Here is a 57,671-nt window from a genome sequence, read left to right on the forward strand (position 1 = left end):
TGGCCGAAGGCGGCCGATGACGCTCAGGATAGCAGCTTGCCCATCTGCAAAACTCACCGATTCTCACATGAGGCCGAAGCCGGCCCATTCCGGACATTTGTTAAGACCGCAACCGACCGGCCTCGACTCGGCCTGCGGACGGCTGGATTTCGGTGCGCAGCTACCGCTGGCGGTGGCACTGGGGCGTGACGATTTGCCTGCTTGGAAATAACGCTGTACTGCTCGCCAGCCCCATGCCGGCACACAGTATTAACTCTCAAGCCTGCGGCCGGGCAGTGCGCACCGCTGTCCCCCCAACCTTGATGAGAGCGTCGTAAGGCAATCGCCCTGCTTGGTAGATGGTGCGGGCCGGACGGCACCCTGCGGGGAACAGTTCTGCAAACAGCGCATTAACCTGTGGCAGGTCCGCCAGGTCGATGAAGGCAATATCAACGAACACCATGTCCTGCAACGTGAAACCTGACGCTTCCAAGACATGCGCAACATTCTGGAATGCGTGCCGCGCCTCCTCCTGGGCGGTCCCCGGAACATAGTTCCCATCGCGGCCAATGGCCAGTTGCCCGCTCAGATAGCAGGTGTTGTCGACAACCACCGCATGGCTGATCGGTGCCGCCCATGCCGGCAAGTTCTCGCCTTCAGTAATGAACTGCTTCATTCTCACTCCAATCCGCTGGGTTGATGTGTGTTGCCTGACAGTATTAATCGACGCGCTTGGCCCTAGTTTTGCTACCTTCCTGGTCCACCGTAACGGCGGCAATTTTCCCAGCAGCGTCTTTATCGAAGGTCAGCACGACATCGACGGCCTTGTAGAAGTAGCGGTATTCGCTTTCAGGAAATATCTCCAATTGCCGCTGCCCTGTCAGTTGGGCAAACAGACGGTCACCTTTCGATCTGATAACAAAGGTCGCCGATCCCAGCTCATATTGCCCTTCGAAGCGCGAATAAAGACGGGGATCGACCTTGACCTGGCGGTGCGCCGGGGCCACGCCCAGCGACAGGCGCGCCAGTGCGTCAGTGATCTTTCCGACAACCTCGTCACCATAATTGCTCAAGACAATGATGGTGACCTTATCGTCCGGATAATAAGCCAGCATAGAGCTGTACGCGCCGATGTTGCCACCGTGCTCATACAACTTACGCGAGTGGTTTTGATGGATGAACCAGCCCAGGCCATAATGATAGCCGCCGTCGGTGAACATCGCCTTCAGTGCGGCCGGGCTAAGCATATTCCCCTTGATCAACATCTGCTGCCAGGCGAAAAGATCATCCACTGTGGAATACATAGCGCCCGCCGCATACGCGTTGCTCATGTTGACTAGCCTGCCCTTCACCACCTGGTCCGGACCATCCGTGTAATCCTGGGCCAGCTGGCCCACCACTATGCGCCCGTCGTCATAGCCCGAATTGCGCAGTTTAAGTGGCTTCAGCAGTTTTTGTGCAAGATAGTCCGGGTAGCTCATGCCGCTCACGGTCTCGATGATACGGCCCAACAGGACGTAACCCATGTTGTTGTACATGAATTTCGTACCATGCTCATAATTCAGCGGCACGTCCTTGAGCAAGTCTATAAGCTCCTGCGGGGTATGCTTTACGGGCATCAGCTTGGCGTCGGAATCGTCCGGCGACGTATAGCTCGGAATGCCCGAAGTGTGCGACAGCAACTGGTGGATGGTCGCCGGTCCCCAACTGGTCGGCAGGCCTGGCAAATACTGGCTGATCGGATCATCCAGGCCAAGCTTGTTCTCATCGGCCAACTGCAAAATCGCGGCGGCAGTAAATTGCTTGGTAATGGATCCAATGCGATACCTGGTCTTGACGGTATTCGGGATCACCCATTCGCGGTTGGCCGCGCCGTAGGCCTGGCGGAAAATCGATTTGCCATTGCGCGCGACCAGCACCGTGCCAGTAAACAGCTCGCTCTGAACATATTCCTTCATCAGCGCTTCCGCCTGCTCCGGAAACTTACTGTCCGCTTGGGCCCGGGCTGCCGCTGGAGCAAGGCAGGACATCACCAGCACCGACAGGAGCGTCAGCTGCGATAACGCAGGTTTAAAGATAATTTTAAAAATAATTAGGACGATAGGAGTCAAAATTGGTTTCATGTAGTTCCCGAAAAAAGTGCCACAAGTGTAGGTGTGCACTTATCGGGCCACAATGACAACCATACCAAGAATCCTGCCAAAGGTAGAAATTACGGTGCCGAGTATTCAACACTCTGGAATCGGTCGCGAAAGTCCGACGGCGAGGTATTCAGACTTCGCTGAAAGGCAATGCGCATAGTCTCGACCGATTGGAACCCACAACGGTCTGCGATCTGTTTGACGGACAAGGTACTTTCCGTCAGCAAGCGGCGTGCGGCCTCGATCCGCAGCATTTGCACATATCTGCCTGGTGCTATTTTTAGCGCCAGATTGAAACAGCGAGCAAAGTTTCGTGGGCTCATCGCCACCCGCGCTGCAAGAACATCAACCGACAGATCATCGTTCAGGTGTTCTGACATCCAACTGACGAGCTCATCAAATGGAGCCTTATCGGCTCCGGTGGCATCGTGAATTAATAATGTGCTGAACTGGGATTGACCACCTGGCCGCTTCATGAAGACCACCAATTCCCGAGCCACCAGCAGTGCTAATTCGCGACCGAGATCCCGCTCGACGAGCGATAGGCAAAAGTCAATGCCGGCAGTAATTCCAGCGGACGTGTGGCATTTTCCTGCACTCAGAAACAATGCATCCCGGTCAATTTCAACTTGAGGAAATTGATTAGAGAATTCGTCAAAATGGGCCCAATGCGTGGTTACGCGGTGGCCGTCAAGCGCGCCTGTAGCCGCCAACGGGAAGGCACCTGTACAAATCGAACCTACCCGGTTTGCGCGGTCGCAGAGCGTTGCAAGCGCACTGACCAGTCTTGCATCGCGCGATGAAATTCGCGCGCCCCGCCCACCGCAGATTAGCAAGGTATCCGGCCTCAGCGTCGTATCAAACAGGCTGAATGCGGCCTGCAAAGGGATACCAGAAGTTGTCATCAGCGAGCCGACGGTGGGACCCGCGAGGCTGATATGGTAAGGAACACGACAGCCCGCCGCTTCGCTCAGCTCATTGGCGATCGTGAATACATCAAGTGGGCCGCTAATGTCGAGCATCTGTGCAGGAGGAAAACCGACAAGAAGAATGTGATGTGGGCGCCCGGATGTTGCAGCGCGACTCATGTTTTATAGGGATGCGGTCTGCATTGCGTCTGGATCAAGATACTTCCTTCTTGAAGAACATATGAAACTTCGTCATTGAATTGTTTGTCCGCTCTTTGCCACCAACGCGAGTGGCATGGTCAGTTCAGCGAACGACAGCTTTTGGCCGATTGCTGCCTGTCACGATAGGCAGCCACCGACCTATATCCGCCGTAAAGTCCTGAGATTATGGTTTCAAAGTATTGTCTGAGAATACCGTTGCTTTTGCTCCGGAATAGTTACCGCCGCTCTATCGAATACCTGACATGCGCAAAGGACTGTTCTTGACCAATAAGCACCCAAGAGTCGTCTCGGGTTCAAGTCTGTCCGACACGCAATGCCAAGTCTGAGCTACTACGATTTCGCTGCGTAAAAACGATAAACCGCTTGATAAGGCGCGCGCGTCTCCTGGCCGAGGTGGGCCTGGTCGCAACCATCGGGTGGCGCCGTGCCGCCGAGCGTCTGCAGGCGCTGAATGCTTTTCGTCAGGCCGAACGTGCCGATGCCGGAAGTCGATTTGGCGCTCAGCAGCAGCCACGGAATGTCGTTCGCATCCGGGCTCTTGCTGTTCGCTTGCACGGCGCCGACCACCTTGCTGCCGTCGCTCGATTCCCAGGTCGGGCCGGCGTAGTGCTTGCCTATCTTCTGGCCGTTCAGGTCGAACAGATCGGCTTGCGGCGCCACGAATTGCCACTCGAATTGCGAGGGGTCTGCCTTCGCCACTGCGCATTGGTAAATTTGCACACCGGTCGCCTTGGCCTCCAGCGTCATGATCTGGTCCGGCGCAACCTTCAGGTTATCCGGCACGGTAACCGGTGTTACCGCCGCTGTGCTTGCACAGCCGGCCAGCAGGACTGCACTGCATGCCAGCAATTTGCCCTGCGCGCCAAAACCAGCCAATATCTTTCTTAGCATTTTGTTTCCTTCTTAATAAAGTCTGAATGGATTTAGTTACCTACAAGCATCTTCATTGTAAGCCCATATCCATTCGCCTTCTCGCGCTTGCGACCAGAGGCTAGGCCCGGCTCTTGAACCACGCTGCGGTAGCGGCGTCAGCCGGGAAGAACGACTCTATCCGCAACTCGTGCACGGTAACGTCGTGCGGCGTGCCCATGGTGGTGATGGAGGTGAACAGGTTCAGTTCGACGCCATCCTTGCGGATCGTCATCGCCAGGAACGGCAGCACGCGCGTGTCCAGGTTGGGCGTCTGGGTCGCCGCCTTGATGCCGGGTAGTGCTATCAGCTGTTCCAGCAGGCTGGTGGCTTCACTGCCAGGCCCGTCGCTCATGGCTTCGCGCTGGATCCAGTGCAGCAGGTCTGCGCTGACATCCTGCCAGTTGACCAGGTATTTGCGGATCGCTTGCGGGTCCAGCATCAGCTTGAGGATGTTGACGCCTTCACGTGGAATCGGCTGCGCGTCCGGCATGTCCAGCAGCCAGCGGATCATCATGGCGGCCGGGCCGTTGCTCATCACCAGATTCCACAACCGGTCCACCACCAGCGCCGGATACGGCGCTTGCTGGGCCAGCATGAAATCCAGCGCCTGCTTGACCGAGGCCAGTTCCGGATCGGACAATTTGCGCTCCTGATAGGCTGGCGCGAAACCTGCCGCCAGCAGCATCACATTGCGCTGGCGCAGCGGGATGTCGAGCACCGTGCCGAGTTTGAGGATCAGTTCCCGGCTCGGGTGCGAACGCCCGCTTTCAAGGAAACTGATGTGCCGCTGCGAGATCTGGCTTTCAGTCGACAGCCGCAGTTGGCTATAGCCGCGTTTGTCGCGCCAGTAGCGTAATGCTGCACCGAAGTCGTTGAAGTAACGGTTGCGGGAAGCCCGCTCCGGGTCCGCTTTGCCACCCGCTTTCGCCACTGCTTGTGATGCGCCCATACGCTGCCTCCGAAGAATTATCCGCAGTGTAGCCCGACTATGCCGGCGTTGTCATCGCATCCAGGAAGCCGGTAACGCGGCTGATGCGGCCGTCGGCGGCCACTACCGCGACGTCGGTGCCGTAAGCCACCGGCTCAGCACCGTCGGGCCCTAGCGTCCAGGAAAAGCGCACTACGTCGTTATGGCCGTCCTGCTTGCCGTGCAATTTGAAACGCAGCCCGGCGAATTGTTGCTGCACCGCGCCGATCATGGCGTCCAGGCCGTCGTGACCGGCGCTGCGCGCCATCGGGTCGAGATACACGGCTTCGGGGGTGAATACGCTGGCGATCAGGGCACGGCGACGGACGGCGTCGGTTTCGCCCCAGGCCGCAATGTAGCGGCTGGCGATGGTGTGGGCCTGGTCGGCAATGGTGGCGGTATGGTTGAGTTCAGTCATGATCGTGCTCCATCAAGATATTGCTGGTTTAGGAAAAATGTTTTGTCGAAGTCGACAACACCATTCTCCGTCCGCCAGGGAGCACGGTCGATTACGTCCCAGGTAATAAAATCGGTAAATACAGGGATGCGGTTTCTATGGTTTGACTGCCGGCTGCAGCACGCCCGCCATGGAAAACAAGGCCAGCCGCGCCGGACCGGCTCCGGGTACCTTGAGCAGCGCGGTGATGGACGCATCGTCGACGCCAGGCGCAGACTTGACATGACGGCCGCCATCGCTGCTGGACAATAGTGTGCCGCCCATGCCGCCAATCGCCAGATCCTGTCCCGAGAGTCGGGCGATATCGGTCAGCGATTGCGTGGTGCCGGAAACGATGGGCTGCCAGCTCTTGCCATCGTCGGCGCTGCGAATGATGTGGCCGCGCATGCCAACCGCGACCACGGCGCTGACGCCATTGTCGGAAAACGCCACCGCACTCCAGAGCGAGCCCTTCTCGCCGGTGTCGATCTCCTCCCAGTGCTTGCCGCCGTCTTCCGAGCGGAACACGGTGCCGGCCTCGGCCATGATCAACAAGGTACCGGCCGGGGTGCCGAGAATCCGGTACAGATGGCGGTCGGCGGCATCGCCATCGCTCAGCTTCACCGGGTTCCAGCTCAAACCGCCGTCGCCGGTGCTCAGCGCCATGCCGAACAAACCCACCGCCAGGCCGTTACTGGCATCGCCGAACCAGATCGACAGGATCGGCTGCTCCTCGCCATATTGCTGGCGCAAGAGCTTCCAGGTTTCGCCGCCGTCGGCGGTTTTCAGGACCACACCGTCGTGGCCTGCGGCCCAGCCGTTGTTGCGGTCGATGAAGATCACCGAAGTCAGCATGGTGCGGGTCGGTACACTGCGAGCCTGGCGATAGGTCTTGCCGTCGTCGGAGAGCAAGATGACGCCATGGTCGCCGACGGCGATGATCCTGCTGCCGGCTCCCTCGCCAGCGGTGGTTGCAGCCAGCAAGGGGCCGTTGGTTGCTTGCGCGCGCATTTGTGCGGGGCGGCTGGTTGGCCAATCGGAGGCGCCGGATTCTGCCGCTTGCGCGGTTATGCTAAAAGTCGCCAGCGCCAGAACGGCTGCGCCTAGCCAGCCGCTCGATGGCGTCATCTTTTCACGCGGGATAGTTGGTGTGGATGGCATGACGTCCTCAATGAGCGGCATAGGATGGCGCGCGCAGCGTGCCGGCGCGACGAGGGAAAAGATTTTCCAGCACCACCGCAAAAGCCGGCAGCAGCGTCACCGCCATGACCATATTGACCAGGAACATGAAGGTCAGCAGCTTGCCCATGTCGGCCTGGAATTGCAGCGGCGAGAATGACCAGGTGGCTACGCCTATCGATAGCGTCAGCGCGGTGAAGACGGTCGCCACGCCAGTTTCATGCAAGGTATGTTCTATCGCGCTGCTGATATCGACGCCGGCGCCCAGATGCAGCTGCAGACGGTTATAAATATAGAAAGCGTAGTCGACGCCGATGCCGGTCGCCAGCACCATCACCGGCAAGGTCGCGACCGTGAGGCCGATGTTCAAGTCCTTCATGAACCAGTAGCCCAGCCAGGTCGCGACCGTCAACGGCAGGCAGCATGCCAGCATGGCGCGCCAGTCGCGATAGGCCAGCAGCACCAGCAACAGGATCGCAGCGTACACGTACAGCATCATCGGCAATTCGCTGCGTTCCAGCACTTCGTTGGTGGCGGCCTGGACCCCGGCGTTGCCGCTGGCCAGGCGGATCTTGACGCCGGTCAGCTGGTTACCGCGGCGGAATTGCTCGACCGCGGCGACCACGCCCCTGATGGTGGTCGCCTTGTGATCGCTCAGGTACAGGTTGACGCCTTGCGCCCGGCAATCGGATGAAGAAAAGCCATGCAACTGGTTGTTGGCGCTGCCGAACTGCGAGCCGAGGCCGCGCGCATCGCGGGTGATGGTGTTCATCTTCGGGTTGCCTTCGTTGAGACCGGCGTTGACGCCCTTCAGTACATCCGCCACGGAACGCACCGACAGCACGCCGGGCACACCGCTCATCTGCTGCGCAAAGTCATCCATGAACAGTTGCGCGTCAGGTCGCGCGCAGGCATCCAGCTTGCCGGTGGGCGCCACTTCAAACACCACGGTCAGCCAATCCAGGCCGACATCGAAACGCGCCGTGATATCGGCGGCGTCGCGGTTGAAGCGCGCCTCCGGCCTGAGTTCGGCAGCGCCGGCTTGCAGGCTGCCGACATGGCGGCCCTGGCTTTGCCAGACGGCGACGCCGAACAAGGCCGCGCCAAGCACCACCACGATCCATGCATTGCGCGGCCGCGCCACCAGCGCCAGCCAGCTTAGCCAACGGCCGTGCTGTTCACGGCGACCGATGGCGCGTTGTGCATAGTCGCGCGAAAAGCTGAAATAGGAAGCCGCAATCGGCAGCATCACCAGGTTGGTGACGATCTTGTAACCCACGCCGATCGATGCCGCAATCGCCAACTCCCGGATCATCGGAATCGGAATCAAGGTCAGCGTGATGAAACTGATGAAGGCGGTCACCAACGCCAGCGTGCCCGGGATCAGCAGGCCGGTGAAGCTATGCCGCGCCGCCTGTTCGGTATTCTTGCCGTCGGCGATTTCGCGCACGATGAAATTGATCTGCTGCACGCCGTGCGACACACCGATGGCGAACACCAGGAACGGCACCAGGATCGCCAGCGGATCGAGGCCGAAACCAAGCAGCCGCAGGGTGCCGAACTGCCACACCAGCGAGCTGAGCGAACATGCCAGCGGCAACAGAGTCAGGCGCAGCGAACGGCAATACCAATACACCGACAGGCCGGTCAGCAGCAAGGCGATGCCGAAAAACACCATGACCTTGCTGGCCTCTTCGCCGATATCACCGATGGCTTTGGCGAAGCCGATGATCTGGATCTCGACGTCGGCATTTTCAAACTGTTTACGGACCTTGTTTTCCAGCAGCTGGTTGAAGACGCGGTAATCAAGCGGCTGGCCGGTTTGCGGATCGCTGTCTTGCAGCTCGGCCAGCACCATCGCGCTGGTCTGGTCGCGCGACACCAGGTTGCCGAGATAGCCGCCGGCGGCAACGCGCTCGCGGATGTCGGCGATCACTTGCGGATTCAGTTTTTCCGGAATGATGTCGCCGCCGGTGATCGGCAGCGCCTTGAAACCCTCCTCCGTGATCTCGGTAAAGAACACGTTCGGCGTCCACAAGGACATGACGCTGCTGCGATCTACGCCTTGCAAATAATTCACCGCCTCGGTCGCACCCAGCAACTGCCGCAGCACCTGCGGATTCCAGATCGTACCGTGGCGCGCATGCACCACCACGATCAGGCGGTTGGCGCCGAACAGCGCTTCGCGGTACTGGTTGAAGGTCTTGATGTATTCATGCTGCTGCGGCAGGGTCTTCTCGAACCCGGCCGACATGCGCAAACCCAGCGCCAGCACGCCCATGCATATCGTGAATACGGCAAAGGTCAGCAACACCGCAAAGCGCCGCTTGAAGAGCACCGACTCCAGTCCCGCCACCAGCATCGACAGACGGCTCGGTGGCGGGATATATTGGCTTGAACCGCTCATGCTTGCATCCAATCCGTGATCAGAACGAGGTCGTGAAACTGAAGGTGGCGAAATCGCGGTCGCGCATCAGGTTGGACTGGCCGCCGCCGTAGTTGTGGGTATAGTCGACCCGCATCTTGGTCGACGGCTTGGTCTTGAAGTCGATCGTCAGACCGACCACCACAGCGCCAGCGCCCTGCACGAAGCCCGGCAAGGCGCTGGCGGAGACACCGGAAACGCCGTAGGACAACGACAGGTCCGGCGCGTAGGATGCCTGGCCGCCGAATGCCGCCGGATAGTTGACGGCGATCTGCGCCACCACGCCGCTGGACAACCTGGTTGGCACCCTGTAGTCCGACGTGACGGAATAGGGAATGCCCTGATCCAGGCTGAGATCCGGATAGTAGGCCGCCGCCAGTTCGGAGGTGAATGAACCCTCGGTCGCACCCAACGCCCGCAGCAAGCCGCCGAAGCTGCCGCCCGGGGTGAAGATGTTCAGGGCGGTCAGGTGGAACTGGTACTTCTTCTGGTCGACTGCGCCGCGGCAGACGTAGCCGGTGGGGCGATAGTTGGCCGGGTTGAGGTCGGCGTTGCAGTAATACGGATTGGCCGGATTGGCGACAATGGTCGGATCGATGGGAATGCTTTCCTTCGGCCGGAACGATAGCTCGGTGCCGAACGCCCAGTCGCCGGCGCGGGTATTGTAGGACAGGCCGAACAGGTTGCGGTCTTCGGCGTAGTCCAGGTAGATATCCTGCCAGCCGAATGGATTGGCGGTCGTGCCTTGGTTGACGCGGATGCTGGCGAACGGGATCTTGTCGTGATAACGCACATAGTAGAGGGCCAACTCGTCGCCGCTGTCCGGAAAGGTGTAGCGCGTCGACAGGCCGAACTGTCCGCTGTTCCTGGGATTGTGATCGATGCCGCGCGGGATCACGCTGCCGCTATGCACTAGCGGACCATACAGCGGATTGAGATTGGGATCAGCCAGTTCGCCGGCTGTCAGTTGACGGTTGTACGGCAGGCCGGTGCTCGGATTGATGCCGATGATGCGGGTGCCGGTATCGCCGACCGTCCCCGGCGGCGCCGGTGGCAGACCGAGCGGACCGGTGACGGTATTGACCAGCGAAGTCGGCAGGAAGGCGCCGCTGGAGCCGCGCCCGACAATGTCGCTGGTGGAAAAGAAGGTGCCGACCGGATCGAATTCATAGCCGTTCCAGCGGGTCTGGTAATAACCCTCGACGCTCAACCCTTTTGCCACTTCGGCATTCAGCGAAAGGATCGGCGCCGGCCTGAATATTTCCTTGAGTTGTACGCCCGGGCTGTGGGCGCGCCGGACATCGATGGCGTTGATGGAATTGATCCCGCCAGGAATGAAAATATCCTCGCCCCAGCTGATGACCTGGTTACCGATCCTCACCCGCACCGGATGCTGGTCTATCTCGAACTCTTTGTTGACGTAGGCATCCAGCAGGCGGATGTCGTGCACCGCATGGCTGCGGGCATCGGGATCGAGGTCGGCATAGCTGGTGTGGTCGGCGGCAAAATCGTAGGACCAGGCCGCGCGCATCAGGCCGCTCCAGCCGTCCGGCGCCTTCAGGTACAGGTCATGGACGCCACGCAGGGCCGCAGAGAAGACCTGCCCGTTTTTATAGTTGAGGTTGCCGTTGTCCTGGTTCAGCCGGGTCAAATCGTAGGACTGGTTGAAATTGAGCGGATCACGGCGGGCGATGTCGACCTGGCCGGAGCTGGCGCAACCGCCGTTGTCCTGGCCGATGAAGGTGCAGTTCGGACTCGAGGTGCGTACGCCGACGCCAAAGGACACCGAAGAATCGAAGCTGCCGCTGAGGCCGTTGCCGAGGTCGAACTGCTCGGCCCGGGCCGAATAGCCGAACACCGTCGAACTGCCCCACACCAGCGCCACCACCATGCCTGGCCTGAAACTGCGTAAGCGCACTTTCCCCTTGCCCGCCATCTTCTTCATTGCTGTCTCCCCGGGATGCCAATAACACCGATAACATTGCGTTTTTTATTGATCAATCAGCGCGTGGCGAAACGCCGCAAGCCGTCAGGCTCGAACATCGATTCCTTGACCCGCCCATCACGGCCGGCCAGCCAGTCGGATTGTTTTTGTCCGGCCGGAATCCGCTCGGCGATGTAGCGCCCCAGCGACAGGTCATGGCTGGCATAACCTTCCTGCACGCAGGCCGGCAGTTCGGTCGCCATCACCACCCCGCTTTCCATCACACGCTGGACTTTGCCCTGGCCGTCGTACAGGTCTTGCACCAGGATTTGCCAGGAATCCTCATCCAGGTAAAAGGTCCGCTTGGGGAAGGTATGGCGCGCCCCCTGCTTGACAGTGGCTTCCACCTCCCACACGCGGTGGGTTTCATAGCGCGTCAGGTCTCGGTTGAGGAAGGTCGGCTGCACCACATCGCTGATCTTGGCTTGCACCGAATTGACCTTGTTCCAGTTGTAGGGGACGATCATTTCCTTCTTGCCGACCAGCTTGTAGTCATAGCGGTCCAGCGGCCCGTTGTACATGGTGTACTGGTCGATGGTTTCCAGGTTTTCATCGTTGAGGATCGGCGCATCGTAGGAATAAGTCGGGGCGCGGCGCACCCGGCGCTGGCTGGCGAAGTAGAGCCAGATATCGTTGGGCTTGCCGATATAGCCGTGCGACAGGGTGACGTCGCCGGCGAACTGGGCCGGCGCAATGTAGGGGCTCAGATACAGCGACTCGATACCTTTGGCGCCGGCGATGGTGTTGTTCTTGGGTTCCGACAGCGGGAACATGATGTAGTCTTCCTGGATCAGCGGTTCGCCGATGGTGCTGCCGCCTTTCGGCGGCACCACTGTCGCATAGGCCCAGGTCAGGCCCTCGCCCTGATAGCGCATCTTGAAATTCCACATGGCCTCGACGCCGTTGCTCGGCAGCGGAAATGGATAACCGGCGGTCTTGGCCTCCGCCAGTTCATAGCCGTTGGCCGCAATCTTGGCGAAGCCGACATTTTCCTTTGTGCGCTGGTAGACCACCTCGGGATAGCCGCAGGAACGATGCGTTGGGTAGACATCCATGCGATAGCCCTTGATGCTCTTGATCAGCTGCACCTGGCCGGGCGACAGCTTGGCGGCGTATTTATCCACATTGGCGGCATTGATCGAGAGCAGCGCCTTATCTGCGGCATACGGGTCAGGCCGTGGCTGTCCGGCTTTATAGCCGGCTTGCGGAGTGACGTCGCCGCCGCTCCAGGCAGGGATCGTGCCGTCCTTGTTGGCCGCCTTTTCAGCGCCGACCGGAGTCAGCTCGACACCCAGCATGGCTGCTTGTTGCGCACCTGCCAGCGGCGCCAGCAAACAGGCCATGGCTATCATCAGCACGGAAGCTTTCGGTTTGATCGAGTGCGTTTTCATTTTTATATCTCCTCGCAGGTCAAAGCAAAAAATCTGAAATTTCATTCAATCCGGGTCTGCTTGCCCGATGCAAAGGCGATCGCCACCAATGGAATCCCGAACAGTACGGCGGTTCCCAGCACCATGCCGAAGTGCTCCGCGCCCAACACAGTCAGGAGCCAGCCGGCCACGGTGGTGCCGAACGCCACGCCGACCAGCGTCACCACCACGGTGCGCGAGACCAGCGAACCGTCGGCATCGATCTCGGACAGCAGGCCGGTCAGGAACGGGGTCAAGGCGTAAAAACCGACATTGAGCAGCAGTTGGCTGCTGAAGTAAGTTGCACCGGTGCGGGCAGAGAAGAACCACATCACCGACACCGCCATCAGCAACTGCGCCGCAACGATAATCATGCGGCGATGCCGGTGGCTGCCGCGCAATGAGGAAGCGATGCAGCCGAGGAAACCGAGAAATGAGGAGACCGACAACAGGATGCCGATGGTCGAGGTCGCCAGCCCGGCATGCTGGCCGGCCAGTTCCGTGACCGCCCACTGGCCGGCCTGGACCCCATAGATCAATATCGTGAACAGCCAGACCGCGGCTATGCGCAGCCACGGTAAGCCGGTATCTGAAGATTTTTGCTGATCGCCATGATCGTGGACGATGGCGCGGCCAGCCTGCAATAACGTGGGTGCGGCACACACCACCAATGCGGCCAGGGCGAGGAACAGCCACTGCGCAGACCAGCGCTCAGGCAAATAGGAAATGCCGATCAGCAGCGCACCGTTGACCAGCCCGGCGACCAGCACGATCACACCCCAGATGCGTTCCGCCGAAGGCTGTTTGGCTACCCTGGCCGCAACCAGCATGAACAGCATGCCTTCGAATACGCCCGCCATGCCGCGCGCAATGCTGACCGCTTGCGCCGTCGCCAGCAATGCGCTGGCAACCTGCATCGCCACGGTTCCCAGTACCCCGATGCGGGCGAAGCGGCTAGCGTAGCGCGCCACCCAGTGCGGCAGCAGCATGCAGCTAAGCGCCATGCCGAGCATTTCAAAGCCGGTCATCATGGTGCCCTGGCCTTCATCCAGGCCGAAGCGCAGCATCAGGCTGGAGACGATGAACGGGGTCAGGATGGTGCCGTTGATGGCGACCGCGTAGACGATCGCCAGCCGCAACATCTCGCGCGGCGCCGGTGCAGAAGGCGACAACGGCATTGGCAGGTCGCCCCCCGACACAGCGGCGCCGGAATGCAAGGATGGAGCGGTAGCTGAAGCATGCGCTGCGCTTGAAACCATGTTGTCATCTCCCTTGGACGGGTGTTTTATGTTTGTACAGCGGGATCATGCGTCCTTCGTTGGCGGCCATCCGTCTGTCGCGGAATTCGGCCTCCCGGGTTGCTTGTCATTGCCTTGCTGCTACCAGCGCACCACCTGGCTGGTCAGGCCGCGCTCTTCCAGATAGCGCTTGCGTCCGGCCTGGCCCTTCTTTTCAAACCAGTTGATGATCTTGCCGATCCGGTTCGGGAACAGCATCGCCAGCCGCACCAGGATGGCGTCCGACATTTTTGGATAACGCTCGTAACGCGGATCCTGCAGCATGCGCAGCATTTCATCGGCCACGTGCGATGGACTTTGCGGCGGATCGATGAAGTTCAGCGCGCTGCCGCCGGTCAGTGCTTCATGCCGTAGCTGCGCGGTATCGACCGAGGACGGCAGGATGCCGCCGACCTTGATCCCCTTCTTTTCAAAATCCACCGCAATCGACAACGTCGCGCCGCGCAAACCGAACTTGGTGGCACTGTACAACGGACTCTCGGGCATCGGCAAGACGCCGCCCAGCGAAATCGTATTGATGATGCGCGGATCGGGCGACAGTTTGAGCAGCGGCACCATGATGCGCGATAGCAGCAAAGGCGTGATCAGGTTGATCCGGATATCGCTTTCGATATGGTCCAGCGCATATTCGTCGAAACGGTCGGTACGCACCACGGCGGCGTTGTTCAGCAGGATATCCAGATGACCGAATTTTTCTTCGATCGCCGCGCGGATATGTTCCAGCAAAGGCCGCTGGCACAGGTCGCCGACGATCAGCAACGGTGTCTGCTTGAGGCTGGCGGCCAGTTCATCCAGGCCGGCCTGGTTCAGATCGCACAGCACCAGCCGGATGCCGGCATCGTCCAGGCGCTTGGCGATTTCGCGGCCGATGCCGCCGGCGGCGCCGGTCAGCAGGGCTACCCGTCCGGCAAATTCCGGACCGAGCTTCATGCCGCTTCCTTCAACGCGTTCTTTTCGGGTTGCGCCGTCTGTAGCGCTGGCGGTTTGAGCATGGCCTTGTAATCGCCATCCTTCAAGGCGGGCCAGCCGATGCGTTTGTGCAGCTTCTTCAGGTAGCGCTTGAGCGCATGCACTTCCAGGTAGACGGTATGGCGCTGCGACTTGATGAACTTGATGCCGCCGGAGAGATCGGGATCGTCATGAGCGATCAGCTCGTCAAAAGCCCGCACCCGTTCGGCGCCGGCATGTTGTTCACGCACGTAGCTGGCAATCAGGTGGGCTTGTGCATCAAACAACTTGAAGGCGCTGGAATTGGTTTCGATATAGCCGATGCCGAACAGGTTATGGTGGATGCGATTGAACACCGACAGATACATCTGCGGCCGTCCGCCCTGCCATTCGAAGTACTTTCCAGCATAGGGCGCGCTCCATTTATAGCCGGTGGCGTACAGCACCAGGTCCAGCTGTTCGCGGCTGCCATTCTTGAACACCACCTCGTCGCCGTCGTAGCGCTCGACATCCGGCCGCACCGCGATATTGCCGTGCTGCAGATGGTGCAGCAGTTGCGTGTTCATCAGGGGATGGCTTTCAAACAATTTGTGATCCGGTTTCGGCAAGCCGAAGCGGGTCAGGTCGCCGGTGATCATCTTGAGGATCCCGCTGAATACCGGCCGCTCCATCCACATCGGCAGCTGCGGCCCTTTTTCGGCAAACTCGTCGGACGGCACGCCGAACAGGTGCTTGGGAATGAAGTGATAGCCGCGCCGCATGCTGATGAAAGCCTTATCGGCGTAGGTGGCGGCGTCGCAGGAAATATCGGCCCCGGAGTTGCCGGCGCCGACGATCATCACGCGCTTGCCCTTGAATTCCTCACCGCGCTTGTAGGTGACGGAGTGGCGGATCTCGCCGTTGAACTGGCCCTTGATTTCCGGCAGGCTGGGATCCCAGTTGCAGCCGGTGGCGCAGATCACCGCGCTGTAATGGCGTTGTTCCTGGCGCTGATCACCGTTCTCCAGGGTGACTTGCCAGCGGCCGTCCGCTAGTTTGTCGATGGCGCGCACCGAGACGCCGAAGCGGATGTTGTCGTAAAGGCCAAAAGCGCGGGCGAACGATCTTACATAGCTGACGATCTGCCGGTTGGTCGGATAGTCGGGATAGTCTTTCGGCATCGGGAAGTCGGCGTAGCCGGACTGGTCGCGCGATGAAATGAAGTGCGCCGATTCGTACATCGGACTGCCGGGATTGTCCATGTCCCAGATGCCGCCGACATCGCTGTGACGTTCGAACTGTTCGTAGCTGACCCCTTGCCGCTTGAGGGCACGAGCGGCGCTCAGGCCGCCGGGACCGCCGCCGATGATGCAGACTGTTGCGTTATTGCTCGAAACGGATGAAGCACTCATGGACTCTCTCCTGGATATCGCCGAACACGGTGTAACTCTTTTATCCGAATTCATTTATTCGATTTATTTGAATTCTTTGCGTGCCTCAAATGTATCCAACTCCAAGGCGCTGAGTGAGGGCCGAAACGGACGCAGGAAGGGTCTTAAACGGACAGAATATTGTCCGGTGTACGCATATGGGCTAGACAGGCGATGATCTTGTGACCACAATGGAAAGCATGAAACCGACCGCCAAAGCCACCGCCAAACCGGAGCGGATCGACCCGCGCTATTCGACCGCATCGATCAATCCGCTGACGCCGCGCTATCTGTCTATCGTGGCCCACGAACGCGGCTACGACAGCGCCTCCCTGTGCCGCGGCCTCGGCTTCAGCGTGGATGACCTTAACCAGCCCAATTTCAAGATTTCCTACCGCCAGGGCAGCATGATGATCCGCCGCGGCCAGAAGCTGATCGGCGATACCGGGCTGGGGCTGGCGGTCGGCAGCCGGCAGACGCTGGTGTCCTGGGGGCTGGTGGGCTTCGGCATGATGACCTGCGCCACTCTGGGCGAGGCCAGCGAGATGGGGATCCGCTACCAGAAAGGCGCCGGCTCGCTGATCCATATCGCCATGGAGCTGAAAGGCCAGCAGGTGGCCATCCAGGCCGACCCGCAGTTCTACGATCCAGACATTGAAATGTTCCTGATCGAAGAGGCGTTTTCCAGCATGATCAATATCGTGCGCCACCTGGTCGGTCCGCAGTTCACGCCGGCGGCGATAGAACTGGTGTACCAGGCGCCGCCGCATGCCGCCATCTACGATACGATTTTCCGCTGTCCGGTACGCTTCGGCTGCTCGCGCAACCGCCTGATCACCGACATCAACTGGATGAACTATCCGCTGCCGACCTATGATGCACTGGTAGCCAAGACGGCCATAAAACTGATCGAAGAGAATCTTACGGTGGAACAGGAAAAGATCGATCTTTCGACCACCATAGAGCGTGCGATACGCGACAACCTGAAGGATTTGCCGACGCTGCAAAGCATCGCTTCGACGCTCAACATCGGCGAACGGACTTTACGGCGGCGCTTGAATGACGCTGGTTTTTCTTACCAGAGCCTGCTGGAATCGGTGCGCAAATCGCGCGCGCTGGAATTGCTCTCGCATTCGAAGTTTTCAGTGGCTGACGTTGCTGCCGAAACCGGCTTTAAAGATGTCCGCAATTTCCGCCGCGCCTTCAAGCGCTGGACCGGCGTGGCGCCGACCGAAATCAGGGAGTAACATAGCCGCTTCATTCGTGGAGAAAACCGGCATGCGTAACTCATCGTTTTTTTATCTGTCCGCTTTGCTGCTGAGCGCCGCACTGTCCGCTTCCGCTGCAGAGACTGCGCCGGCGGCGCCGGTTTACGGTCCGGAGCTGCAGGGTTTCGACTATCCCTATCCGTTAAAACACTACGCATTCGAATCGCAAGGCAAGCAATTGCAGATGGGCTATATGGATGTTGCGGCCAGCGGCAAGGCCAATGGCCGTACCGCGGTGCTCTTGCATGGCAAGAATTTTTGCGGTGCGACCTGGGAGCAAACGATAAAAACCTTGAGCACTGCCGGCTACCGGGTGGTGGCGCCGGACCAGATCGGCTTTTGCAGCTCCAGCAAGCCGGAGCAGTATCAGTATTCGTTCCAGCAGCTTGCCATCAATACCCACGCCTTGCTGGAACAGCTGGGCATCCACAAGGCAATCATCGTCGGCCACTCCACCGGCGGCATGCTGGCGACGCGTTATGCGCTGTTGTATCCGCAGCAGGTGGCGCAACTGGTGATGGTGAATCCCATCGGTCTGGAAGACTGGAAGGCGCTCGGCGTTCCCTATCGCACGGTGGACCAGTGGTATCAGCGCGAGTTGAAGCTCAACGCCGACGATGTCCGCAGCTATGAAACGAAGACCTACTACGTCGGCCAGTGGAAGCCGGAATACGAACGCTGGGTGACCATGCTGGCGGGGTTGAACCAAGGACCGGGCCACAAGCTGGTGGCTTGGAATTCGGCGCTGATCTACGACATGATTTTTACCCAGCCGGTGTTCTATGAATTCAAGAACCTGAGCGTGCCGACCTTGCTGATGATAGGGGATGCGGATAGCACCGCCATCAGCAGCGATATCGCGCCGCCGGAAGTGAAGGCAAAAATCGGCAAATATAACGTCTTAGGCAAGCAAGCCGCCAAGCTGATTCCACAATCGACGCTGATCGAATTTACCGGCATGGGCCATGCGCCGCAAATGGAAGATCCGGAGGCGTTCCACAAGGCTTTGCTGGGGTGGCTGGCGAAACAATGAGCAGCGCAGGCTTCTAAGGATCCAACGCTGCCAGCGACTTGATGGAACTTAACAGGCCGGCGACCTCTTCCTTGCTCACCACCCGGTTCCAGATCGCCAGGTCGTTGAAATCCATGTCGGCAGGACCCTTGAACGGTGCGCTGAACTGGGCGTTGGCCGGCTTGTTAATGGCGATGAAGGTGGTTTTCTCACTCAAGGTCTGAGCGCCCTGGCCATGGCCGTCCGGCGCGAGGCGGCCATGATCCGTGACGCTCCCGGCGACGCCGCCGATCACCAGCGCCTTGCACTTGCTGTAGTCGACAGGCGTGGGGGGAAGACTGGTTTGCAGGTCTTCATTGCTGCCGCAAGCATTCAGCAGGATAACTGTCATGAGGAGCAGGCACAGCTGCCCGGCGTTGTTACGTCGGAGTGGCCAGCGCTAGACCGTTATCAATGTGGCCAAGGCAGCTTGCCGGCCTCAAACAGCTGCGGCGGCTGGCCCGGACTCGTGATGTACGCCGATTGCGCTGGCAATTGGCTACCGTCGGCTGCGACTCGCTGAACGCGATCGAAATTGACGGTAATCGTGGTGCCATCGCCAAAGCGCGAGCGCTGCAGCTTGCGATCCTGCGACAGGACCTGGAAATCCGTCATCGACTGGGTAAACAGGCGCGCATGCAAAGGCCGGAAGACCTTGTCGTAGGCCGCAATGAGTGGCAGGTCACGCGCCAGCACCGCGTCGTTAAGGTGATACAACGGCGGCGCCATGTACAGCAATTGCAGCAACGCAGTGGCCTCGCGCTCGTTTGAAAATTTCAAAGAACCGTATTCCCAGTGGTGGCTGGTGACAACACTGTCATGCAGTGCAATTTCATAAAGCGGGAGGCGAAACAGCGGGGATCTGGCGTAGCGTGAAATTTCTGGCTGCAACGGCACCGACTTGAAATACATGTCGGGCGTTTCCGGTGGCCAGTAGCCGCCACGATAATAGGGCGAAGCCTTGTCTTTCATGGCTGGAGCCATCCATGCAAACGGTGGCGTCAGCAGCCCGTGGGCAAACGCGATCTGCGGTGCATACAAGGACAGTGCTCCTTCGCTGCCGGTCACCAGGCCCAGTTCCTTGCCGGCATACGACAGGCGCCGCTGGCGCGCTTCGGCGTCTTGCTGTTGGCTGGTCTCCCGACCCGGCGTATAGTCGTCGAATTCCGGCCCGGCGCCATCCACGTCAAGGAAATAGCTGTTCAACCGCGCACTCTTGGCCACTGCCGTCATCCGCTTTTCTGCATAAGATTCCACCGCCCGCGCATTGACATATACGCCTCGGTTGGCGAAGCCGGTCGCCAGCTTGCCGTGCTTGTCGCGGTACCCTGCCGCTGCCAGCTCGTCTCCCATCTGCGCGGTGGCCCAGGTATTGGCTAGCATGGAAGGATGAGCACTGCCGTAACTGTCATAAACGCCAACCAGGTAACCCGCCGATTCGGCGGCAGCAACCGCCTCCGGATGCCACAAGGCGTCGCGCCAGTCGTCTGCTCCCAGCCAGGCGCGTGTCAGGCCGGCTTGCCGCAGCGCGGCCACGGTATCGCCTGACAAGCCGCCGCCCCACTGCGCAGGCGGCGCCAACACGCCGCCAAATGCCGCTACCATGGCGGTGCGTACGGACTGCGCCCAGACGGCGTCGGCAGCCGGGTCATGCTTGCCCGGCAGCGGCTTCACCGGAGTCTGCGCCACTGCTTGCTGCAGGCCTTGATTGATGGCCCGGATCAATATTGTCTGCAACCGCTGTTCGACGTAGCCTCCAGCACCGGCCGCGCTCTTGAATGCCGTCTCGAAATTTTCCTTGGCTTCGACATCGAAGCTGCGCCACAATCGCCCCGCCAAGTGTACGGGATCGTCTTTATGCTGTTGAAACACACGAATGAAAGAGCGCCATTGCCGCACGTCGGCAGCTTTCAAGGGGCCGGCTCCCCACAGATAGATATGCGACGCACCGCCTAGCTTGGCGACGTTCGGCTGCGCGGCGATCTTGTCCGTCATGGAAAGAAAATTGCCGCTGGCCTGCAACCAGTTGCGATAAATCCGCGCGCCTGCCAGCGGCTCATCTGGTCCGACTGCAAAGCGCACCGTATATGCGGCGCCAGGCGCCAGCCGCGTGAAATCGTGCGAAAGCCCCGGCGCCGGCCGCCCCTTCTGTTGCGTAATACCGAATTGCGTATTGAACGGTGTTTCAACCATCCAGGTGACCGACCGACCGGCGCGCAATTCGGTCCAGAACGGCATGGACAACAGTTCATTGATGGCGCTGGTTTGGTAGCGGCGCAGCAGCCAGTCCAGCCAAGCCGGGTCATCTGCCGGCACGTAGCTGCCTTCACCGAACGGCATGGCATAGGCGTTAATCGCCAGCGGATCGGCCGTCTGCGGCCAGTTCAGCGTGGCCGGCCGATCTGACGTAATTGACAGGCGCAGCGCGCCATCGTCTATATCGGCGACAACCGTCAGGTGGTGCGAAGCGGAATCGATTCTCCAGCGATGCGCTGATTGATTGCTGACCTTGCCTGCAGAAAACGCCGCAGCGGCCAGCGGCGTCTCTACAGCGCCAACCGGGTGAATCGACACCGCCAGGGTTGCCGGATCAATGATGAATCGGCCGAACGGCGCAACCATGGAAATTGGCCCGCTCTCGCTCGACAGAGCGGCAGCCGGCGCCATGAAAATGCACAGTGCGCCGGTAGTTAATAACAGGGATTTGCGGCATGCGAATTGCAAGGCCAGCGATGCTGCGCCAAATGGAAAACGGTGAGGAAACGAGAGATTTTTCATTGAGATCAAATCATGTAAGCCAAAGACCTCAGTATTCCCGGCCTACATGTTTTGATTGTCAGAGGAATGTGAGAATACAAGAAACAGCATCAAAATTTAATTCCCGCTCTGCAACAACGGTCCTCCCAGCCGATGCATCATGCGCACCGTCAAACCGCCGCGCGCCTCGGCCCGTATCACCGAAACGTCGCTCCACAAGGATTCGACGTCGCTTCTTTGCGGCCATTGCAGCTTGTCCGACCGCTCAGCGCGGTGCCACCACACCATCGAGAAAGCTGGACGACGCAACAGCATTTGCTCCACCCATGGCGCAGGACAAGCGATGGCATGCTCAGGTAGCCGCACCTTGATTGCCGCCCCTTCGCGTCCGATCCAATTGAGCGCAGCGCTGCCCTGCAGCGCAAATGATTGCCGCCATGTCTCACCGCCGGAACTGAAGGCCAGCTTGTAAACCCCAGGCGGAAAAGGCTCTCCCAACTCTTTGCTTTCCAGCCTGAACTCGTCTTTCTCTTCATACACCGGCACCGCCTCTGCCAGCAACCTTTCGCCGTCGGGCAATTCCAGCGAGATCCGCAAATCGCGTCTGCTGGTTTTGCCGTTCAGCTGGATACGATAGATGCGATTAAGCGGAATATCGCGCTGGATCAAATCCAGGGTCGGGTTTTCCAGCCAGGACGGCACTGCAACCGGGATATCGTTACCGCATTGCCGCGAGACCAACGCAGTGAGCGATGCTTGCCAAGCCAGGCGTTGCGCATCGCTGTCAAGCCGAGGCCACAGCGCAATAAGCTGCTGCCACGTCGCGCTTGCGTTGCCGCTAAACAGCGCGTGATACACCGGTTCCAATGGCGTGTCGGGCAAGCCTGCGCGCGCTGTACCGGCACAGGAAAGCATAAGCAGAAAAGCGCTGGCCGATGCGCGCCGGGCGCTCCTCGATGACATCTTCATGTGGTTTTTTCCAATCGATAACCGACCCCGCGTACAGTTTCAATAGGAATTCCGGGAAGCTTCTGGCGCAGTTGCAAAATATGCGTATCGACAGTGCGAGTGGAAGGAAAGTGTTGATATCCCCAAACCTGGTTCAGCAGTTCGTCGCGCGTAAACACGCGACCGGCCATGCGTACCAGCATCGCCAGCAGCGAAAATTCCATACTGGTCAACGTGACTTCCTGTTGTTGCCAGCGCACTACGTGCCGTGCCGGAAACAATTGCAATTCACCTGACTCCAGCCGGCCTTCGCCCAGCGGCCGCAACTGGGCGCGGATGCGCGCCAGTAACTCAACGTGGGCGAACGGTTTGCTCAGATAGTCGCGGGCGCCTGCTTCCAGGCCGGCGACGCGGTCGCTGACTTCAACCCTTGCCGTCAGGACAATCACCGGCAACGCCTTTTGCGCCAGCCATTGCGGCAGGAAACGCAGGCTGTCGCCATCGGCCAGCTGACGGTCCAGGATCACCAGGTCGGCCTGATGCCAGCAGGAGACTACCGAAGCCGTGTCGCTCTGCCATATGCAAACGAAATCCTCTTGCTGTAGAAACTGCTGCAAACCGATTCCTAACACCGGATCATCTTCGATCAGTAAAATGGATGCGCTAGTTTTGTCACTCACACGGAAACTCCAAAGTAAATGTGGTCGGTGGTCCGCTCAAGCGAATTTTTCCTTTGAGGCGCTTCATCACGCGGCGCACAATGGCCAGGCCCAGACCCATGCCAGGACCGGACAGATCCGAGCGCCGCATGCCCGACAGGCGATACTCCGGCAACACGCCGGCATCGGTCACCGTCAGTCGCAGCCGGCCTTTGTTCCAGCCGGCGCTCAGGTGTACCGGCGCGGCGCCGTAACAATAGGCATTATTCAACAGATTATCCAGGCATAGATCGACCCAGTACAGCGGCAATGCTATCTGCCGATCCTGTTCCAGGCAAAATTGCATGCCCGGATGACGCTCGGCGATCGCGTCCAGCCATTCGCTCAGCACCACCATGGTGGGCGGCTCCAGCGCCGCATGCTCGCCATCGGCATTGAGATAGTGCCGACTGGCGTCAGCCAGCTGGCGCATGCGCTGCACGCCGTCTGCCAAGTGGCCGAAACCGGATTGCGCGCTGTCTGGCAGGGCATCGAAATCATGGCGGAAAGCTTCCACGATATTGCCCAGGTTGGTGATCGGCGTGCGCAGTTCATGCGTCAGCATCTGCAAGATGAATTGCTGGCGCAGGCGCCGCCGGCGGCGCTGCCACCATGTATTGCCGAGTACAAAAAATAGGATAGCCACTACTGCGGCCAAAGCCCAGCGCCACCATTTGTCGAGTCCGGAAACGCTGTTCGCACAAATATTTCCCAACGCCATATCGCAACGCTGGCCCTCCGGCAGGAGTTGCAGGTCCGCCCGGCGCGCCAGCGGTTGCCAGATATCCGGCTCGTAGCGCCGCCAGACCTGATCGTGTTCCCACCACAGCACACTACGTTGCAGCAGCCAGCGCTGACCGTGGACGATAGCGTCCAGGTTATCGTCAGACAAACGACCGATCCCGGCAAAGGCATCGGGACGTTCTCGCACATGCAGATAGCGCTGCAAAGCCGCCGACGATTCCGGATGGTGCGCCAGGTAATGCCAGGCGTAGCTGCCGCCCAGCGGATGCATCGGATGGGACGCGAACCATGTTTCAGGCAGGCTGGTTTTGTCGCACAGCGCTTGCTCGAATTCACGCGTCGCTACTGGAACGCCTTCCAGCGTCCCGTTGCATTGCCGGCGAAAACGGTAAATATCAGACAAGACCGGCAAGGAAATGCTGCCAAAGGCGGGATAGAGCGAGGCAGGCCGGATCAACGCCTCATTCAGCTGCTGCAAGTCAAGCAGAGCCAGCTGCGCACTCGGAGGTGTATGGTCGAGAGAGGCGGTAAAGCGCTCCATGGCCTGCTCGGAGGAAGCATGGCCGAGAGAGGTGACGAGCGCCGCCAGCAAAAAAAATACATAATGCTTGCAGCGCCCGATGGAGGAGATGCCCCGTTCAATATCTCCGCTTGTCAAGATTCCTCCATTGCCGACAGCCGGATTCAGCTATCGTTCTGTTTTGCCTTTCCCATTTGCCACAACAGGAAACTATAGATGTCTGCAGACAGCGCATAACGCTGGGTTGCGGTGCTGCCGATGCCGTGGCCGGCTTGCATGTCCAGCCGCAACAGGATCGGCTTGCCGCTGTCGGTGGCGGCCTGCAAACGCGCTGCGGTCTTCGCGCTGTGCCAGACGTCGACGCGCGGATCGTTCATGCCGTGCACCAGCATGACAGCAGGATAAGCGGTCTTGTCCTTGATATTATGGTAAGTGCTCATTTCCAGCAAGGCCGGGAATTCCGCCGGATTCCTGGCGCTGCCGAATTCGGAGATATTGGTGATGCCGTTGGCGCTGTCTTCGGCCCGCACGGTGTCCATGATACCGACATTGAAAATGGCGGCCGCAAACAGCTCCGGCGCGGTAGTCACGGTGCGGCCGACAAAGATGCCGCCGGCGCTGGTGCCCATCACACCCAGTGTCTTGGGTGTGGCGTAGCCTTCGGCGATCAGGTACTTGGCGCAAGCCACGCCGTCTTTCCAGGTGTTCGACTTGGTGCCCTTGAAGCCGGCCCGGTACCAGTCGTCGCCATAGACGCCGCTGCCGCGCACATTGGCGTAGGCCAGCACGCCGCCACGCTCAAGCCAGGCCATGCCGGCCGGCGAGAAGTAGGCGGTTTGCGAGAAACCATAAGCGGCATAGCCGTCCAGCAGGGTCGGATTGCTGCCGTCGCGCTTGAGGCCCTTCTTGTACAACAAGGTCATCGGCACCATGGCGCCGTCGTAGCTCGGCACCTTGACGTCGACCACTTCCACGTCTGGCAGGCTAGGCATGGTCGGATTTACGCGCAGACCGGGATCGCTGGAGACCTTGCCCTTCAACAGCAAGGTACGCGGCAATTCGGTCCAGCCGTTCAGGGAGTACAACACATCGCTGTAGGCATGCGCCGGATCGTTCTGCAAGCTGGCCGCGCCCTTGAACGGCGCCGGGATCGCTTGGCCCTTGGTATCGCCCGCGGCATAACGGCGCAGCACGATCGACGTGCCTTCGCGCACTTCCGCCATCAACGCATCGCGCGTCAGCGAGAATTTTTCCAGCACCGCATCCTTGGGCGCTGCCGCAACTTCACGCGCCAGTTTCAATTCGGGATGGCGCAAATCCAGTTTCAACACCTTGTTGCGCGGCGCACCGGCATGCGTCAGCAGGTAGAGATCGTTGCCTTTCAACTCGGCATCGGTGATCTTGTCGTCGAAGCTGGAGATTTTTTTCCACGCTACGGTTGGCTTGTCCAGGTCGGCGACATCGGCCACGAACAGATACCCTTCCGGCAAGGTGGTGTCGGTGGTGCGCGCCACCATCCAGCGGCTGCCGGGACTGAAGATGATGGCGCCGACATCGAGACGGGCCAAGCCGAGATCGGTGGTGACGGTCGGACCGAACATCGCCTTGGCTTGCGCTTCCGCAGCGCCGACCTTGAGCCACATGACCTTGCTGTCGAGATAAGTCTCGGAATCGGGCTCGCCCGCCTTCAGCACCTTGAGCTGGTTGTAGGTCAGCGATTTGCTGTCCGGCAGCCAGCCAAGCAGGGCTTCGTGCACGCGCGGGATCGGCTCGCCGACGTTTTTCCCGGTCTGGGTATCGAGGATGTACAGCGAAGCGTCTTCCGAACCGCCGGCAGAAACGCCGTAGGCGACATGCTTGCTATCCCAGGACGGCACGAAGTAATTGATGGCATGCGGCACGCCGGTGCGCTCGGCTTCGCGCTCCGGATCGACCAGCACTCTTTCCGCTCCTGCCAGGCCGTCGCGCGTCACCAGTTTGAATTGCTTGCCGCCGCGGACGCGCTTGAGATAGTAGATATGATCGCCCGGCATCCGCGTCACGGCGCGGATGTCGTCGCCGGTAGCTGCCGAGATTTCGGCGATGCGTTTTTCCAGCGTATCGCGCAGGTCGATGCGGTCCAGTTCCTTGCGTGCTGTTGCGCCCTGCTCCTTGAGCCAGGATTGCACCTTCGGATCCTTGACGTTTTCAAAGTAGCGGTAAGGGTCTTTGACCGTGACGCCATCGATGACATCGGTCACTTCCTGCACCGGAGCTGCGGTGACGGCATAGGCGGATGCTGGAAAGACGAAGCCGGCGGCCACGACAACACATGATGCGGTAGCTGAAATCAGAGGCAATCTGAATGGTTTGTTCAACAGAGACATGAATGATCCTGCATTGGTTGGTTAATCATGGATGATCGTTTTGTATACAACAGGACTTACGCAAAACTGTCCCAGCAAGGCACGACGAAGACAGTACGGGGTACGGCTAGAAGGAGTAACGCCGCTGGGGCCGTTTTGCGTAAGTCCTATAAAATCAGTTCTTGCCGGCCGGGGTCATGCCCCATTGCGACAACATCCACGCCATCTCGAATGATCTTTCCTTGATGGCGTCATAACGGCCCGAGGCGCCGCCGTGGCCGGCGCCCATGTTCACTTTCAGCAGCAGGGTGTTGTGATCGGTTTTCATCGCCCGTAATTTTGCGGTGTATTTGGCTGGTTCCCAGTACATCACCTGGCTATCGTTGAGGCCGGTGGTGACCAGCATCGCCGGATAGGCCTTGGCTTCGATATTGTCGTAGGGCGAGTAGCTGCGCATGTAGTCGTAGGCGGCCTTCTCGTTGGGATTGCCCCACTCCAGATACTCGCCGGTAGTCAGCGGCAGGCTGGCGTCCATCATGGAATTCATCACGTCGACAAACGGCACCGCGGCATGCACCGCATGGAACAGGTCGGGGCGCATGTTGGTGACCGCACCCATCAACAAGCCGCCGGCGCTGCCGCCTTCGATGATCAGGTGCTGCGGGCGGGTCCAGCCCTGCTTGACCAGGTATTCCGCGCTATCGATGAAATCGTTGAAGGTATTCTTCTTGTGCATCAGCATGCCGTCGTCATGCCAGTGCTCGCCCATGTCGTTGCCGCCGCGGATATGCGCTTCGGCAAACACCGCGCCACGGTCGAGCAGGCTGACGCGGCTGTTCGAAAACGTCGCTTCGGCCGGGATACCGTAGGACCCGTAGGCGTACAGCAGCAAGGGCGCCGAGCCGTCCAGCTTGATACCCTTTTTGGAGACGGTCCACAGCGGCACCTTGACGCCGTCGCGCGCGGTCGCCCACAGACGTTTGGTTTCATACAGAGCAGGATCGTAGCCTGGCACTTCCTGCTGCTTCAGCTGGGTGCGCTTGCCACTCGCCATATCGACATCGAACACCGTCGGCGGCGTCACCGGCGACTGGTACATCAAACGATACTGGCGCGAAGTAAATTCCGGCGTGCCACCTGCGTGCGAGGTGTATACCGCTTCGTCGAACTGTACCGTCTTCCAGCTATGGTCGGCAAAGTTATAGATGCGCGAACGTTCCTGCGCATCGGATTTCTCGCTGACCACCATGAAATCCTTGAACAGTTCAAACGATTCCAGCAACACCTTCGGATCATGCGCGATCAGTTCTTTCCAGTGCGCCGGCTCTGGCGTCGCCAGCGGCGCCGTCACCAGGCGGAAATTCTTGGCGTCCTTGTTGGTCAGGATGAACAGCTGGCCATCGCGATGATCGACATGATAGCGGTGCCCGCTTTCGCGTCCCAGCACCGAATGAAATTCGCCCAGCGGCTGATCGGCCGGCAGCAGGCTGACTTCAGTGGTGTCGGTGCTTTCCGCCTGGAGTTCGATGAACTTGCGGTCGCTGCTGTTGCCGACGCCGATATTGAATTGCTCGACCTTCTCGCGATAGACCTCGGCCGGCTTGCTGCCCAGCGTCATGCGCAACAACAGGTCGGAGCGTTTGGTGGTGGCGTCTTCCTGCGTCAAGAACAAGGTCTGGCTGTCGGCGGCCCAAGCCAGGCTGGTGACGCGCTCCACGGTATCGCCCAGCAATTTGCCGTCGCTCAGATCTTTGACATGCAATTGGTATTGGCGATAGCCGGTGGTGTCGGTGGAATAAGCCAGGTAACGGTCGTCGGGGCTGACGGCAAAACTTTCGACCTGAAAGAATTCCTTGCCTTTGGCCAGCTGGTTTTCATCCAGCAGCACTTCTTCCGTGGCGCTTTCGTCGTAGGCGAAATCGGCATCGGCCTTGGCCAGCCTGCGGCAGATTATCGGATACTGCTGGCCGGCTTCGGTGCGGCTGTAGTAATAGTAATTGCCGCGGCGGGTCGGCACCGACAGATCGGTTTCCTTCATCCGGCCCTTCATTTCGTTGTACAGCGTCTTCGAGAGTGGCGCCAGGTTCTTGGTCATGGCCTGCGTATACGCATTCTCCGCCTTCAGGTAGGCGATTACCTTGAAATTGCTCTTTTCACGCAGCCAGTGATAATCGTCGGTGACGATTTCGCCATGACGGCTTTCCTGCCAGGCGTGTTTGGCGGCGACCGGCGGGACCGGAGGGGATGCTGCGAGAGTGGAAGTGGTGGTCATGAGAGCCAGGATAAATACGCCCAAGGTAAGAGCGCGTTGCCGAAGAAAGAACATATAGTACAGATCCTTGTATGGATAGGCATGAATGTGGTTCAGGACAAGCGCGGATTTCGCGCCATCCTTAACATGCAACTCTGTTGCATGTTGCTAAGTTACCTGCAATCTGCCGAAAAGACAATGCGCACGGCAGCAGATATCCGCTGCGCCGATCAGATTGGCCGGATTGCCCGAGGCGGGTAGAATGGTTTTCCTCCACTTTCAGCAGCCAGCCAGATGACTACGCCATCGCCAGATTTAGATCTTGTCCGTTCACTGGAAGAACGCGCCCTGAATGCGTGGCCGGCGCAACAGTCGGCGCTGTGCGGCGGCTGGTTGTTGCGTCTCTCCGAGGGCTACACCAAGCGCGCCAACTCTGCCAATCCCTTGCATCCGACTGCGGATTTCGCTGAAATGCTGCGGCTAGTGGAGGATTTCTACGCCCGCCACGGTTTACCGCCGATCTTCCGCATCACGCCGCTGGCCACCGCCGGCGCCACCGAAGCGCTGGAGCAGGCCGGCTATCGCATGGTCGACCCGACGCTGCTCATGACGATGCCGTTGGCAGCTGCCGATCGGCCCGCGCATGATGTGCTGATACAGCCAACGGCAACGCCCGAGTGGAGCAACGGTTTTACGCAAGCCAATCGCGTACCGCTGGCGGCGCAGGCGGCCCATGAGCGCATGCTCGCGGCGATCACCATGCCGGCTGCATTCGCCACGCTGATGGATCAGGGCCGGCCGGTCGCCTATGGCCTGGCAGTGGCGGAGAATGGCATGGTCGGCCTGTTCGATATCGTGGTCGCGCCCGAAGCGCGGCAGCGCGGCGCGGCGACCCGGCTGGTGAACGGTTTGCTCGGCTGGGGAAAAACGCAAGGCGCAAACTCGGCTTATCTCCAGGTAACGGCAACCAACCTGGCGGCTACTGCTCTGTATCGCAAGCTGGGGTTTAATACGTTTTATCACTATCATTACTGGATACGTTCATAAACGATGCAAGCTCAAACCCCGCAATCCCTGGCTGCCGCGATCCTGGCTGCGCGCCGTAAAGCCGGCGAACAAGGTCCGCGCCTGCCGCTGCATCTGCGGCCGCAGGATGCTGAAGCCGCGCTGGCGATCCAGGCGCTGGTCACCGGACATGCCGGCGACCGCATCGGCGCCTGGAAATGCGGCTTGCCGGTCGATGGACAGCCGGTGGTGGCTCCCATCTACGCCAGCACTATTTACGACAAGAATCCATGCGCCGCCTGGACTCGCAACGGCCAGGTAAAGGTCGAGCCCGAGCTGGCGTTTATCCTCGGCCGTGATTTACCTGCGCGTGCAGAGCCCTATGGTGCCGCAGAGGTCGACGCCGCTATCGCCGGCACGCATCTGGCCCTCGAACTGATAGACAGCCGCTACACTGAACCTGACGCAGCCGGCTTTATCGAAAACCTGGCTGACGGTTTGCTCAACCAGGGACTCTACCTCGGCCCGCAAGTGGATATGGAGCGTGCGCGTTCTGCCAGCGAACTGGCGATCAGCATCGACGCCGGCAACGGGAAAGTCATCCAGTTGCAAGGCCGCCATCCCGCAGCGCATCCACGCGCACCGCTTTACTGGCTGGCCGAATTCCTGCGCAGCACCGGCCAGGGCCTGCAAGCCGGGCAGGCAGTGATCACCGGCTCGTATGCCGGCAGCTTCGATTTGCCGCCGGCGCAAGACATCGTTATTCACTATGGCGCACTGGGCCAGCTGAACGTAGCGTTTACGCCGAGATGAATGCTGCCGGCCGTTTCCGCCCGCGCCTGACATTGCAAACCCTGAGCCGCGGCGACGGCTTGCTGGGCATGCGTCCGTCAGGTCCGTTCGGACCGCGCGGCCCCAACGTAACGGTAGCGAAAATTACCTGGACCTATGTCACCGACGACGGCTTCCATTGGGAAACCGCAGCGCCGACCACCTTGCTGAACCGCCGCCCGGCTTCGTCGCAGGTGGTTGAAAACAGCAAAGGCCAGCGCCTGCTGGTGCGCGATCTCGGCGCCGAAGCCGACGCCCTGGATCTGGTGTGGGAGCTGGGCCTGCATCCGCTGCCCATCGACACCATGCAATGGCGCACCGACAGCGCGGAGCAGGACGCCGCCAAGAATCTCGCCTCCTTGTGGACGCTGGTGCAAGAAGATTTTTTCGGTGATTTCTGGGCCGAACAATTACCCGGTCTGCAAGCCAAGGGCTGGTCCATCGTGGTGCTTCCCGGCTTTGCGCACGAGAGCGTGGCGGTCGACGCCTGGCACCTGACGGTCAGCCCCGATACCGGCGAAATACTGAGCAAGGAAGTCGCGGCCCGCATGCGTGGCCGCGAGCAGGCCATCACTCCCCTGGGCTTGCCTGCCGGCGAGGGTTCCTGGCTGCTGAGCCTGGGCATCGAAATCGATGGCGAAATGATCGACCTGGTGCCGCTGCTGGCGCATCTGCTGCAACGTGACGGCCGCTGGCTGGACGCCAGGAAGCTCGCCCTGATTGACGACCACGACCTGATCATGTTGCGGGCTCCCGGCGGCAAACGGATCGATGCGCTGGCCGCGCCGCTCAAGGCGATCGTCGGCAGCATGCTGGAATTGCTGAGCGATCCGTTGCGCAAGGAAGGTCCGCTGCCACTCTCGTCCTGGGATGCCTATCGGCTTGAGAGTATGCGCCTGAGCCTGCTGGAATCGCAGCCCGCACGCGCTGGCATCCACGGCAGCTGGCAGCTGCAAGGCGATGCCGGCTTACGGGTCTTGGCCAAGCGCTTGCAAGGCGCGGGAACGCCGCAACCGGTGGTGGCGCCTGCCGGACTTGGCGTCACCCTGCGCCCCTATCAGCTGCATGGCGTCGCCTGGCTGCAATACCTGCGCGAACATCATCTGGCCGGCATCCTGGCCGATGACATGGGCCTCGGAAAAACCGCGCAGGCGCTGGCCCATCTTCTGATAGAGAAACAAGCCGGCCGCCTCGACCTGCCGGCGCTGGCGGTACTGCCGACTTCGCTGATATTCAACTGGCAAGCCGAAGCCAAGCGCATGGCGCCCGGCCTGCGCGTGCTGGCCCTGCAAGGCCCGGAACGCCATCGCGATTTTTCGCGCATGGCGGAATACGATCTGGTGCTCACCACCTACCCGCTGCTATGGCGCGACCGCTCGGCACTGGAAGCGCAAGCCTTCCACATGCTGATCCTGGACGAAGCGCAAACCGTCAAGAACGCCACCGCCCGCAGCGCCGGCGCGGTGAGGCGATTGCGTGCGCGGCACCGCCTGTGCATCACCGGCACCCCATTGGAAAATCACTTGGGCGAGCTATGGACCCAGTTCGATTTCCTGATGCCCGGCTTCCTCGGCGACATGCGCAGCTTTACTCGCCTGTGGCGCAAGCCGATCGAATTCGGCGGCCAGACCTTGCGCGCACAGCTGCTGGCGCAACGGGTGCGGCCGTTCATCCTGCGCCGGCGCAAGGATGAAGTCGCCAGCGAACTGCCGCCGCTAAGCGAAACCTTCAAGCGCGTGCAACTGCAAGGACAACAGCGCGACCTCTACGAAAGCGTGCGCGTCGCCGCCGACGAACAGATCCGCGGCGTCCTCAAGCGCAAAGGTTTTGCCGGCGGACAGATCACGATTCTCGACGCCTTGCTCAAATTACGGCAGGTATGCTGCGACCCGTTCCTGCTGAAAAACATGCAGCATGCACCGGACATGGAGCGCGCCAAGCTGGAACTGCTGCGTGACATGCTGCCGGCGCTGGTGGCAGAAGGCCGCCGTATCCTCGTGTTTTCCCAGTTCACTGAAATGCTGGACCTGATCGCCATCGAACTCGACAATCTGCAACTACCCTGGCTGGCGCTGACCGGCAAGACGCCGCCGTCACAGCGCGGCGCACTGGTGGCGCAGTTCCAGAGCAAGAGCGTGCCGCTGCTGCTGATCAGCCTCAAAGCCGGCGGCGTCGGCCTCAACCTGACCGCCGCCGATACCGTGATCCACATGGACCCGTGGTGGAATCCGGCGGTACAGGAACAGGCCACGGCGCGCGCCCACCGGATCGGCCAGGACCAGACAGTGTTTGTCTACAAGATAGTGGTAGAAGGCAGCATCGAAGAACGAATCGTCGACCTGCAAGCGCGCAAGAGCGCCCTCGCCGAAGGGGTGCTAGGCAGCGATGCGGCGCTGGCGACCAAGTTCAGCAGCGAGGATTTGCAGCTGTTGCTGGCGCCTTTGCGCTGAATCTGAACAACTCTGATCGGATTACTTGCCGGCGCGAATGGTAAGATGGCTGCCAGACCGGAAACCGGCGCGCTTTTCACTTCAAACACGTATTAAGCCTCATCTTAAGGCCCTTCATCATGTCATTTTCATCACTGGGTCTGTCTCCCGCTCTCCTGCAAGCTATCAGCGCCCGCGGCTACCAGACGCCTACCCCGGTCCAGCTGGCGGCTATTCCGGAAATCCTGCGCGGCGGCGATGTCCTGGCCGCGGCGCAGACCGGTTCCGGTAAAACTGCCGCGTTTGCGTTGCCGCTGCTGCAGTTCTTGCAGGAAGCGCCTGCCGAAAAACCGCGCAAGCTGCGCGTATTGATCCTGGTGCCGACCCGCGAACTGGCGCAGCAAACCGCAGAGTCCATCCGCGTGCTGGCGCAAGCCTGTCCGCAATCCCTGAAAATCGCGGCCTTGTTTGGCGGCGTCTCGATCAATCCGCAAATGATGGATCTGCGCGGCGGCGCCGACCTGGTGGTGGCGACCCCGGGCCGCTTGCTCGATCTGATCGAACACAACGCCCTCAGCTTGTCTTCAGTAGCATCGCTGGTGCTGGACGAGGCAGACCGTTTGCTGGATATGGGTTTCACCGATGAGATCACGCGCATCCTGGCGCTCCTGCCGACGCGTCGCCAAAGCCTGTTTTTCTCCGCGACTTTTCCGACTGCAGTGCATGCGCTTGCCACCAAGATGCTGCATCAGCCAACCCGCATCGCCGTGCCGGCGCTGGCGCAAAACCAGCCGGATATCGAGCAGCGAGCGATCATGGTCGACGCCGGCCGCCGCGCGCAACTGTTGCGGCATCTGCTGAAAGAAAACACATGGGGCCGGGTGCTGGTGTTTGTCGCCACCAAGTACTCAGCCGAGCATATTGCAGACAAGCTGCACCGGGCCGGCATCAAGGCCGCCGCCTTCCATGGCGAGTTCAGCCAGGGCGCGCGTGATGAAGTGCTGGCCGATTTCAAGGCCAGCAAGTTGCAGGTGCTGGTCGCCACCGACGTCGCCGCGCGCGGCATCGACATTGCGCAATTACCGGTGGTGCTGAATTACGATCTGCCGCGCTCGGCTGTGGATTACACACACCGCATCGGCCGCACCGGCCGCGCCGGCAAGAGCGGCATTGCCATCAGCTTCGTCAGCGCCGATACCGAAGCGCATTTCCGGCTGATCGAAAAGCGCCATCATTTGAAATGCGAGCGTGAACAGATTGCTGGTTTTGAACCGGTCGACGTCGTAGCGCCGACCACCGTTTCATCGGTGACAGATACCGCCAACGGCGGCATCAAGGGAAAGCGCAAGAGTAAGAAAGACAAGCTGCGTGAAGCGGCGGCGCCCGATAAGAACGATTAATCTGACATCACAGGAATGCGGCTGGCGATACCCCAAACCGCAAAGCCAGCGCTTTGGCTTGCCGCGCGTTGATCACACGTTTCCCATTAAGGATGTCGCTGACCACCGACTGCCCGCCGATGTCTTCGGCCAGGTCGGTCTGCTTCAAACCGTGCTGTTCCATGATGAAGCGCAGCACTGCATGTGGCGCGGCGCCTGGAGTGACGTAACGAGTATTTTCATAATCGCTGACCAGCTGGCCTACGAGATCGAGGAAATCGGCAAGTTCATGCTCTTCGTTGTCGGCCACCACATCCAGCAAACCGTTCATGAAGCCGATCACCTGATCGTATTGGCCGTCGTCGCGGATGACGCCGATTTTCACCGGCAACGATGCCTGGAATGCTTTCCAGGCCGGTGCGACGGTCGCGGTATCGATTGCAGCTATGTTCACGATTTCCTGCTCCTGTAATTCTTGTTCCAGCGGTCATATTCGGCATGGGTGAATATTTCCCGGATATACAGCTTTTGCCGGTTGTAATGAATTGCAGTAATCATCCGGAAATTGTTGCCGCCGGCGTCAAATATCGTATGCGGAACGACATAATCGGCAGAATTGAACGACTTCTTGATGTCGGCGAAGCTCGCAAAACTGGATGTGCTGATCAACCGGTACCACGCCAGCAGGGACTGTTTTGCCGACGGCGGCTTCATGCAAAAGATGTCAATCGATCATCCTGGAGATAATATGCATGAAGAGTTCAAATTATAGCATATTGCTATAATTTGCAATATGAGGCGATCGGAGTGTGTTAATAAAGTTCCTGGTACCGTGATTCGCACTTGTCAGCACATACTGCACTGTTTAGACAACATAAATATAATTTATGCAATATTTTGCGTACTATCTTAGCTTCCACGAACGAACTCATTTGAGTTTCACATTACGATAAATTACACTCACGCCTGCGTGACACAATCACGGCCTTACACGTTTGACGGCGCCAACCTGCCGTCAAGCACTGGAATTACTACCTTTCCGATTTACAGTCGAAGTGAGAACAAGGCGCAAAGCCGACGACAGTGCTTTAGCACGACTAGGCGAAGCAACACATTATCGCTTCTACTGCGAATTGGAATTAACCCTAGAACACCGGAAAACCATAGCCCGCCCTACCCGGACGCGCGAATGCTATCCGTACGGAGCCAAAAGCATGAGTACTTTCATTTTCAATGAACTGAATTTCGACAACCACGAACAAGTGGTCTTCGTTTCCGAAGAAAAATCCGGCCTCAGAGGCATCATCGCAGTCCACAACACCAACCTCGGCCCGGCCATGGGCGGTTGCCGCATGTGGGACTACGCCAGCGAAGCTGTCGCCGTCAACGATGTACTGCGCCTGTCGCGCGGCATGACATACAAGAACGCGGTTGCCGGCCTGCCTATCGGCGGCGGCAAAAGCGTCATCATCGGCAACCCTAAAACAGCAAAGACACCGGCCTTGTTCGAAGCCATGGGCGAAGCCCTGGAACGTCTGGGCGGCCGTTATATCACTGCGGAAGACGTCGGCACCAGCCCGGCGGACATGGCGCATATCGCCACCAAGACCAAATATGTCGCAGGCCTGGGCGCCAGCGGCGATCCTTCGCCATTCACTGCGCTCGGCTGCTTCGTCGGCGCGCAAGCCGCGGTCAAGCACTACCTGGGACGCGATTCGCTGCAAGGGTTGACCGTTGCGGTGCAAGGACTGGGTAACGTTGGCTACGACTACGCACGCCGCCTGCATGAAGCCGGCGCCAAGCTGATCGTGACCGATATCGACCAGGCTGCGCTGGAACGCGCACGCGCCGAGTTTGGCGCAGAAGTGGTCGAGACCGACGCCATCTATGACGCACAAGCTGACATCTACGCGCCATGCGCACTGGGCGCCACGCTCAATCCGGCGACCCTGACGCGCCTGAAAGCCAAGATCGTCGCCGGCGCCGCCAACAACCAGCTGGCTACCGCCGACATCGGCGAACTGCTGCGCCGCAAGGAAATCCTGTATGTGCCGGACTTCGTGATCAACGCCGGCGGCATCATCAAGGTCTGCTACGAGTACTACGACAAACCGGAAGCCGACGTCGAAGCGCATGTGCGCGAAATCGGCGTGACGCTGGCTGAGATCTTCAAACGCGCCGACTCGGAAGGTTTGCCGACCAGCGTGGTGGCGGACAAGCTGGCGGAAGCGCGTTTCAAACGCTAACAGAAGATTTAATGGTTTAACTCTTCATCCAGCTATCAAGGCGCTGCCTTACAAAGCGCCCGCTTGCCATAAGCGGGCGTTTTCGTTTCCAAGATCAAAAGTGTGCGTGCATGAGATATAAAATCCTGTCATAGAAGGATTTTATAAGTAACCTTGTTAAATAATCCTATAAATCCTTTTGCAGTAGGATTTATAAATAAAAATCACTAATAAATCCCATAAAACCTACCAAAGTAGGTTTTTAATTGTTCATTGATGTTTCACCTCCTATAATCCTAACAAAATAGGATTAATTATGAAGCGAGTTATAAAAACCCCTTTTCCTTCGCTCCCCGTTCTCAGCAATGCTGAAGTGCTTGGGGCTGCCGTTCGTGCCTGTCGTACAGGAGCGAATATGACTATCGAAGAAGCGGCCATGACAATCGGGGTGGCCAAACAAACGCTCTCCGACCTCGAGGCCGGCAAACCCACGGTGGGGCTGGGGGTTGTTCTCAAAATCACGGAAGCTTTGGGAATAAGTCTCATCGCTGTAAAGAAGCAGGACATGGCGATGATGCTCAATACTTTAAAGGCGAAAGCTAATGAATCGGCTTGGAATATTTCTTGATGACCAAATTGCGGGATGGTTAACCCACAATCCGGCATCCAATCAATTCGCCTTTAGCTATTCCAAAAACTGGATTTCTCGACACAACGCTTATCCGCTCAGTCCATTTATTCCCTTGGAGCCTGAAGCCGGACAAACGGCAGAAGTCCACAGTGCGGCCGTTCGGCAATTCTTTGAAAACCTGCTACCGGAGGGACAAGCGCTCGACGACGCAGCAACAGCCAATAAACTCTCGAAAGCCAATCTGGTCGGACTCATGCTTGCGCTAGGCAAAGAAACGGCCGGCGCCCTGCGTGTTCAACTGGATGACCCAGAGCAAGCAAGCGGCGACACGCAGATTCCTTCTGACGAAACAAAGAATGACCTGCGCCCGCTGACACGGCCGGAGATGTCTGAACGTATCAGGTCTCGGCCATATGAACCATTTTCAGTCTGGGATGGCAAGGTCCGCCTGTCCATAGCAGGGTTTCAAGACAAAATCGCGGTCTATAAAGAAAATGACGAATGGTTTCTGGTTGAAAGCGGCAAATTGGCCTCTACCGTCATCTTGAAGCCGGAGCCCGTTAATCGTGCCTTCGCCGGCCTGCCCAGCAATGAATTCTACTGCATGCGGCTTGCACGGAATGTGGGTTTGCCTGTCGCCAACGCGCGCCTGGTACACGTTCCGGAACCGGTGCTGGAAGTCGACCGGTTTGATCGCGTTCCGGACGGAAAACGCGTGCAACGGCTACACATCATTGATGGCTGCCAAGCACTTGGCATCTCGGTGGGCCTCAAGTATGAAAGGCCATATGGAGACTCTCTCGATGTTAAAAACATTCGAGACGGCGCATCGCTGCCGAAAATCTTCGAATTTTTAAAAAGCAGCGCAAATCCTGCCGCACAACGACTTCTCATGTTGCGATGGACCATTTTCCAGGTACTCATCGGGAACACGGATGCGCATGCGAAAAACATCTCATTTTTCTGCGAGCCTTACGGTTTCGTCGCGACGCCGGCATACGACCTGGTCAGTATCCTGGCATACAACAATCCGCATGTTGAAAATGCATTTGCGATGGCCATTGGAGATGCCTTCACGGCAAGAGAACTCTCCGCCTACGAGTGGGCGAACTTCGCAGCAAGCTGCAATTTACGGCCACAGCTGGTGGCGAAAGAGATGAAAAAACTCATCCTGCGCATGGATGAGTTTCGAGAGCGAACGGCGCAGGAAGTGATACGTGAAGGTGCCGACATGGAGGTCGTAAAGAGCGTATGCCATGTCGTTCAAGTCATGTCCCTCCGACATATCGAGATTGCAGAGAAAATCACGGGGATTGATCCAAGTATATTCTAGGCTTCTCTGCACGATGAAAAATCTCAGTTTTACAAGCCTGGAAAACTCCGGCATACGTTGAATTCAACCGCAAGACTCAGGGTGCATGAACTCCGATGTTTCTGTAAACTGTGGCCATCAGCTAAGCATTGCCATAAAGACGAGAGTATCGACATGAATCTATTTCTGCACCGGATCGCCTCGCCCATCGGCATCATCCTGTTGGTGACCGACAGCCAGGATCGCGTACGCGCGCTGGATTTCGACGACTATGAAGCTCGCATGCGTACCTTGCTGGGCACGCATTACGGCCACTACACCCTGAGCGACGCCGCTTCGCCATCCAGCGCCGAACCGGCCCTGCAGCGTTACTTCAACGGCGAACTCGATGCGTTGAAAGACGTCGCCGTCGCCACCAACGGCACCGGGTTCCAGCAACGCGTGTGGTCGGCTTTACGTAAGATTCCACCCGCCCGGATGACCACCTACGGCAAACTGGCGCTGCAGATGGGCGAGCAAAATGGCGCCCGTGCGGTAGGCAGCGCCAACGCCACCAATCCGATCGCCATCATCGTGCCTTGCCACCGGGTGGTGGGCGCCGACGGCAAGCTGACCGGCTTTGCCGGCGGCCTGGAGCGCAAGGCCTGGCTGCTGGGCCACGAACGGGCCGAAGCGGGCGATCCGGAAACCTTGCGTCTGCCTGGCTTCTAGCCGGGTCTAACTAGTGCGACTTATCCAGCACCACGATCGTAATCTCCTTGCTGGAGATATAGTAAGGCACATGATTATGATCGGCGAATAACAGGCGCAGCGTATGTTTGCCAGCCGGCAGATCCAGCAAAGTCTCGGTTTCGCCATTGCCGAAATGCTTGTAGTGCTGGTGCTGGTATTCATCCGGCTTGTCGAACGGGATTGGCGCCTTGATGTCGACCGGCATCGGCATGTCGATCAGGATGTGATGGTGACCGGTGCCGTGGATATCGCCTGCCGCCACCGGCGACACACCCATGCCGGTGACCGCGAACGCCACCCGGAACGGCGAACGGACCTGGTCACCATCCTTGATATTGACGAAGTACGCCAGTTTTTCGCCTATCGGAAACGGCCGCGTCCGCTCCGAAGCGTTAATGGTGCTGATGATGGAGTCGGTATCGACGTGGGTATCGGTGTCCTTTGCTTTCGCCGTCGTTGCAGCAGAAACATGGCCACAGGCAAGCGCCGCACCGATCAGCAGCGCCGGCAAGGCAGTATATTTATAGGTTGCGGCTTTTTTTGCCAGGAATTTTTGTGAGACATAGTGTTGCGCGGTCATTGAATTATCCATAAAACTGAGGTGAGAAACGATTGGTCGGATAGCGGGTTGAAAAACTAACGGCTAGCAAGAATCAATGCCTGCCGCATCCGGCGCCTTGCTCGCCATCAGCCAGCGCGGAAATCCGAGCGCCGTCTTGTACAGGCAATGGCGATAACCCGTCTCGCCGCTGATCAAGCCCGCAAAATCCTGGTTGATGCGCTGGTTCAGCACCAGGTGAGAAAAAGTCAGCTTCGGAAACCGGTACACCAGACGCGCCATCCAGGCGGCCGCGCGCAGTTCGGGCAGCACTTCACGGCGCAACAGCCAACTGTACTGTGAACTATCGGCGCGCAGACCATCCTCGGCAATTGCCCGAGCGGCAAGAGTGGCAGTCTTCAGCGCAAAATAAATCCCTTCGCCGAACAACGCCTCCGCCAGACCGGCGGCATCTCCCAGCAACCAGACACGGCCGCGCTGGAATTGCCGGCGCCGGTTGCTTAACGGGATGATGTAACCTTGATATTCGACTTTCTGCGGCCTCCGCAGGCTGGCGTAGGCCGCAGTAAAGCGATCCAGATGCTGACGTAATGCGGTACCGCCGAAAGGTGAGTACACACCGACATTGAAATGATCGCGCTTCGGAAAAATCCAGCCGTAGCCGTGCGGCATGCCGTCGAAGTCGAACAAGGCGCGCCGGCCGAAGCGCTCCAGCGCACCTTCGGCTGGCCACACCATGGCTTCCAGGGCCGGCACGTAAGTCACCAGATCCTTGCCGAACAGGCGGTTGCGCACGGCGCTGGCGGCGCCGTCGGCAGCCAGTAGCAAGCGGCAGCGGAACGTGCCGCGGCTGGTGGCGACGCTGACCGCATCAGCAGATTCCGTCGCATCGATAAATGCTGTTTCGGCGCAAAAGCTCGCTCCTTCGGCGCAGGCACGCTCCAGCAGCATCTGGTCGAATTCGCTGCGCACCACGGTGCAAGCCGCCATCGGCTGCATTTCCTTGAGGACGGCGTCGCGGTTGCCATAAGTAAGAATCGCGCCGCTGATTGGCTGGTGCATGGTGGCGCCGAGCTCGAAGCCGAGCAAGTCCATGGCTTTGCGCGACAGACCGCCGCCGCATACCTTGGCGCGCGGAAAAGCCTGCTTGTCGATGATGGTTACCTGCAAACCCTGTTGCGCCAGCAGGTAAGCCAGGTGCGCGCCGGCCGGGCCGGCGCCGACGATCAGGACATCGCTGTCGTCAGTTGGCATGCCGACGATACTCCGGGAATGGCGGACAACAGCTTGGCTCCGGATTTCTCCACGACTTCATCAGCAGCACCTCGCAAAGGTCTGGCCGCGCATATTTTGCATTGCCAGACGGAACTGTGAGCATAGCTGAAAACTGTAAATCGCGTGGTAACCGGCACATCTCTTGTCCACAGGGATTAGTGGATTTCTTTTGCTTTTAAGCTACGTTTCCAAATGGAAATATGCTAGTGTGACCGGCTGTCCAACAGGCACGCCAAAAATGCCTGGGGCAAGAAATTTGAATCTACATTTCGACTGGCACAGGGAGGCCGCATTCATGAAAAGCATAAAAAAACCGGAAGACAAAGTCACTTTGCAAAAACGCCGCACATTGCTCACCGGCGGCCTGGTAGCGGGACTTGCCGCGACGGCGCTGGCGCCAGGCGAGCTGCTGGCGAAACCAGCCAAAGCCGCCGGCCTGACGCTGGACCGCGCCAAATGGAGCCCGCGCAACCGCGAACAATTGCAAGCCCTGCTGGCGCGCAATGGCAGCAGCAGCGCAGGCTACAACCCGAAGCGCCGTCCTTACGCAGTGTTTGACTGGGATAACACCAGCATCATGAACGACACGGAAGAGGCGTTGCTGATGTACCAGATCAACACCCTGTCGTTCAAGCTGACGCCCAAGGAATTGGGCGCGATCATTCGCCAAAATGTCCCGGCCGGCCCGTTTGCCGCCGACTACAAGAACGCCGCCGGCCAGAGCGTCGAACTGGAAGCCATCTGCAGCGATATCGACGGCGACTATCAATATCTGTACGACAACTGCGAGAAACTCAAGGGCGACAAGACGCTGGACGAGATCCGCGACACAGTGCAGTTCCAGGATTTCCGCGCCAAGCTGTACTACCTGTACGAAGCCGTCAACGAAACCTACGGCGTCAATGTCGGCTATCCATGGGTGATTTATTTCTTCACCAATATGTCGGTGGCTGAAGTACAAACGCTGGCGGAAGCCTCCAACGACCACAATCTCGGCCTGGGCCTGGTCAAGACCAAGTACACCAGCCCCGCGGCGCAGCCAGGCAAAGCCGGCATCGTCAGCGTCACGCATTTCCACGGCATTCGCCTGTGCACGGAAATCGCCACCTTGATGGACGCCCTCCAGCAAAGCGGCATCGACGTTTATGTCAGCTCGGCTTCGCTGGAAGATGTGGTGGCGGTGTTTGCGGCCACGCCGAAATACGGCTACAACGTCAAGCGCGAACACGTGCTCGGCCTGCGCCTGGAAAGCGCCAACGGCGTCTTCGTCAACCAGTACAAGACTGGCTGGCCCCTCAACTGGGGTCCGGGCAAGTCCGAGGTGATCAAGAAGGAACTGGTCGCCAGCAAGGGTTACGGGCCGATCTTCGTGGCCGGCGACAGCGACGGCGATTACGACATGCTGCGCGACTTTAGCGATACGCAGCTGGGCATGATCGTCAACCGCATGAAGAAGGGCAAGATCGGCGACCTTTCCAAACTGGCCGCGGAGCAGATCCCTGCCCAGTCGCCACGTTTCCTGATGCAAGGCCGCAACGAGCTGACCGGCAACTGGATGCCGGCCGAAGCCAGCATCAAGTACGGCAAGACTGGCGAAACGCTGCTCGGCTAACGCTGGCGCCCGCTGCCGCTTGCCTCGGCAAGCGGGCATTTCTCTTTTTGCTTCCTCACATCGAATTTACCCGGCCGCCTCAATGTCATTGCGGCCGATGCCGTACGTTTTCCATCACCTCCGTAATAGTCAGATAGGCAACAATGAAGAAACTCCTGAAAACCGCTCTCCTGTTGAGCTCTCTCGTCATGTACAGCATCGCGCCGCGCGCGATGGCCAAGGATGACGACAATCCACGCAAGATCACCATCGGCCTGATCGCCACCACCACTGCCGAAGATACGCAGAAACGCTGGCAGCCGGTGATCGACGATTTCGCGAAATACACCAAGATGGAAGTACGCACGGTGGTTTCCACCAATTACAACGAGATCCTGGCCGGTTTGAAATCCAACACGATCCAGGTAGCCTGGCTGAGCAGCAAGATCGCGCTGGAAGCGGTGGAAGACAACCAGTCGACGGTGTTCGCCCAAATGGTCAAGAAAGACGGTTCGCACGGCTACAACTCGGTGCTGATCACGCCGGCCAAGAGCCCGATCAAAACCTTTGAAGACATCTTGAGCAACAAGGGCGTCTACAGTTTCTACGATGGCGACAAGAGTTCGACTTCGGGCTACCTGGTGCCGGCCTATTATGCGTTCGCCAAGAACAAGGTCGAACCGGACCGCTTGTTCAAGACCATCGTGGTGGGCAATCACAAGAAGAACTTGCTAGCCGTGATCAATGGCCAGGTCGATGTTGCCACCAACAATACCGAAGAACTGGACCGCTTGAAAAAAGAATCGCCGGAACAGTTCGGCAAAGTGCGCGTGATCTGGTCCTCGCCGCTGATTCCTAACGATCCGCTGTTGTACCGCAAGGACCTGCCGGCAGCCAGCAAGGCCCGCATCGAAGAGTTTTTTGTCACTTATGGCAAACCAAAGAACCCGGCCAGCCAGCCTGACGTGCTGCAAAACATCCTCGACCTGTCTGGCTTTCAGCACTCGACCGATGCGCAGCTGAAGCCGATCGCCGATCTCACCATGTTCGGCCTGTTACGCAGCAACATGTACGATACCAAGCTGAGCACGGCGCAAAAACAAAAGGCGTTTGAAGATATCACTGCCCGTTTCGGCAAGCTGAGCATGTCGCTGGAAATGGCGCGTCTGCGTTGATTTTCATCGGCAAGCAGCTGCGCGAGCCTGACAATCAGGCGCGTGCAGCGCCTTGCGGAAAAACCAGGCTGAAACGAATCAGTCCTTCGCCGGAACAGGCAACCAGCGCCTGACCGCCGTGCACCGTCATGATGGCGCGCACGATGGCCAGGCCCAGCCCATTCGATTCGGTAAATTCGCTGCGCGACTTGTCGCCGCGATAGAAACGGTCGAACAGGCGATCCAGCTGTTCTTGCGAGATCGGATCGCTCTGGTTCTCCACCTCGACGCTGATCCCTTCTTCGCTCGGTATGCCGCATAGCCGCACCGTGCTTCCCGGCACCGCATAACGCACCGCATTCACCACCAGATTGCTGACCGCGCGCCGCCACATCACCGGGCTGGCTTGCAGCACGCCGCTGGCGTCCACCACCAGCTTGATGTCGCGCTCTTCCGCTACGCCTTCAAAATATTCGGCGATCTTGTGCAACTCATCGGCCAGCACCAGCGGCGTTTTTTCCACGGCCAGGCCGGCATGATCGGCATGCGCCAGGAACAGGATGTTTTCCACGATCCGGCTCAGGCGCTGCAGTTCTTCCAGGTTGGATTCCAGCACCTGCTGGTATTCAGCGGCGTTGCGCACCTTGTTCAAGGTGACCTGGGTCTGCCCCATCATGGCGCCGATCGGGGTCCGTATCTCGTGCGCCAGGTCGGCTGAAAATTGCGACAGATGTTCATAGCCGTCAGAGAGCCGGTCCAGCATGGCGTTGAAGGAAGCCGCCAGCCGCCGCAGCTCATGCGGCGCATCTTCCTCGCGCAAACGTATTGCAATATTGGTCGGGCTGACTTCGGCGGCGCGGCCGGCCATCGCCGTCAGCGGCAGGAAGCCGCGCTGCAGCACCAGGAAGCCGAGCAGCGCGGCCAGCAGCACCGCGATCGCAGCGGCGCCAATCACTTGCCAATAATAGGCCGACAAAATGTGCGATTCCTGCGTCATCACGTGAGCGCCGATGATGATTACCTTGGTGCCGTCGCTGCCCACTTCCGCTTCGGTGGAAACCCAGCGTACGCGCACGCCGTCGGCGCGCTCGCCGGGATGCAGCGCCGCCAAGGTCAACGGCTGGTTCAGGCCGACCGGCTTCATCGAAGGCGGCGTCATATTGTCGGGATTGACGCGCACGAACGGCACCTTTCCCGGATAGCTGAACATCAGCACATCCTGCTCGCTGCCCAGCATGGTTTCAAACAGCCCCGGCCGGTCTTCTATCTGCTTGACGTTGTAGAGATCGTGCAACAGCGTGCGGAAATGCTCGACCCGGCCGACCAGCGAATAGTCGGCGCGGGTTTCCAGCGCCTGCCGGGTCGACGAATACAGGTACATGCCGAGGCTGGTGACGATGGCGCAGGCAATCAGCGCAAACAGGATGGTTACGCGCGCAGTCAGCGAGCGGGTGCGCCAGAGATTCATGGGTTTTCAGAAAACATGTAGCCGATGCTGCGGACCGTATGGATCAGCTTGCGCTCGAAGGGATTATCGATCTTGGCGCGTAAGCGTTTGATGGCGACATCGACCACATTGGTGTCGCTGTCGAAATTCATGTCCCACACTTCGGAGGCGATCACGGTGCGCGACAAGGCTTCGTCCTGGCGCTTGACCAGCAGGTGCAGCAGCAAGAATTCCTTGTTGGTGAGGACGATATCGATGCCCTGGCGCGTGACCTTGCGGCGCAGCAGATCGAGCTGCAAATCGGCTACCTGGAAAAAATCCAGTTCATGCGCTTCACGCACCACGCCGCGTCGCAGCAAGGTGCGTATCCGCAGCAGCAGTTCGGTAAACGAAAACGGCTTGACCAGGTAATCGTCGGCGCCCAGTTCCAACCCGCGGATGCGGTCATTCACATGGTCGCGCGCGGTCAGGAAAATGACCGGCAGATCGCGGTGCGCGCCGCGGCTGCTGCGTATGGCGCCCATGATTTTCCAGCCGTCGGTGCCGGGCAACATCACATCCAGCACCACCAGGTCGTAGGAATTCTCCAGCGCCATGTGCAAACCGTCGCTGCCGTTGCGCGCCAGATCGACCGCATAGCCGGATTCGCGCAGGCCTTTCTTGAGATAGGCGCCGGTCTTCGGGTCGTCTTCAACGACGAGGATAGCCATACTGATTCCTTAATGTAGATGGATCCATTCTATCAATTCGATTACCGGGAAGAATGACAATATTGTCATGCATATGTCACCGATAAGACACGCCGGCGCGCCTAGACTGGTATTCCCAGCAACCACCGAGACTATTTTCATGAAAACCACACAACTATTGCGCCGCCTGGTACCCGTCCTGGTCGCATCGACTTTCCTCGCCTACGGCAGCGCCGCCCTGGCCCAGACAGCCGTAGCAGCGCCGACGCGAGTCCGCGCCACGATTGAAAAAGTCAATACCGACAATCTCGAAGTCAGCACCAAGGCCGGCAAGAAACTGACCTTGAAACTGGCGCCCGATCTGATGCTGTTCTCGGTCACCCATGCCGCCATCACCGATATCAAATCCGACAGCTTCATCGGCAGCGCCGCCGTGCCGCTGCCTGACGGCAGCCTGAAGGCGCTGGAAGTGCACGTATTCCCGGCCGGCATGAAGGTCGGCGAAGGCCACTACGCCTGGGACCTGGGCAAGAAAAGCAGCATGACCAACGGCACCGTGGGCGATGTGGTGGTGACCAGCGGCCGCACCATCACCGTGAAATATCCTGATGGCGAAAAGAAAATCGTGGTGCCGGCCGACGTCCCGATCGTCGCCCTCGATAAAGGCGACCGCAGCTTGCTGGTGCCGGGCGCGCATGGCGTGTTCTTCGTCACTAAAGCAGCAGATGGCAGCGATGTCGTGGGCCGCGCCACGATCGGCAAGAATGGCGTAGTACCGCCGATGTAATGCTGTAAAGCGAGCGGCCTGGCCGCTCGTGCTGATTCTTTCAAGGCCCATCCATGACACCTCCTGACCATCCCTTGCCGTCACCACAAACCCGGCGGCGCATCATCCATCCGCTGCTGGTGCGCGCCACGCACTGGATCAACGCCTTTGCGATTGTCTGCATGGTGATGAGCGGCTGGGCAATCTACAACGCCTCGCCGCTGTTCGGTTTCGATTTTCCGCGCTGGGCCACCCTGGGTGGCTGGCTGGGCGGTGCAATTGCCTGGCATCTGGCGGCGATGTGGCTGCTGGTGGTGAATGGGTTGATCTATCTTTGCTACGGCGTGTTGGGCGGCCATTTCCGCCGCCATTTCCTGCCATTGCATCCGCGCGACCTGTTGCGCGACATCAAGCATGCGCTGACTTTCAAACTGGCGCACCAGGCCGGCATCTACAACGCCGTCCAGCGCCTGATGTATATCGGCGTGCTGCTGCTTGGCGTGCTGGTGGTGGCTTCCGGCCTGTCGATCTGGAAGCCGGTGCAACTGGATGGCCTGGTCGATCTGTTCGGCGGCTACGATATTGCGCGCCGCGTGCACTTCGTTGCGATGGCCGGCATCGTGGCGTTTGTGGTGGTGCATCTGGCGCTGGTGTTGATCGTGCCGAGCACGCTGTTGCCGATGCTGACCGGACGCGCGCCGCGCCACACCCACAAGAACGCGGCGGAACAGGAGCAGCAAGCATGAACGACAAGAAAAAAAACGTACCTAAAAATAGCAAGCTAAACAGCGAACTGCAGCCTGAGCTGGTGCAGCTGCAGCGCCGCCTGTTCCTGCGTTCCGGCCTGTCGCTGGGCGCGCTGTCGCTGCTGTCCGGCTGCAACCTGCAAGATGGCGACCAGGTTGACAAGGTGTTGTGGGCGATGTCGCGCTGGAACGACCGCGTGCAAGCCATGCTGTTTCGTCCCAACCACCTGGCACCGACCTACCCGGCCAGCATGATTACCAAGCCGTTTCCGTTCAATGCGTTCTATGACGCCGATTCGGCGCCGGAAATCGATGGCGACACTTACTCGCTGGAGGTCTCGGGACTGGTGCGCAACAAGCGCAGCTGGAACCTGGCGCAGCTGAGGGCATTGCCGCAAACTTCGCAGATCACGCGGCATATCTGCATCGAAGGCTGGAGCGCTATCGGCCAGTGGGGCGGTGTGCCGTTCCGCACTTTCCTGGCGCATATCGGCGCCGACACCACCGCACGCTATGTCGGCTTCAAATGCGCCGACCGCTATTATTCCAGCATCGACATGGCGACGGCGCTGCATCCGCAAACCCTGCTGGCGCTGGATTTCGGTACGTCGCCATTACCCACCGAATACGGCTATCCGCTGAAACTGCGGGTGCCGACCAAGCTCGGCTTCAAGAATCCCAAACACATCGCGGCGATCTTCGTCACCAACGAGAATCCAGGTGGTTACTGGGAAGACCAGGGATATAACTGGTTCAGCGGTTCTTAGCGGCTGCTACTTGAAATCCCATTTCATTTGCTCAGAGATAGGGATGTATCTGGTCGTGGCCACGCACAGGCCGATATAGTCGGTGAACGGCGGCGCGCCGGGCACGCCTTCCGCCAGCAGATTGTCGTTGCAGAAAGTGTAGTTAAGCCCGGCGAATTCGCCGTACAGCTTCAATGCCCTTGATAACAGCCGCGGACTGCAGTCTGGAATGCGGATCTTGATGCGCAGCAGCAACCGGTCGATCTGGCCGGCCTCGATCCGTTCATAATCGCGGCCACAGATGTTGCCGCAGCCGGCGGCCGCCAGCGCCGTGTCGATCTGCCGGAACGAGCGGCTGGAGCGGGTTCCGGCCGACAGATGGAATACCTGCTGCGCCAGCGTGTCCTTGAGCGCCAGCTGTAATATCGCGCCGGCGCACCAGTCAACCGGCACCACGTCGATCTTGTCGTCCATCGCCGCGGTCAATGCGCCCAGTTTCTGCCACGCCAAGAACACCCAGAAGATGCTTTGCGAGGGTGTGCAGCCAAGCCGCGTATGGCCAATCACGATCGAAGGCCGCAGCACTACCAGCGGCAACAGCGGAAAGCGCTGCCGCAGCAGGTTCTCGCCGTTTGCCTTGGAACGTGTATACGGCACCAGATGATCGTCCTGCGCCAGATTCAGGATGGCGCTTTCCGGAATGCTGTTGCCGTTCGCTGCATGTACGCCGCAAGCCATGGCGGTGCCGATATAGAGGAAGCGCCGCAGTCTGGCGCGGCCCTGCATCAATGCCGCCAGCGCCAGAGTGCCGTCGACATTGGTTTTTTCCAGCGACGGATGGCTAGCGAAGGTCGCCAAGGCGGCGCAATGGATCACGGTCGACACACACGCCAGACGCCGGTCGGCGGCGACCTTGTCAAGTTCCGATAAATCGCCGCACAGTACTTGCGGCAAACCCAGTTGCGCCAGCTCGTGCTCGTCGGCGCCGAGCCGCGCCAGCTGGCTCCGGAGCCGATCCAGGCCCTGCGCCGCATCCTGTGCGCGCACCAGCAGCAGCAAGCGCGACGCCAGCCCGGCCTTGATAGCTTCCACCACGGTAGCGCCGCCCAGGAATCCGGTGGCGCCGGTGATCAGGATCAACTCTTCGCTATCCATATGTCTCCAGCCTTTGCCCAAGTGCAATGCAGTCACGGCCTTAGTAGGTATAGGTCACGTACATGGCGCCATTTGGCGATAATCTGCGGCTGGTCAGCGGGCTCTTGGCGGCATCGCCCTGCAAGCGGGTCGCTCCCACCATGGTCTGCAGCGCCCAATGCGTATCGAAACGGTGCTCCCAGCTCAGGCTGGCATTCACTTCGTACAAGCCGCTCTTCGGCTTGAAAGCCCGGTAGCCGGAATTGCGGTGCTGCAGACCGGTGACGCCGTAATAGGTCTGCATGTACTTGCTGTCGCCGACGCTGACCGTCGCCGCCAACGTCAGCTTGTCGCTGGCGCCGGAGTAGAACGGGCTGGAAACGCCGAAATGGAAGGCATTGCCATTGTTTCTCTGTGAAAGCGCAAGGTCGGCGGTAACGCTCAGGTTGAGCCACTCCAGCGGCGTGTAGCCCAGGCTCAGGATGGCGCTGGCCGATCCCTTGATGTCGCCCATGCCGCGCAGGCGCGTGCTGCCGCTGCTGAAGCCGAAGTCGCTCTCATTCTTCTCTTCGCGTCCGCCACGGTAGCCCAGCGCTGCGCTATAGTTGAAGCGGCCGATCGTGCTGCCATAGCCGAGTCCGCGCATGGTGCTGGCAAAGAAGCCGCCGGGCGTCGAGTAGTCGAACAGCAGGAGCGGCCCCGTCATGTTCTGGTCGGAACCGGAATAGCGGGGGCCGAAACCCGCGCCGGCGCCCATGATGAATGTGTTTTCTGAAGAGACTGGCTTGGCTTCGTCCGCTTGGGCGTTTTTCGCTGCCAGCAGGCCGATGACGAGCAGCGCCAGCAGCACGCCGATGGACAAGAGGGTATTGGTAATGATGTACGCATTGCGGGAACGGGCCGGTCTGATATAACGTTTTTTCATGCTCAGCTTTCTAGTCAAATTGATATGGCTTGCTCCGCTGCCATACGAGAATCGTCAGACAAGCAGTATCCATAGATGAAATGAAGAAAACATGAGCCATTCATGAACGTTTCCTGAAGACGCGGGGCAAGCGAAAATCTTCAGCTTTTCTTCACGTGAGGGTGCTTAAATACCAAGATATGAAAATACTGTTGATTGAAGATGACCTCGACCTCGGCAACGGCGTCCGCATCGCCCTGTCCGACCAAGGGATGGACGTGGTCTGGGTACGCCAGCTGGCAGATGCGCTGCGCGCCCTCGAATCCGATACCTGCGACCTGATCCTGCTTGATCTCGGCCTGCCGGACGGCGACGGCCTGAGCCTGCTGACGCGCTTGCGGCGCGAGAAAAACGGCTTGCCGGTCATCATTCTCAGCGCCCGCGACGCCATCGCCGATCGCCTGCTCGGTCTCGACACCGGTGCCGACGATTATCTGGTCAAGCCATTTGTGCTGGTCGAGCTGATATCGCGGGTGCGGGCGCTGGCCCGGCGCAGCTACGGTTTCGACGGCGAAACCCTGGATTTGCGCGGTCTCTCGCTGCATGCGCCGACCCGCCGCGTTACCGTGCAGGAGCAGGCGGTGGAACTGACTGCCAGCGAATACACCTTGCTCAGCACCTTGCTGATCCGCGCCGACCGCGTGGTGACGCGCCGCATCCTGGAAGAACTGGCGCTGCCCGGCGGCCAGGGCAACTCCAGCAATACCCTGGACGTGCACATGGCCAATTTGCGTCGCAAGATAGGCGACGGCTATATCCGCACCGTGCGTGGCGTCGGTTTCGTGATAGACCTGCAGGCGCCGGCCCGCGGCATTCGCAAATGATGCTGCACTGGTGGAGCTGGCTGCTGCGGCCGACCCTGGTGCGACGCCTGCTGCTGGCTCAGATGCTGCTACTGACGGTGCTATGGAGCCTGTTCATCGGTTACGCCATGTTCGAAACCAGCCGGGCGCCCGGCCCGATCAACCTGGACCGCACCTACGAGGCCATCTTCGGCGTCGCCGAAAACCTGGCCGACAATCCGGAGCGTCAACTCAAAGTACTGCACATGATCGACCTGGCGGTGCGCGAAGGTTATGGCATCGGCGGCGATACGCCGAAGCTGTCGCCCAGCATCCGGGTACGGCAGGGAGAAAAATTGCTTTACCAATCGGAAGACATTCCGCGCGGTATTCATAACAGCCGCCTTGACGATGCGGAAACCATCTACGTCAACGGCGTGCGCTGGCGCGCTCGCACCTTGCAATCGCGGCACTCGGACACGCGTGTCACCATCATCGTGCCGGCGGATGCGATTGACATGCTGATCGACATGAATTCACGCGGCTATTATTCCCTGCCCTTGCTGATCAGCCTGCCTTTCCTGTTGCTGCCGGCGTGGCTGTCGATACGCGTGGCTTTGCGTCCTTGGAGCCGCATCGCGCGCGAGGTGGCTGCCCGTGGTCCGCACAACCTGGCGCCGCTGGGCTTCAAGCCCAAGCATCTGGAGCTCAGTTCGATGGTCGACCGTATCAATAGCCTGCTGCTGCGCATCAGCGACAGCGTGGCGCGCGAACGCAACTTCATCGCCGACGCCGCCCATGAATTGCGCACCCCGCTGGCCGCCATGCGGGTCAATGCGGAAGCCCTGCAAAACCAGGCCGGCGACAGCCAGCAACAACAACTGCTGACAGGCATATTGAGCAGCAGCAATCGCGCCACCCGCCTGGTCAGCCAATTGCTGCTGCTGGTGCGCAGCGACGCCATCGCCAACGTCGCACTCGACCGCCTGGCGCTGGGTACGCTGGTACAGGACCGCCTGGCGATACTGTCGGCACTGGCCCAGGCACAACATATCGAGCTGGAACTGGCTTCCGAAGGCGAGTTCTTCATTCTGGGTCACAGGGAAAGCCTGGTGTCTCTGATCGACAACCTGGTCGACAACGCCATCAAGTACAGTCCGGCGGGCGGGGTGGTTGTGGTCGGCCTGCACCACGACCACAACCAAGTCGCATTGCATGTGGCGGATCAGGGACCGGGTATCTCCCCGGCCTTGCGTGAGCGTGTATTCGACCGGTTTTTCCGCAATCCCGACCAGACCCAGAGCGGCAGCGGACTGGGACTGGCAATTGCACGGTCTGTGGTGCTCCAGCATGGCGGACAAATACAGCTGCATGCGGCCGAAGGCGAGCAAGGCTTGCTGGTGGTGGCGAAGTTTCCCCTGGCATGAGCAGGGATTCGGGTTCGGCAGCGGCTTTACTCGCCGCGCTCGCTGCAGCACGGGCAGGCATGATGTCCGCTCATCAGATGCGGTGGCGAAATTTCCTCGCTCTGCGCCACGCCGCGCATGAAATCGGCCAGCTGCTTTTCCATGCCGGCCAGCAGATCGGCCCTGGCCTGCGGCGGGTTATCAACGGCGTCGACGGCGAGCCAGTGTCGGGCAGTGTCTTTGTTCGTCATTTCTGTTCCTCCGGCTGGCCGTAGTACTTCTCGCAGATCTTGATCCGTTCCCGTCCCTGATCCTTGCGCCAGCGGTTGCTGTCGCGCAGCGAGTAGACGCAGCCGCAATATTCCTGCTGGTAGAAATTTTCGCGCTTGGAGATTTCGATCATGCGCGCCGAACCGCCCTGCTTGCGCCAGTTGTAATCCCAATAGGTGATGCCGGGATAATGCGTCGCCGCGCGGGCGCCGCAATCGTTGATCTGTTGCATGTCCTTCCAGCGCGAAATCCCCAGCGAACTGCTGATCACCGGGAAGCCGTGTTCATGCGCATACAGCGCGCTGCGTTCAAAACGCATGTCGAAACACATGGTGCAGCGCTTGCCGCGCTCCGGTTCATCTTCCATGCCCTGGGCACGGGCGAACCAGTTGTCGAGGTCGTAATCGGCGTCGATGAACGGGATGCCGTGCTGTTCGGCGAAGCGGATGTTTTCATCCTTGCGCAGGGCATACTCGCGCTGCGGATGGATGTTCGGATTATAGAAATAGATCGAAAAATCGATCTCGCTGGCGATCAAGGCTTCCATCACTTCGCCCGAACACGGCGCGCAGCAGGAATGCAGCAGCAGTTTATTGTGCCCGCCCGGCAGCACGAGTTTCTGGCGTTGGGTCATGACAGATATACCTGAGAAATGCGCCGCATTAGAAGTAACAGTCGAAACAACGGCGCGAACTCTCAATTGAAGCGGCTCGCGATAATTGTGGCTAAAAGAATGCGATAAATGGGGTCGTCATAATTTACACATAGAGTAAATTAATCACAAATTCTTGTTTGAACACTGAAAAAATGTCCGCCTGGGCATTTTTTTCGTCTGAGCAGGATAGCTCTACTTACATTTGTAAAAAATCGTTAACCGTGTGGCAATAATTACTTGTGGCACAATAACCATTACTACATCCAATAGGCTGGGTCGTTATGGAAAATCCACAAAGAGCATTCGAAGCGATACGCGCGGGAGTCAGCCAGCAAAACCGCCTTCTTAAACTCGATACACCGCTCGGCGCCGATGTCCTGCTGCCTCATCGCGTTGTTGCCCATGACCGCCTGGGGCGTGGGTACACCTACACCTTGGATGTGCTGTCCCTGCAAAGTGATATTGAACTTAAGGAACTGATCGCCAAGCCGGTCACGTTGTGGATCCAGCAGGTCGACAAGCGCAGCTATCTGCCGGTTCACGGCTATGCGCACCAAGCCGGCATGCTCGGCCACGATGGCCAGTTCACTGTCTATCAATTGGCATTTTCTTCCTGGCTGCATTTTCTCCAGTACCGGCAGGATGCTCGCACTTGGCAGGATAAGACCACGGAAGACATCCTCAGCGATGTATTTGACCAGCACGCCGAGGCACGCGGCAATTACCGATTCGATCTGAGACGGCCCGGACCGTCGCGCTCCTATTGCACGCAATACGAAGATTCATGGAATTTCGCGGCGCGCTTGATGGAAGAAGAAGGTTGGTATAGTTATCACGAACAGAAGCCGGATGGCTCAGGCCATACGCTGGTGATCACCGATTCGGTGCATCAGTTGAAGCCGCTGGCGCCGGAAGAAATCCGTTTCCACCGTGCCGGCGGCAACGATGAAGTCGACAAGATCACGCGCTGGGGCGGTCAGCGCAAATTGCTTAGCAGGCAGCTATCGACTGTCACTTACGATTACAAATCGCCCAACAATAACAAGACCACCAATACCTACATTCTCGACGGTCATGGGGCAGTGCCGAACCAGCTGGAAATGTACGAATACACCGGCCCATATACGTACCTCGAACGGGACCGTGGCGACAAGCTGGCCAGGATCAAGGTCGAAGCCTGGGAGTCGCAGGCCAAGCGCTACTTCGCCTGGTCGAGTGTTTCTCGCCTCGCCGCCGGCGTCGGTTGTTGGTTCAGCCTGGCCGATCATACGGACCATGATCGGGACGCCGATCAAGACCGCCAGTTCATTGTCATCGGCCTGAACTGGTACATCGAGAATAACCTGCCGCTGTCGACGACCGTCAATCATTTCCCCGGCAGCCTGGAACAGCAAATTGCCGATGCCAGGCAGCAGACCGCGGTCAGCGACAAGATCAGCAACGAACCAGGCGGCTATTGCGTCAACAGCATCGAGGTACAGCGGCGGACGGTGGAATACCGCAGCCCGTTTGAACATCACAAGCCGGTGATGCACACGCAGATCGCCACGGTTGTCGGCCCAGAAAATGAAGAGATTTATACGGACTCCCTCAACCGGGTCAAGGTTCTGTTCCCCTGGAACCGCTTGAACCCGGGAGATGAGAAGGCGTCTTGCTGGGTGCGAGTCAGCTATCCAAACGCAGGGCGAGGTTATGGCGCCCTCAATGTGCCGCGTAAAGGCCAGGAAGTTGTCGTGACCTTCCTAGGCTCAGATCCTGACCGGCCGCTGATTACCGGACGGGTCTACAACGGTGTGCAGACGCCCGATTGGCACACCGATGGCAAACTATCGGGCTATAAATCCAAGGAATATAAAGGGTCGGGCTTCACGCAGTTAGTGATGGACGACAATACCAACCAGAACCGGGTGCAGCTCTATAGCAGTAATACAAACGCCCAGCTCAATCTGGGTTATCTGGTTGGGCAGCAAGGCAATACCCGCCAGGCATTTTACGGTTCGGGGTTCTCGCTGAATTCAGATGCATTTGGGGCCATTACTACTCACCAAGGGCTTTACATAAGCACCTTCGGCCGCCCCGGCGCGCAAGGATCGCAGCTGGATGTACGGGAAGCTCATCAGCAACTGGAAGCTGGTCAGAATCTCACCAAATCGTTGTCGGATACGAGCGTTAAAGCCAACGCCGAAGCCCTGGACGGCCAGGAGTCGCTGAAAAAATTCACTGACGCGACACAAGACAACTACAAGGGCGAAAACCAGCAACAGGCCAATCGTTTCAAGGAACCGGTTCTGCTGGTAGCATCGCCGGCCGGCATCGGCCTGACCACGCCCAAGAGCACACACATCCATAGCGGTGAAAACATCACGCTGTCGTCGGGCACCGACACCAATCTGGCGGTTGGCAAGAGCCTGGTGGCCAGCATCAAGGAAAAGCTCAGCCTGTTTGTGTATAACGGCGGCATCAAGCTGTTTGCAGCGAAAGGCAAGGTCGAAATCCAGGTGCAAAGTGACAATCTGGACATCATTGCCGAAAAAGTGCTGCGTCTGATTTCCACCACCGACAACATTGAAATTTGGGCCAAGAAGGAAATCACCATCGGTGCCGGCGGGTCTGCTGTCAAGATCAATGCGTCGGGCATTACCGATTTGACCAGCGGCCAGCGGATCATTCACCAATCAGATTTCTCGCTGACCGGGCCGCAAACCTTGTCGCACCCAATGCCTAATTTCCAGCGCGGCGAACTGAAAACCAAATTTAAGCCGTCTGCCTAAATCACATAAGCGAGAATCCATCGATGTTAATCAGTCCCCCATTTCTGTTCGGTACCGATGACGCGAGCATCCTTGACGCTGGATTGAAGAATGTCGCTGCGCGTGAATCGACAACGCAAACGCCGGAAGGAAATTTTCCAGTCAGCCAGAGCTTGATGTGGCATACCGGCCTGCATTTGCAAGCGCCGGTGATGGACAGTCAAGCTTATACCCCCGTTCGAGCAATCGCCGATGGTAAAGTCTTGTTCGTCAACCGGCCGCGTCCGAAGGTAGACGATGTCAATCATCCGCAAGCCTACAATCCCTACGGCGACACTGCCAGCTGGATCGACAACGGCATGATCATCATCGAGCATGAAACAGAAATCGGTGCGGATGGCGATACGCCAACCAAGATCAAATTTTATTCGTCATACCTGCATCTTTCCAGAATCCAGCTCGGGATCATCAATGATAAACAGGTTTATCGCAAAGATATCCTTGGTGAAACCGGTGAAATATTCGGGCACGCCGGTGAAATGGAGATGTCGATTTCTTGTGGCGCGGATGAACTGAAAAAACTGATTGGTCGTGATCCTTTGTGGCAAGACCCGAAACAAGCGCCCACCAAGGATGGCCGGATCGACAGTCTATTTGGCAATCTCTATATCTATCTTCCAGCTGATACACCGATCAGTACTACTGCGCCAACCAGTCATCTGAGCGCGACAAGCAGTAAGACACTTGGTACGGCACAATGGGTAGAAATCAATTACACCGATGGCCAAGGCACACTCACTACCTACGCGATTGACGGCAACAAGGGTAATACAGCAGGCGTAGAAAAAGATTTTGAATACGGCCTTTACGACGAAGCCAATGTCCGCCACAAAAGCGTGGCGGGCGCAGGTGCTACAGACAGCAGCCCCAGCGGCTGGTATGAACTGTTGCGCTTTGGCCGTAACCTGGGGCGCAGCGCTGCCGACAAAGACCCTTTGCCCGCCAACGCGGCACATTGGCGCCAGATCAAGACGGTCGATGGTCAAGATGTCTGGACAGACCTCAACGCTCCCGGTTCGTTTAAATTCAGTGACGCCGATTTCTTGCCCATGATGGGCTGGAATTGCTACGGCGATGACAGCAAGCCGGACGATCAGCGCTGCGATTCGGCCAAACTCAAAGACTTGATCGTCGATCCTAGTGACCCTGACAGCAAAAACGATGATAAGAAATTGGCAATGCGCTTGGGATTGCCAGAGGTCTTCCCCAAATTGGCGCGCACGATCTGTCAGTTCCCGAACGAGTGGGACAAGGATACGATCGTCACGCGCTATCAGTGCCTGAAGGAAGAAGCCGAAGCTACGGCAGACGGTACGATAGAGGGCTGGCTGGCA

The 57,671-nt window shown here is 59.1% G+C and carries 50 protein-coding genes (1 of these 50 running past the window's edge); 20 read left to right on the forward strand and 30 right to left on the reverse strand.

The window, feature by feature from the left end; translation table 11 throughout:
• On the forward strand, nucleotides 1-211 hold a 211-nt coding region (locus ABI171_RS00375; protein WP_348090640.1), incomplete at its 5' end, for a hypothetical protein.
• Nucleotides 212-256: 45 nt separating this feature from the next.
• On the opposite strand, the gene ABI171_RS00380 is transcribed toward ABI171_RS00375, so the two are convergent.
• The 13 genes from ABI171_RS00380 to ABI171_RS00440 form a co-directional block, all read right to left on the reverse strand.
• On the reverse strand, nucleotides 257-655 hold the full coding sequence (locus ABI171_RS00380) for a RidA family protein (RefSeq protein ID WP_348090641.1): 399 nt from the start codon (nucleotides 653-655) through the stop codon (nucleotides 257-259).
• Nucleotides 656-698: 43 nt separating this feature from the next.
• Nucleotides 699-2,102 carry a serine hydrolase gene (locus ABI171_RS00385; protein WP_348090642.1) on the reverse strand — a complete coding sequence of 468 codons (1,404 nt, stop codon included), beginning with the start codon at nucleotides 2,100-2,102 and terminating at the stop codon, nucleotides 699-701.
• An 89-nt stretch (nucleotides 2,103-2,191) separates the two neighbouring features.
• The gene (locus ABI171_RS00390; protein ID WP_348090643.1) at nucleotides 2,192-3,208 is read right to left on the reverse strand and encodes a GlxA family transcriptional regulator; all 1,017 of its coding nucleotides are present in this window, start codon (nucleotides 3,206-3,208) and stop codon (nucleotides 2,192-2,194) included.
• Nucleotides 3,209-3,580: 372 nt separating this feature from the next.
• Nucleotides 3,581-4,141, reverse strand: coding sequence for a DUF3455 domain-containing protein (locus tag ABI171_RS00395; RefSeq protein ID WP_348090644.1), 561 nt, complete (start codon nucleotides 4,139-4,141; stop codon nucleotides 3,581-3,583).
• A gap of 100 nt (nucleotides 4,142-4,241) precedes the next feature.
• Nucleotides 4,242-5,111 (reverse strand): helix-turn-helix transcriptional regulator, encoded by an 870-nt coding sequence (locus ABI171_RS00400; RefSeq protein ID WP_348090645.1) that lies wholly within the window; start codon nucleotides 5,109-5,111, stop codon nucleotides 4,242-4,244.
• Between the two features lie 37 nt (nucleotides 5,112-5,148).
• Nucleotides 5,149-5,547, reverse strand: coding sequence for a nuclear transport factor 2 family protein (locus tag ABI171_RS00405; RefSeq protein ID WP_348090646.1), 399 nt, complete (start codon nucleotides 5,545-5,547; stop codon nucleotides 5,149-5,151).
• A gap of 135 nt (nucleotides 5,548-5,682) precedes the next feature.
• A complete protein-coding gene (locus tag ABI171_RS00410; protein ID WP_348090647.1) occupies nucleotides 5,683-6,726 on the reverse strand; it encodes a YCF48-related protein in 1,044 nt (347 codons plus the stop codon).
• 7 nt (nucleotides 6,727-6,733) lie between these two features.
• Entirely contained in the window at nucleotides 6,734-9,151 is a 2,418-nt protein-coding gene (locus tag ABI171_RS00415) for an MMPL family transporter (RefSeq protein WP_348090648.1), read from the reverse strand.
• 19 nt (nucleotides 9,152-9,170) lie between these two features.
• Nucleotides 9,171-11,114 (reverse strand): DUF1302 domain-containing protein, encoded by a 1,944-nt coding sequence (locus tag ABI171_RS00420; RefSeq protein WP_348090649.1) that lies wholly within the window; start codon nucleotides 11,112-11,114, stop codon nucleotides 9,171-9,173.
• A gap of 56 nt (nucleotides 11,115-11,170) precedes the next feature.
• Entirely contained in the window at nucleotides 11,171-12,544 is a 1,374-nt protein-coding gene (locus tag ABI171_RS00425) for a DUF1329 domain-containing protein (RefSeq protein ID WP_348090650.1), read from the reverse strand.
• Between the two features lie 41 nt (nucleotides 12,545-12,585).
• Entirely contained in the window at nucleotides 12,586-13,821 is a 1,236-nt protein-coding gene (locus tag ABI171_RS00430; RefSeq protein WP_348090651.1) for an MFS transporter, read from the reverse strand.
• Nucleotides 13,822-13,941: 120 nt separating this feature from the next.
• Complete coding sequence (locus tag ABI171_RS00435; RefSeq protein ID WP_348090652.1) at nucleotides 13,942-14,790, reverse strand: SDR family oxidoreductase; 849 nt, start codon at nucleotides 14,788-14,790, stop codon at nucleotides 13,942-13,944.
• Nucleotides 14,787-16,199 carry an NAD(P)-binding domain-containing protein gene (locus ABI171_RS00440; protein ID WP_348090653.1) on the reverse strand — a complete coding sequence of 471 codons (1,413 nt, stop codon included), beginning with the start codon at nucleotides 16,197-16,199 and terminating at the stop codon, nucleotides 14,787-14,789. The genes ABI171_RS00435 and ABI171_RS00440 overlap by 4 nt, the downstream gene beginning before the upstream one ends.
• A 218-nt stretch (nucleotides 16,200-16,417) precedes the next feature.
• Here ABI171_RS00440 and ABI171_RS00445 point away from each other — a divergent pair, with 218 nt between their 5' ends.
• Nucleotides 16,418-17,464 carry an AraC family transcriptional regulator gene (locus tag ABI171_RS00445; protein WP_348090654.1) on the forward strand — a complete coding sequence of 349 codons (1,047 nt, stop codon included), beginning with the start codon at nucleotides 16,418-16,420 and terminating at the stop codon, nucleotides 17,462-17,464.
• A gap of 31 nt (nucleotides 17,465-17,495) precedes the next feature.
• A complete protein-coding gene (locus tag ABI171_RS00450; protein WP_348090655.1) occupies nucleotides 17,496-18,518 on the forward strand; it encodes an alpha/beta hydrolase in 1,023 nt (340 codons plus the stop codon).
• 13 nt (nucleotides 18,519-18,531) lie between these two features.
• On the opposite strand, the gene ABI171_RS00455 is transcribed toward ABI171_RS00450, so the two are convergent.
• The 7 genes from ABI171_RS00455 to ABI171_RS00485 form a co-directional block, all read right to left on the reverse strand.
• Nucleotides 18,532-18,888 carry a hypothetical protein gene (locus ABI171_RS00455; RefSeq protein ID WP_348090656.1) on the reverse strand — a complete coding sequence of 119 codons (357 nt, stop codon included), beginning with the start codon at nucleotides 18,886-18,888 and terminating at the stop codon, nucleotides 18,532-18,534.
• Nucleotides 18,889-18,947: 59 nt separating this feature from the next.
• Complete coding sequence (locus ABI171_RS00460; protein ID WP_348090657.1) at nucleotides 18,948-21,314, reverse strand: glycoside hydrolase; 2,367 nt, start codon at nucleotides 21,312-21,314, stop codon at nucleotides 18,948-18,950.
• A 96-nt stretch (nucleotides 21,315-21,410) separates the two neighbouring features.
• Nucleotides 21,411-22,262 (reverse strand): DUF2861 family protein, encoded by an 852-nt coding sequence (locus tag ABI171_RS00465; protein WP_348090658.1) that lies wholly within the window; start codon nucleotides 22,260-22,262, stop codon nucleotides 21,411-21,413.
• Nucleotides 22,259-22,921 carry a response regulator transcription factor gene (locus ABI171_RS00470; protein WP_348090659.1) on the reverse strand — a complete coding sequence of 221 codons (663 nt, stop codon included), beginning with the start codon at nucleotides 22,919-22,921 and terminating at the stop codon, nucleotides 22,259-22,261. The genes ABI171_RS00465 and ABI171_RS00470 overlap by 4 nt, the downstream gene beginning before the upstream one ends.
• Nucleotides 22,914-24,341, reverse strand: coding sequence for a DUF3404 domain-containing protein (locus tag ABI171_RS00475; RefSeq protein ID WP_348090660.1), 1,428 nt, complete (start codon nucleotides 24,339-24,341; stop codon nucleotides 22,914-22,916). The genes ABI171_RS00470 and ABI171_RS00475 overlap by 8 nt, the downstream gene beginning before the upstream one ends.
• Nucleotides 24,342-24,367: 26 nt before the next feature.
• The gene (locus ABI171_RS00480) at nucleotides 24,368-26,569 is read right to left on the reverse strand and encodes a prolyl oligopeptidase family serine peptidase (protein WP_348090661.1); all 2,202 of its coding nucleotides are present in this window, start codon (nucleotides 26,567-26,569) and stop codon (nucleotides 24,368-24,370) included.
• Nucleotides 26,570-26,723: 154 nt separating this feature from the next.
• Nucleotides 26,724-28,874 carry a S9 family peptidase gene (locus ABI171_RS00485; protein ID WP_348090662.1) on the reverse strand — a complete coding sequence of 717 codons (2,151 nt, stop codon included), beginning with the start codon at nucleotides 28,872-28,874 and terminating at the stop codon, nucleotides 26,724-26,726.
• Nucleotides 28,875-29,093: 219 nt separating this feature from the next.
• Here ABI171_RS00485 and ABI171_RS00490 point away from each other — a divergent pair, with 219 nt between their 5' ends.
• The 4 genes from ABI171_RS00490 to ABI171_RS00505 all read left to right on the forward strand — a co-directional run bounded on the left by ABI171_RS00490 (nucleotide 29,094) and on the right by ABI171_RS00505 (nucleotide 34,464).
• A complete protein-coding gene (locus tag ABI171_RS00490) occupies nucleotides 29,094-29,846 on the forward strand; it encodes a GNAT family N-acetyltransferase (RefSeq protein ID WP_348090663.1) in 753 nt (250 codons plus the stop codon).
• A 3-nt stretch (nucleotides 29,847-29,849) separates the two neighbouring features.
• Complete coding sequence (locus ABI171_RS00495; protein ID WP_348090664.1) at nucleotides 29,850-30,617, forward strand: fumarylacetoacetate hydrolase family protein; 768 nt, start codon at nucleotides 29,850-29,852, stop codon at nucleotides 30,615-30,617.
• A complete protein-coding gene (locus ABI171_RS00500; RefSeq protein ID WP_348090665.1) occupies nucleotides 30,614-33,085 on the forward strand; it encodes a DEAD/DEAH box helicase in 2,472 nt (823 codons plus the stop codon). The genes ABI171_RS00495 and ABI171_RS00500 overlap by 4 nt, the downstream gene beginning before the upstream one ends.
• A gap of 119 nt (nucleotides 33,086-33,204) precedes the next feature.
• The gene (locus ABI171_RS00505) at nucleotides 33,205-34,464 is read left to right on the forward strand and encodes a DEAD/DEAH box helicase (RefSeq protein WP_348090666.1); all 1,260 of its coding nucleotides are present in this window, start codon (nucleotides 33,205-33,207) and stop codon (nucleotides 34,462-34,464) included.
• A 7-nt stretch (nucleotides 34,465-34,471) separates the two neighbouring features.
• Here the strand turns inward: ABI171_RS00505 and ABI171_RS00510 are convergent, their stop codons facing one another.
• Both ABI171_RS00510 and ABI171_RS00515 read right to left on the reverse strand, forming a co-directional pair.
• Complete coding sequence (locus ABI171_RS00510) at nucleotides 34,472-34,897, reverse strand: helix-turn-helix domain-containing protein (protein WP_348090667.1); 426 nt, start codon at nucleotides 34,895-34,897, stop codon at nucleotides 34,472-34,474.
• Nucleotides 34,894-35,157 (reverse strand): type II toxin-antitoxin system HigB family toxin, encoded by a 264-nt coding sequence (locus ABI171_RS00515; RefSeq protein WP_348090668.1) that lies wholly within the window; start codon nucleotides 35,155-35,157, stop codon nucleotides 34,894-34,896. The genes ABI171_RS00510 and ABI171_RS00515 overlap by 4 nt, the downstream gene beginning before the upstream one ends.
• Nucleotides 35,158-35,657: 500 nt before the next feature.
• On the opposite strand from ABI171_RS00515, the gene ABI171_RS00520 reads away from it, so the two are divergent.
• From ABI171_RS00520 to ABI171_RS00535, 4 genes are all read left to right on the forward strand, one after another.
• Nucleotides 35,658-36,689 (forward strand): Glu/Leu/Phe/Val dehydrogenase, encoded by a 1,032-nt coding sequence (locus ABI171_RS00520; protein WP_348090669.1) that lies wholly within the window; start codon nucleotides 35,658-35,660, stop codon nucleotides 36,687-36,689.
• Nucleotides 36,690-36,984: 295 nt separating this feature from the next.
• Nucleotides 36,985-37,296 (forward strand): helix-turn-helix domain-containing protein, encoded by a 312-nt coding sequence (locus tag ABI171_RS00525; RefSeq protein ID WP_348090670.1) that lies wholly within the window; start codon nucleotides 36,985-36,987, stop codon nucleotides 37,294-37,296.
• Nucleotides 37,271-38,632, forward strand: a complete 1,362-nt coding sequence (locus ABI171_RS00530; RefSeq protein WP_348090671.1) for a HipA domain-containing protein — start codon at nucleotides 37,271-37,273, stop codon at nucleotides 38,630-38,632. Before ABI171_RS00525 ends, ABI171_RS00530 begins: the two co-directional genes overlap by 26 nt.
• Before the next feature lie 153 nt (nucleotides 38,633-38,785).
• Nucleotides 38,786-39,322, forward strand: a complete 537-nt coding sequence (locus tag ABI171_RS00535) for a methylated-DNA--[protein]-cysteine S-methyltransferase (RefSeq protein ID WP_348090672.1) — start codon at nucleotides 38,786-38,788, stop codon at nucleotides 39,320-39,322.
• A 10-nt stretch (nucleotides 39,323-39,332) separates the two neighbouring features.
• Here ABI171_RS00535 and ABI171_RS00540 read toward each other — a convergent pair whose 3' ends face one another.
• Both ABI171_RS00540 and ABI171_RS00545 read right to left on the reverse strand, forming a co-directional pair.
• Complete coding sequence (locus ABI171_RS00540; protein ID WP_348090673.1) at nucleotides 39,333-39,923, reverse strand: DUF4399 domain-containing protein; 591 nt, start codon at nucleotides 39,921-39,923, stop codon at nucleotides 39,333-39,335.
• A gap of 63 nt (nucleotides 39,924-39,986) precedes the next feature.
• On the reverse strand, nucleotides 39,987-41,156 hold the full coding sequence (locus tag ABI171_RS00545) for a geranylgeranyl reductase family protein (protein WP_348090674.1): 1,170 nt from the start codon (nucleotides 41,154-41,156) through the stop codon (nucleotides 39,987-39,989).
• 316 nt (nucleotides 41,157-41,472) lie between these two features.
• On the opposite strand from ABI171_RS00545, the gene ABI171_RS00550 reads away from it, so the two are divergent.
• Nucleotides 41,473-42,789 carry an HAD family hydrolase gene (locus ABI171_RS00550; protein WP_348090675.1) on the forward strand — a complete coding sequence of 439 codons (1,317 nt, stop codon included), beginning with the start codon at nucleotides 41,473-41,475 and terminating at the stop codon, nucleotides 42,787-42,789.
• A 143-nt stretch (nucleotides 42,790-42,932) separates the two neighbouring features.
• Nucleotides 42,933-43,943: a phosphate/phosphite/phosphonate ABC transporter substrate-binding protein gene (gene phnD, locus ABI171_RS00555; protein ID WP_348090676.1), complete on the forward strand. Its 1,011-nt coding sequence runs from the start codon at nucleotides 42,933-42,935 to the stop codon at nucleotides 43,941-43,943.
• Between the two features lie 34 nt (nucleotides 43,944-43,977).
• Here the strand turns inward: phnD and ABI171_RS00560 are convergent, their stop codons facing one another.
• Both ABI171_RS00560 and ABI171_RS00565 read right to left on the reverse strand, forming a co-directional pair.
• Entirely contained in the window at nucleotides 43,978-45,390 is a 1,413-nt protein-coding gene (locus tag ABI171_RS00560; RefSeq protein ID WP_348090677.1) for a heavy metal sensor histidine kinase, read from the reverse strand.
• The gene (locus ABI171_RS00565; protein WP_348090678.1) at nucleotides 45,387-46,079 is read right to left on the reverse strand and encodes a heavy metal response regulator transcription factor; all 693 of its coding nucleotides are present in this window, start codon (nucleotides 46,077-46,079) and stop codon (nucleotides 45,387-45,389) included. The genes ABI171_RS00560 and ABI171_RS00565 overlap by 4 nt, the downstream gene beginning before the upstream one ends.
• A gap of 139 nt (nucleotides 46,080-46,218) precedes the next feature.
• Here ABI171_RS00565 and ABI171_RS00570 point away from each other — a divergent pair, with 139 nt between their 5' ends.
• From ABI171_RS00570 to ABI171_RS00580, 3 genes are read left to right on the forward strand one after another with little or no spacing between them, the layout of a single operon-like run.
• Nucleotides 46,219-46,845 (forward strand): hypothetical protein, encoded by a 627-nt coding sequence (locus tag ABI171_RS00570; RefSeq protein WP_348090679.1) that lies wholly within the window; start codon nucleotides 46,219-46,221, stop codon nucleotides 46,843-46,845.
• 53 nt (nucleotides 46,846-46,898) lie between these two features.
• Nucleotides 46,899-47,570, forward strand: a complete 672-nt coding sequence (locus tag ABI171_RS00575) for a cytochrome b/b6 domain-containing protein (RefSeq protein WP_348090680.1) — start codon at nucleotides 46,899-46,901, stop codon at nucleotides 47,568-47,570.
• The gene (locus tag ABI171_RS00580; RefSeq protein WP_348090681.1) at nucleotides 47,567-48,337 is read left to right on the forward strand and encodes a molybdopterin-dependent oxidoreductase; all 771 of its coding nucleotides are present in this window, start codon (nucleotides 47,567-47,569) and stop codon (nucleotides 48,335-48,337) included. The genes ABI171_RS00575 and ABI171_RS00580 overlap by 4 nt, the downstream gene beginning before the upstream one ends.
• A gap of 6 nt (nucleotides 48,338-48,343) precedes the next feature.
• Here the strand turns inward: ABI171_RS00580 and ABI171_RS00585 are convergent, their stop codons facing one another.
• The gene (locus ABI171_RS00585; protein WP_348090682.1) at nucleotides 48,344-49,471 is read right to left on the reverse strand and encodes an SDR family oxidoreductase; all 1,128 of its coding nucleotides are present in this window, start codon (nucleotides 49,469-49,471) and stop codon (nucleotides 48,344-48,346) included.
• A gap of 40 nt (nucleotides 49,472-49,511) precedes the next feature.
• A complete protein-coding gene (locus tag ABI171_RS00590; RefSeq protein WP_348090683.1) occupies nucleotides 49,512-50,375 on the reverse strand; it encodes a MipA/OmpV family protein in 864 nt (287 codons plus the stop codon).
• 179 nt (nucleotides 50,376-50,554) lie between these two features.
• Here ABI171_RS00590 and ABI171_RS00595 point away from each other — a divergent pair, with 179 nt between their 5' ends.
• Together ABI171_RS00595 and ABI171_RS00600 are read left to right on the forward strand one after the other, a co-directional pair.
• Nucleotides 50,555-51,238, forward strand: a complete 684-nt coding sequence (locus tag ABI171_RS00595; RefSeq protein ID WP_348090684.1) for a response regulator — start codon at nucleotides 50,555-50,557, stop codon at nucleotides 51,236-51,238.
• Entirely contained in the window at nucleotides 51,235-52,623 is a 1,389-nt protein-coding gene (locus ABI171_RS00600) for an ATP-binding protein (RefSeq protein ID WP_348090685.1), read from the forward strand. Before ABI171_RS00595 ends, ABI171_RS00600 begins: the two co-directional genes overlap by 4 nt.
• A gap of 26 nt (nucleotides 52,624-52,649) precedes the next feature.
• Here the strand turns inward: ABI171_RS00600 and ABI171_RS00605 are convergent, their stop codons facing one another.
• Nucleotides 52,650-52,853 carry a hypothetical protein gene (locus tag ABI171_RS00605; protein WP_348090686.1) on the reverse strand — a complete coding sequence of 68 codons (204 nt, stop codon included), beginning with the start codon at nucleotides 52,851-52,853 and terminating at the stop codon, nucleotides 52,650-52,652.
• Complete coding sequence (locus tag ABI171_RS00610; protein ID WP_348090722.1) at nucleotides 52,850-53,515, reverse strand: epoxyqueuosine reductase QueH; 666 nt, start codon at nucleotides 53,513-53,515, stop codon at nucleotides 52,850-52,852. Before ABI171_RS00610 ends, ABI171_RS00605 begins: the two co-directional genes overlap by 4 nt.
• 293 nt (nucleotides 53,516-53,808) lie before the next feature.
• Here ABI171_RS00610 and ABI171_RS00615 point away from each other — a divergent pair, with 293 nt between their 5' ends.
• Nucleotides 53,809-56,298, forward strand: a complete 2,490-nt coding sequence (locus ABI171_RS00615; protein WP_348090687.1) for a type VI secretion system Vgr family protein — start codon at nucleotides 53,809-53,811, stop codon at nucleotides 56,296-56,298.
• 23 nt (nucleotides 56,299-56,321) lie between these two features.
• Nucleotides 56,322-57,671 carry the 5' portion of a M23 family metallopeptidase gene (locus tag ABI171_RS00620; protein ID WP_348090688.1) on the forward strand. It continues 957 nt past the right edge of the window, so 1,350 of the gene's 2,307 nt are visible here — the first part of the coding sequence; it begins with the start codon at nucleotides 56,322-56,324; its stop codon lies off the right edge, out of view.

The organism is Collimonas sp., from assembly GCF_039923675.1.
Taxonomy (GTDB): Bacteria; Pseudomonadota; Gammaproteobacteria; order Burkholderiales; family Burkholderiaceae_D; genus Collimonas.

Bases quoted from the DNA above. Each gene is read 5' to 3' on its own strand.
- ABI171_RS00380 (WP_348090641.1), bottom strand. From the start codon at position 655: ATGAAGCAGTTCATTACTGAAGGCGAGAACTTGCCGGCATGGGCGGCA.
- ABI171_RS00385 (WP_348090642.1), bottom strand. From the start codon at position 2,102: ATGAAACCAATTTTGACTCCTATCGTCCTAATTATTTTTAAAATTATC.
- ABI171_RS00390 (WP_348090643.1), bottom strand. From the start codon at position 3,208: ATGAGTCGCGCTGCAACATCCGGGCGCCCACATCACATTCTTCTTGTC.
- ABI171_RS00395 (WP_348090644.1), bottom strand. From the start codon at position 4,141: ATGCTAAGAAAGATATTGGCTGGTTTTGGCGCGCAGGGCAAATTGCTG.
- ABI171_RS00400 (WP_348090645.1), bottom strand. From the start codon at position 5,111: ATGGGCGCATCACAAGCAGTGGCGAAAGCGGGTGGCAAAGCGGACCCG.
- ABI171_RS00405 (WP_348090646.1), bottom strand. From the start codon at position 5,547: ATGACTGAACTCAACCATACCGCCACCATTGCCGACCAGGCCCACACC.
- ABI171_RS00410 (WP_348090647.1), bottom strand. From the start codon at position 6,726: ATGCCATCCACACCAACTATCCCGCGTGAAAAGATGACGCCATCGAGC.
- ABI171_RS00415 (WP_348090648.1), bottom strand. From the start codon at position 9,151: ATGAGCGGTTCAAGCCAATATATCCCGCCACCGAGCCGTCTGTCGATG.
- ABI171_RS00420 (WP_348090649.1), bottom strand. From the start codon at position 11,114: ATGAAGAAGATGGCGGGCAAGGGGAAAGTGCGCTTACGCAGTTTCAGG.
- ABI171_RS00425 (WP_348090650.1), bottom strand. From the start codon at position 12,544: ATGAAAACGCACTCGATCAAACCGAAAGCTTCCGTGCTGATGATAGCC.
- ABI171_RS00430 (WP_348090651.1), bottom strand. From the start codon at position 13,821: ATGGTTTCAAGCGCAGCGCATGCTTCAGCTACCGCTCCATCCTTGCAT.
- ABI171_RS00435 (WP_348090652.1), bottom strand. From the start codon at position 14,790: ATGAAGCTCGGTCCGGAATTTGCCGGACGGGTAGCCCTGCTGACCGGC.
- ABI171_RS00440 (WP_348090653.1), bottom strand. From the start codon at position 16,199: ATGAGTGCTTCATCCGTTTCGAGCAATAACGCAACAGTCTGCATCATC.
- ABI171_RS00445 (WP_348090654.1), top strand. From the start codon at position 16,418: ATGAAACCGACCGCCAAAGCCACCGCCAAACCGGAGCGGATCGACCCG.
- ABI171_RS00450 (WP_348090655.1), top strand. From the start codon at position 17,496: ATGCGTAACTCATCGTTTTTTTATCTGTCCGCTTTGCTGCTGAGCGCC.
- ABI171_RS00455 (WP_348090656.1), bottom strand. From the start codon at position 18,888: ATGACAGTTATCCTGCTGAATGCTTGCGGCAGCAATGAAGACCTGCAA.
- ABI171_RS00460 (WP_348090657.1), bottom strand. From the start codon at position 21,314: ATGAAAAATCTCTCGTTTCCTCACCGTTTTCCATTTGGCGCAGCATCG.
- ABI171_RS00465 (WP_348090658.1), bottom strand. From the start codon at position 22,262: ATGAAGATGTCATCGAGGAGCGCCCGGCGCGCATCGGCCAGCGCTTTT.
- ABI171_RS00480 (WP_348090661.1), bottom strand. From the start codon at position 26,569: ATGTCTCTGTTGAACAAACCATTCAGATTGCCTCTGATTTCAGCTACC.
- ABI171_RS00485 (WP_348090662.1), bottom strand. From the start codon at position 28,874: ATGTTCTTTCTTCGGCAACGCGCTCTTACCTTGGGCGTATTTATCCTG.
- ABI171_RS00490 (WP_348090663.1), top strand. From the start codon at position 29,094: ATGACTACGCCATCGCCAGATTTAGATCTTGTCCGTTCACTGGAAGAA.
- ABI171_RS00495 (WP_348090664.1), top strand. From the start codon at position 29,850: ATGCAAGCTCAAACCCCGCAATCCCTGGCTGCCGCGATCCTGGCTGCG.
- ABI171_RS00500 (WP_348090665.1), top strand. From the start codon at position 30,614: ATGAATGCTGCCGGCCGTTTCCGCCCGCGCCTGACATTGCAAACCCTG.
- ABI171_RS00505 (WP_348090666.1), top strand. From the start codon at position 33,205: ATGTCATTTTCATCACTGGGTCTGTCTCCCGCTCTCCTGCAAGCTATC.
- ABI171_RS00515 (WP_348090668.1), bottom strand. From the start codon at position 35,157: ATGAAGCCGCCGTCGGCAAAACAGTCCCTGCTGGCGTGGTACCGGTTG.
- ABI171_RS00520 (WP_348090669.1), top strand. From the start codon at position 35,658: ATGAGTACTTTCATTTTCAATGAACTGAATTTCGACAACCACGAACAA.
- ABI171_RS00525 (WP_348090670.1), top strand. From the start codon at position 36,985: ATGAAGCGAGTTATAAAAACCCCTTTTCCTTCGCTCCCCGTTCTCAGC.
- ABI171_RS00530 (WP_348090671.1), top strand. From the start codon at position 37,271: ATGAATCGGCTTGGAATATTTCTTGATGACCAAATTGCGGGATGGTTA.
- ABI171_RS00535 (WP_348090672.1), top strand. From the start codon at position 38,786: ATGAATCTATTTCTGCACCGGATCGCCTCGCCCATCGGCATCATCCTG.
- ABI171_RS00540 (WP_348090673.1), bottom strand. From the start codon at position 39,923: ATGACCGCGCAACACTATGTCTCACAAAAATTCCTGGCAAAAAAAGCC.
- ABI171_RS00545 (WP_348090674.1), bottom strand. From the start codon at position 41,156: ATGCCAACTGACGACAGCGATGTCCTGATCGTCGGCGCCGGCCCGGCC.
- ABI171_RS00550 (WP_348090675.1), top strand. From the start codon at position 41,473: ATGAAAAGCATAAAAAAACCGGAAGACAAAGTCACTTTGCAAAAACGC.
- phnD (WP_348090676.1), top strand. From the start codon at position 42,933: ATGAAGAAACTCCTGAAAACCGCTCTCCTGTTGAGCTCTCTCGTCATG.
- ABI171_RS00560 (WP_348090677.1), bottom strand. From the start codon at position 45,390: ATGAATCTCTGGCGCACCCGCTCGCTGACTGCGCGCGTAACCATCCTG.
- ABI171_RS00565 (WP_348090678.1), bottom strand. From the start codon at position 46,079: ATGGCTATCCTCGTCGTTGAAGACGACCCGAAGACCGGCGCCTATCTC.
- ABI171_RS00570 (WP_348090679.1), top strand. From the start codon at position 46,219: ATGAAAACCACACAACTATTGCGCCGCCTGGTACCCGTCCTGGTCGCA.
- ABI171_RS00575 (WP_348090680.1), top strand. From the start codon at position 46,899: ATGACACCTCCTGACCATCCCTTGCCGTCACCACAAACCCGGCGGCGC.
- ABI171_RS00580 (WP_348090681.1), top strand. From the start codon at position 47,567: ATGAACGACAAGAAAAAAAACGTACCTAAAAATAGCAAGCTAAACAGC.
- ABI171_RS00585 (WP_348090682.1), bottom strand. From the start codon at position 49,471: ATGGATAGCGAAGAGTTGATCCTGATCACCGGCGCCACCGGATTCCTG.
- ABI171_RS00590 (WP_348090683.1), bottom strand. From the start codon at position 50,375: ATGAAAAAACGTTATATCAGACCGGCCCGTTCCCGCAATGCGTACATC.
- ABI171_RS00595 (WP_348090684.1), top strand. From the start codon at position 50,555: ATGAAAATACTGTTGATTGAAGATGACCTCGACCTCGGCAACGGCGTC.
- ABI171_RS00600 (WP_348090685.1), top strand. From the start codon at position 51,235: ATGATGCTGCACTGGTGGAGCTGGCTGCTGCGGCCGACCCTGGTGCGA.
- ABI171_RS00605 (WP_348090686.1), bottom strand. From the start codon at position 52,853: ATGACGAACAAAGACACTGCCCGACACTGGCTCGCCGTCGACGCCGTT.
- ABI171_RS00615 (WP_348090687.1), top strand. From the start codon at position 53,809: ATGGAAAATCCACAAAGAGCATTCGAAGCGATACGCGCGGGAGTCAGC.